The organism is Chimaeribacter californicus, assembly GCF_002858675.1.
Classification (GTDB): Bacteria; Pseudomonadota; Gammaproteobacteria; order Enterobacterales; family Enterobacteriaceae; genus Chimaeribacter; species Chimaeribacter californicus.
This window is the reverse complement of sequence record NZ_PJZF01000010.1, coordinates 115,344-163,056: the sequence shown is the minus strand read 5'-3', so window position 1 is coordinate 163,056 and position 47,713 is coordinate 115,344. Positions and strand designations below refer to the sequence as shown.

The 47,713-nt window shown below is 59.9% G+C and carries 40 protein-coding genes (1 of these 40 running past the window's edge); 21 read left to right on the top strand and 19 right to left on the bottom strand.

Annotated features, from left to right (window positions below):
• Positions 1 to 302 (top strand): RNA-guided endonuclease InsQ/TnpB family protein (locus tag CYR55_RS13270; RefSeq protein WP_146000980.1); only part of this gene is annotated, 302 nt, incomplete at its 5' end.
• A gap of 47 nt (positions 303 to 349) precedes the next feature.
• On the opposite strand, the gene CYR55_RS13265 is transcribed toward CYR55_RS13270, so the two are convergent.
• The 8 genes from CYR55_RS13265 to gorA all read right to left on the bottom strand — a co-directional run bounded on the left by CYR55_RS13265 (position 350) and on the right by gorA (position 8,126).
• Entirely contained in the window at positions 350 to 970 is a 621-nt protein-coding gene (locus CYR55_RS13265; protein WP_101816594.1) for a malonate decarboxylase holo-ACP synthase, read from the bottom strand.
• A 2-nt stretch (positions 971 to 972) separates the two neighbouring features.
• On the bottom strand, positions 973 to 1,932 hold the full coding sequence (locus CYR55_RS13260; RefSeq protein WP_101816593.1) for an AEC family transporter: 960 nt from the start codon (positions 1,930 to 1,932) through the stop codon (positions 973 to 975).
• Positions 1,933 to 2,083: 151 nt separating this feature from the next.
• Positions 2,084 to 2,884, bottom strand: a complete 801-nt coding sequence (mdcE, locus tag CYR55_RS13255) for a biotin-independent malonate decarboxylase subunit gamma (protein ID WP_101816592.1) — start codon at positions 2,882 to 2,884, stop codon at positions 2,084 to 2,086.
• Positions 2,881 to 3,717 (bottom strand): biotin-independent malonate decarboxylase subunit beta, encoded by an 837-nt coding sequence (locus tag CYR55_RS13250; protein ID WP_101816591.1) that lies wholly within the window; start codon positions 3,715 to 3,717, stop codon positions 2,881 to 2,883. Before CYR55_RS13250 ends, mdcE begins: the two co-directional genes overlap by 4 nt.
• Positions 3,710 to 4,009, bottom strand: a complete 300-nt coding sequence (gene mdcC, locus CYR55_RS13245; RefSeq protein ID WP_101816590.1) for a malonate decarboxylase acyl carrier protein — start codon at positions 4,007 to 4,009, stop codon at positions 3,710 to 3,712. Before mdcC ends, CYR55_RS13250 begins: the two co-directional genes overlap by 8 nt.
• Before the next feature lie 17 nt (positions 4,010 to 4,026).
• A complete protein-coding gene (locus tag CYR55_RS13240; RefSeq protein ID WP_101816589.1) occupies positions 4,027 to 4,878 on the bottom strand; it encodes a triphosphoribosyl-dephospho-CoA synthase in 852 nt (283 codons plus the stop codon).
• Positions 4,878 to 6,533 (bottom strand): malonate decarboxylase subunit alpha, encoded by a 1,656-nt coding sequence (mdcA, locus tag CYR55_RS13235; protein WP_101816588.1) that lies wholly within the window; start codon positions 6,531 to 6,533, stop codon positions 4,878 to 4,880. The genes CYR55_RS13240 and mdcA overlap by 1 nt, the downstream gene beginning before the upstream one ends.
• A gap of 240 nt (positions 6,534 to 6,773) precedes the next feature.
• Positions 6,774 to 8,126: a glutathione-disulfide reductase gene (gene gorA, locus CYR55_RS13230; RefSeq protein ID WP_101816587.1), complete on the bottom strand. Its 1,353-nt coding sequence runs from the start codon at positions 8,124 to 8,126 to the stop codon at positions 6,774 to 6,776.
• Between the two features lie 145 nt (positions 8,127 to 8,271).
• Here gorA and rnz point away from each other — a divergent pair, with 145 nt between their 5' ends.
• A complete protein-coding gene (gene rnz, locus CYR55_RS13225) occupies positions 8,272 to 9,189 on the top strand; it encodes a ribonuclease Z (protein WP_101816586.1) in 918 nt (305 codons plus the stop codon).
• A 125-nt stretch (positions 9,190 to 9,314) separates the two neighbouring features.
• On the opposite strand, the gene CYR55_RS13220 is transcribed toward rnz, so the two are convergent.
• The gene (locus tag CYR55_RS13220; protein ID WP_101816585.1) at positions 9,315 to 10,157 is read right to left on the bottom strand and encodes a 23S rRNA (adenine(2030)-N(6))-methyltransferase RlmJ; all 843 of its coding nucleotides are present in this window, start codon (positions 10,155 to 10,157) and stop codon (positions 9,315 to 9,317) included.
• A gap of 312 nt (positions 10,158 to 10,469) precedes the next feature.
• Here CYR55_RS13220 and CYR55_RS13215 point away from each other — a divergent pair, with 312 nt between their 5' ends.
• The 4 genes from CYR55_RS13215 to CYR55_RS13200 all read left to right on the top strand — a co-directional run bounded on the left by CYR55_RS13215 (position 10,470) and on the right by CYR55_RS13200 (position 16,086).
• Positions 10,470 to 12,182: a multidrug ABC transporter permease/ATP-binding protein gene (locus CYR55_RS13215; RefSeq protein ID WP_101816604.1), complete on the top strand. Its 1,713-nt coding sequence runs from the start codon at positions 10,470 to 10,472 to the stop codon at positions 12,180 to 12,182.
• A 118-nt stretch (positions 12,183 to 12,300) separates the two neighbouring features.
• A complete protein-coding gene (prlC, locus tag CYR55_RS13210) occupies positions 12,301 to 14,343 on the top strand; it encodes an oligopeptidase A (protein ID WP_101816584.1) in 2,043 nt (680 codons plus the stop codon).
• A 3-nt stretch (positions 14,344 to 14,346) separates the two neighbouring features.
• A complete protein-coding gene (rsmJ, locus tag CYR55_RS13205; protein WP_101816583.1) occupies positions 14,347 to 15,111 on the top strand; it encodes a 16S rRNA (guanine(1516)-N(2))-methyltransferase RsmJ in 765 nt (254 codons plus the stop codon).
• Positions 15,112 to 15,258: 147 nt separating this feature from the next.
• Entirely contained in the window at positions 15,259 to 16,086 is an 828-nt protein-coding gene (locus CYR55_RS13200) for a MerR family transcriptional regulator (protein WP_241522150.1), read from the top strand.
• A 55-nt stretch (positions 16,087 to 16,141) separates the two neighbouring features.
• Here the strand turns inward: CYR55_RS13200 and uspA are convergent, their stop codons facing one another.
• Positions 16,142 to 16,582: a universal stress protein UspA gene (uspA, locus tag CYR55_RS13195; protein ID WP_101816581.1), complete on the bottom strand. Its 441-nt coding sequence runs from the start codon at positions 16,580 to 16,582 to the stop codon at positions 16,142 to 16,144.
• 719 nt (positions 16,583 to 17,301) lie between these two features.
• On the opposite strand from uspA, the gene uspB reads away from it, so the two are divergent.
• Positions 17,302 to 17,637 carry a universal stress protein UspB gene (uspB, locus tag CYR55_RS13190; RefSeq protein ID WP_101816580.1) on the top strand — a complete coding sequence of 112 codons (336 nt, stop codon included), beginning with the start codon at positions 17,302 to 17,304 and terminating at the stop codon, positions 17,635 to 17,637.
• Positions 17,638 to 17,722: 85 nt separating this feature from the next.
• On the opposite strand, the gene pitA is transcribed toward uspB, so the two are convergent.
• Positions 17,723 to 19,222 (bottom strand): inorganic phosphate transporter PitA, encoded by a 1,500-nt coding sequence (gene pitA, locus CYR55_RS13185; RefSeq protein WP_101816579.1) that lies wholly within the window; start codon positions 19,220 to 19,222, stop codon positions 17,723 to 17,725.
• Positions 19,223 to 19,538: 316 nt separating this feature from the next.
• Here pitA and CYR55_RS13180 point away from each other — a divergent pair, with 316 nt between their 5' ends.
• Positions 19,539 to 20,738 (top strand): BaiN/RdsA family NAD(P)/FAD-dependent oxidoreductase, encoded by a 1,200-nt coding sequence (locus CYR55_RS13180; RefSeq protein ID WP_101816578.1) that lies wholly within the window; start codon positions 19,539 to 19,541, stop codon positions 20,736 to 20,738.
• A gap of 83 nt (positions 20,739 to 20,821) precedes the next feature.
• On the opposite strand, the gene CYR55_RS13175 is transcribed toward CYR55_RS13180, so the two are convergent.
• From CYR55_RS13175 to CYR55_RS13165, 3 genes are read right to left on the bottom strand one after another with little or no spacing between them, the layout of a single operon-like run.
• Positions 20,822 to 22,093 carry a c-type cytochrome gene (locus CYR55_RS13175; protein WP_101816577.1) on the bottom strand — a complete coding sequence of 424 codons (1,272 nt, stop codon included), beginning with the start codon at positions 22,091 to 22,093 and terminating at the stop codon, positions 20,822 to 20,824.
• Positions 22,094 to 22,097: 4 nt separating this feature from the next.
• Complete coding sequence (locus CYR55_RS13170; RefSeq protein WP_101816576.1) at positions 22,098 to 23,867, bottom strand: GMC family oxidoreductase; 1,770 nt, start codon at positions 23,865 to 23,867, stop codon at positions 22,098 to 22,100.
• Between the two features lie 56 nt (positions 23,868 to 23,923).
• Positions 23,924 to 24,649, bottom strand: coding sequence for a gluconate 2-dehydrogenase subunit 3 family protein (locus CYR55_RS13165; protein WP_101816575.1), 726 nt, complete (start codon positions 24,647 to 24,649; stop codon positions 23,924 to 23,926).
• A 541-nt stretch (positions 24,650 to 25,190) separates the two neighbouring features.
• Here CYR55_RS13165 and CYR55_RS13160 point away from each other — a divergent pair.
• From CYR55_RS13160 to CYR55_RS13135, 6 genes are all read left to right on the top strand, one after another.
• Positions 25,191 to 25,970, top strand: a complete 780-nt coding sequence (locus CYR55_RS13160; protein WP_101816574.1) for a siderophore-interacting protein — start codon at positions 25,191 to 25,193, stop codon at positions 25,968 to 25,970.
• A gap of 258 nt (positions 25,971 to 26,228) precedes the next feature.
• Entirely contained in the window at positions 26,229 to 27,974 is a 1,746-nt protein-coding gene (locus CYR55_RS13155) for a tannase/feruloyl esterase family alpha/beta hydrolase (protein ID WP_101816573.1), read from the top strand.
• 122 nt (positions 27,975 to 28,096) lie between these two features.
• Positions 28,097 to 28,660, top strand: coding sequence for a PadR family transcriptional regulator (locus tag CYR55_RS13150; RefSeq protein ID WP_338153009.1), 564 nt, complete (start codon positions 28,097 to 28,099; stop codon positions 28,658 to 28,660).
• A 341-nt stretch (positions 28,661 to 29,001) separates the two neighbouring features.
• Positions 29,002 to 30,333, top strand: a complete 1,332-nt coding sequence (locus CYR55_RS13145; protein ID WP_101816602.1) for an MFS transporter — start codon at positions 29,002 to 29,004, stop codon at positions 30,331 to 30,333.
• 178 nt (positions 30,334 to 30,511) lie between these two features.
• Positions 30,512 to 31,519 carry a zinc-dependent alcohol dehydrogenase family protein gene (locus tag CYR55_RS13140; RefSeq protein ID WP_101816572.1) on the top strand — a complete coding sequence of 336 codons (1,008 nt, stop codon included), beginning with the start codon at positions 30,512 to 30,514 and terminating at the stop codon, positions 31,517 to 31,519.
• 110 nt (positions 31,520 to 31,629) lie between these two features.
• Positions 31,630 to 32,604 carry an alpha/beta hydrolase gene (locus CYR55_RS13135; protein ID WP_101816571.1) on the top strand — a complete coding sequence of 325 codons (975 nt, stop codon included), beginning with the start codon at positions 31,630 to 31,632 and terminating at the stop codon, positions 32,602 to 32,604.
• A gap of 98 nt (positions 32,605 to 32,702) precedes the next feature.
• Here CYR55_RS13135 and CYR55_RS13130 read toward each other — a convergent pair whose 3' ends face one another.
• Positions 32,703 to 33,539, bottom strand: coding sequence for a TIM barrel protein (locus CYR55_RS13130; protein ID WP_101816570.1), 837 nt, complete (start codon positions 33,537 to 33,539; stop codon positions 32,703 to 32,705).
• Positions 33,540 to 33,563: 24 nt separating this feature from the next.
• Positions 33,564 to 35,018, bottom strand: coding sequence for a sugar porter family MFS transporter (locus tag CYR55_RS13125; RefSeq protein ID WP_101816569.1), 1,455 nt, complete (start codon positions 35,016 to 35,018; stop codon positions 33,564 to 33,566).
• 531 nt (positions 35,019 to 35,549) lie between these two features.
• Between CYR55_RS13125 and CYR55_RS13120 the strand changes: the two genes are divergently transcribed.
• Together CYR55_RS13120 and iolB are read left to right on the top strand one after the other, a co-directional pair.
• A complete protein-coding gene (locus CYR55_RS13120; RefSeq protein ID WP_101816568.1) occupies positions 35,550 to 37,055 on the top strand; it encodes a CoA-acylating methylmalonate-semialdehyde dehydrogenase in 1,506 nt (501 codons plus the stop codon).
• A gap of 26 nt (positions 37,056 to 37,081) precedes the next feature.
• Positions 37,082 to 37,900 (top strand): 5-deoxy-glucuronate isomerase, encoded by an 819-nt coding sequence (gene iolB, locus CYR55_RS13115; protein ID WP_101816567.1) that lies wholly within the window; start codon positions 37,082 to 37,084, stop codon positions 37,898 to 37,900.
• A gap of 112 nt (positions 37,901 to 38,012) precedes the next feature.
• Here iolB and CYR55_RS13110 read toward each other — a convergent pair whose 3' ends face one another.
• Positions 38,013 to 38,882 carry a MurR/RpiR family transcriptional regulator gene (locus tag CYR55_RS13110; RefSeq protein WP_101816566.1) on the bottom strand — a complete coding sequence of 290 codons (870 nt, stop codon included), beginning with the start codon at positions 38,880 to 38,882 and terminating at the stop codon, positions 38,013 to 38,015.
• 216 nt (positions 38,883 to 39,098) lie between these two features.
• Positions 39,099 to 41,033: a bifunctional 5-dehydro-2-deoxygluconokinase/5-dehydro-2-deoxyphosphogluconate aldolase gene (locus CYR55_RS13105; RefSeq protein WP_101816565.1), complete on the bottom strand. Its 1,935-nt coding sequence runs from the start codon at positions 41,031 to 41,033 to the stop codon at positions 39,099 to 39,101.
• Positions 41,034 to 41,509: 476 nt separating this feature from the next.
• Between CYR55_RS13105 and iolD the strand changes: the two genes are divergently transcribed.
• The 4 genes from iolD (at position 41,510) to iolE (ending at position 46,479) form a co-directional block, all read left to right on the top strand.
• The gene (iolD, locus tag CYR55_RS13100) at positions 41,510 to 43,450 is read left to right on the top strand and encodes a 3D-(3,5/4)-trihydroxycyclohexane-1,2-dione acylhydrolase (decyclizing) (RefSeq protein WP_101816564.1); all 1,941 of its coding nucleotides are present in this window, start codon (positions 41,510 to 41,512) and stop codon (positions 43,448 to 43,450) included.
• Between the two features lie 135 nt (positions 43,451 to 43,585).
• Entirely contained in the window at positions 43,586 to 44,608 is a 1,023-nt protein-coding gene (gene iolG, locus CYR55_RS13095) for a bifunctional inositol 2-dehydrogenase/D-chiro-inositol 1-dehydrogenase (protein ID WP_101816563.1), read from the top strand.
• A 55-nt stretch (positions 44,609 to 44,663) separates the two neighbouring features.
• A complete protein-coding gene (locus tag CYR55_RS13090; protein ID WP_101816562.1) occupies positions 44,664 to 45,548 on the top strand; it encodes a sugar phosphate isomerase/epimerase family protein in 885 nt (294 codons plus the stop codon).
• Positions 45,549 to 45,582: 34 nt separating this feature from the next.
• A complete protein-coding gene (gene iolE / locus CYR55_RS13085; RefSeq protein WP_101816561.1) occupies positions 45,583 to 46,479 on the top strand; it encodes a myo-inosose-2 dehydratase in 897 nt (298 codons plus the stop codon).
• Between the two features lie 100 nt (positions 46,480 to 46,579).
• On the opposite strand, the gene CYR55_RS13080 is transcribed toward iolE, so the two are convergent.
• Positions 46,580 to 47,089 carry a GNAT family N-acetyltransferase gene (locus tag CYR55_RS13080; RefSeq protein WP_101816560.1) on the bottom strand — a complete coding sequence of 170 codons (510 nt, stop codon included), beginning with the start codon at positions 47,087 to 47,089 and terminating at the stop codon, positions 46,580 to 46,582.
• 380 nt (positions 47,090 to 47,469) lie between these two features.
• Here CYR55_RS13080 and CYR55_RS13075 point away from each other — a divergent pair, with 380 nt between their 5' ends.
• A protein-coding gene (locus CYR55_RS13075) for a pirin family protein (RefSeq protein ID WP_101816559.1) crosses the window boundary here: on the top strand, positions 47,470 to 47,713 show its beginning. The gene runs 452 nt beyond the window's last position; the window shows 244 of its 696 coding nt (coding positions 1-244); its start codon is at positions 47,470 to 47,472; its stop codon lies off the right edge, out of view.

Sequence of the window (47,713 nt, the reverse complement as noted above, 5' to 3'; positions counted from 1 at the left end):
CGCTGTCCAAAGCGATAGCAGACGCGAGCTGGGGTGAATTTGTGCGCCAGCTTGCATATAAGGGCGAATGGGCGGGGCGGTCGGTGGTTGCCATTGACCAATTTTTCCCGTCCTCAAAACGCTGTCACTGTTGCGGCTACACCATGTCGAAAATGGCGCTTAACGTTCGTGCGTGGCTCTGCCCTGAGTGCGGGGCTGACCATGATCGTGACATAAACGCCGCGAAGAATATAAAAGCGGTCGGGCTGACCGTGTTAGCTTGTGGAGAGTCTGTAAATCCTAAACCGCTTAATGCGGCTTAGGTTCGACTCAGCGAAACAAGAATCCCCTTCCTTCAGGGAGGGGAGTGTCAACTCTGCTCCCTGTGCCAGGGCGTGCGCGTCAGGCGCGGCCCCCGATCGGTTTTCAGCAGCACCTGCCCGTCACGCTGCCACTCGTTGAGCGCAAACGCGCCCAGCGGCGTTTCCAGCTGGGTATCGGCCCGGCACGGCAGGCGTGTCAGCGCCTGTTGCCAGCGGCGGAGGGCGTCCGGGTCCGGTGGCTGCGGGGCGTAAATCACCAGATCCAGATCGCTCTCTGCATGCAGCACCGGAATATCGGTGGCCAGCGCGTACCCGGTGCTGCCGGTAATACCCCATTGCCACGGCCAGTGCTGTTGCGCCAACAGAATGGCCGCCTGCACCGGCGGCTGGGAAACAAACGGCGAGCGCAGTAACGCCTGCCCCTCGGCCAGCTGGTGGGGGCTGAGCTGCCTGACCACCTGCGCGCGCGCCACCCAACCCGCGGCGCGCTGTTCACGTTTCATGCCGCGCACCCCCACCGGGATCAGGCCCTCCGCACCCTGGTCACGCCGCACCACCACCGGCAGGCCGGGGTGCCAGAGCTGCGTGACCCAGCCCGCCTCCGCGCCTTGCAACGCAGGGCGATCGCGCAGCCAGAGTAAATCATGGGGGCGGGCAATAACGGGCATGGTCAGACTCCTGAGGTCAGTGAGATAAACAGCGGTAATGACAGGATGCTGAGCACCGAGCTGAGCAGCAACACCGCTTCCGCATCCGGCGACTGTACGCCAAAGCGGTTGCCGAACACCACGCCGAAGAAGCCGGCTGACAACGCAATCATCAGGATCGTGGTAATGGCCACGCTGCCGTGCAGGCCAAACAGCAGCACCATACCCCAGGCAATCGCCGGCTGGATTAACAGCTTGGTCACGGTTGAGGTCATCACGGCGGTGTTAATTTTCAGTTTGCGTGCAGAGAGGATCACGCCGGTCAAAAACAGCGCGGCGGCGGTGGCCGCGAGGCCCAGCGGTTTAATGGCGGCCAGCAGCAGATCCGGCATCGCGATGCCCAGCGCAGAGAGCACCACGCCCAGCAACGGCCCCCAGACAATCGGTTTTTTCACCGAGCGCCACATCAGCACCGGCAGCATCGCCAGCGTTGAGCCGCTGTTTTCCCCGGCGGCCTGCGCCTTTTCCCGTTCCAGGATCAGCAGGCAGAACGGCGTCATCAGCACCGAACCGCAGGCGATAGAGACCGCCACCGACAGCGAGGTGGCGGAGCCTTCCCCCAGCACACTGCCGAGGATCGGCAGGCCGAGTGCCGCATAGTTCGGCAGCGCCACGGTCAGCGTCAGCACGGCGGCATCCTGCGGGGACTTTTTAAACACGCGGGTGGCCAGGAAATAGATCGCGCCATAGGTTATCCACATCGCCAGCGTCAGCACCACAATCAACGGCGACTGGGCGACAATGCCGCGCCACGGGGTCTGCACCGTGGCGCTGAACAGCGCGGCGGGCAGGGCAAAATCCATCACGAAAATATTCAGTAACGCGACATTCTGGTTATCCACCATTTTGACTTTGCCGGCCCAGAAACCCAGCAGCATGATGACGAAAATCGGGGCGAGCGCATGGATGATGATGTAAGTCATAGAAACCACCTGTAATGAATAAAGAGACAATACCGGTGCGATGCTTATTCTTTTTCAGACGCGGCAGCCCGGCGGGCACGGCAAGGTGCCCGGGGCTGCCGCTGTCCGGCAGGTTTATTATTTTTCTTTACTGCGTGTGCCGTGCGGGCGGTTACCAGGCGGCGCGCATACGTTCGCGTACCTGCAAGGAGCTGCGGCGGTTTTCTGCGCCGAGGCGGCAGGTCAGGCCGGGGTCACGGCGCGCGTCCTGAATGGCGTGCTGCAATGCCGCGTTAACCTGCGCCAGATCGCCGGAAGAGGGATCATCAGGCCGGGCGATCTCCAGCAACGCCGCCAGCAGCCCCAGCGAGGCATAGTTAGTGACGTCATACGCCATCGGTGGAATGGTGGCGGCCAGTTTTTCCAGTGACTCCACGCTGCGCAGCGTGATGCGCGCCGCCGAGTCTTTGCCCATCGCGTGTACCTGCACGCCGGGGTCATTAAAGGCAATCAGCCGGTTAGCCTGATAACCATGGGCGAGAAACGCCCCGGACATCGCCTTGCCGACGATCAACCCAATCACCGGGTGGCCGGCCAGCCGGGCATTGGCGTAGGCGGCCGCCGCCCCGGCCAGTGCCTGATGAATCCCGAATGCCTCTTCACGGCGGCCATAGGCCTGGCTCGGCACATCAATCACCGCAATAATCGGGCGTTTCACGGCGCGCCCGGCATCGGCCGCGACGGTTTCACTGACCACTTTCGCCAGCGTCCACCCTTCCAGCAGGCCGACTTCACCATGGGCGGCGCGCGGGTAGTGGTTATCGGCATCCGGCACTACGGCGATCAGGCGCGCCATTTCGCCGTTCAGTTCGGCATCCGCCACCTGCACCGACGGGCAGAGGCCCGCCATGCGGGTGGCATTGGGGGCGAGTTTATCCAGCCATAACGCCCCACGGCTGATTGCGTTGCTCATGATTTCCCCTCTGCTGCAAAAAGCTGTTTAATCTGTGCGGCCTCTGCCTGTTGGCGGGTATCAAACCGCGTCAGGCGGGCCAGATAACCGGCGTAGTTGTCGCTGCGGTGCTGCGCAGGCACCCCGAGGGCAATCGCCTCATCCAGCGCCGTTTTCACCGCGTTGATGCCGTCGCCCACCAGGGCGTCCGCCAGCCCGCTCTGGTAGCGCACCTCTCCGCCGGTCATGCGCCAGATGAACGGCCGGTCGCGCGAGTCGTACTCTTCAATGCCCGCTTCCTGTTCAATCACCTGCGGGCCGTTCAGCCCCAGCCGCGCTTCGCGGGTGACAATCAGGTAGCTGCACAGGGCTGCGGCAATCGACATCCCGCCGAAGCAGCCCACAGTGCCGGCGATAATGCCGATAACCGGCGTGTAGCGGCGCAGATCCACAATCGCGGCGTGAATATCCGCAATGGCTGCCAGCCCCAGATTGGCCTCCTGTAACCGCACGCCGCCGGTTTCCAGGCACAGCACCGCCTGGGTCGGGATGCCGTTCCGGTTGTCTTCTGCGGCCAGCTCCAGCGCGGCGGCCATTTTTGCACCAGACACCTCGCCCATGCTGCCGCCCTGAAAGGTGCCTTCGATGGCGATCACCACCGCCGGTTGGCCGTTCAGGGTGCCTTTCGCCACCACCATGCCGTCATCCGCCTGCGGCACGATGCCCTGCTGAGGCAGCCACGGCGACATGATGCCCTCGAACGGATCGAGCAATTCACGGAAACTGCCCTGATCCAGCAGCGACCGGGCGCGCTCACGGGCGCGGAGTTCAATAAAGCTGCGATCGTCACGCATGGTTTACCTCCTCAAAAACCTGCTCGATGCGGATGCGCGCCACGCCCGGCGTTGCGCCAAAATCGTGGATCACCAGCGCACCCGCCGGCAGGTTACCCAGCAGGGCGAGGCGGTTGAACAGGGCCTTCCAGCGTTCGCCGCTGTTATCCACTGACGTAGTGATCGCAATCTCGAGCGTCTCCTGCGGCGCGGCAGTGAACAGCACTTCCATATCGCCGGAGCCGACAACCCCCGCCAGCGCCCTGCCGTGCAGGGTACGGCTGGCCGGGAATGACAATGTAATTTTTTCCATAACTACCTCTTACTCGGTTAATTGGGTTGCCCGCCCACGCGGTCCAGAAACAGGGTGGCGGCCAGCAGATCGGCGGCCCCGCCCGGCGAGGCGTTGTGCGCCAGCATCGCGGCATCCAGCTCTGCCAGGGCGAGGCGGCCGGCAGGCTGCGCGGTTCCCCCGGCGGCCAGCACCGCACGGGCGCCGCGCTGCATGGTGTCGAGCCCCGCCAGCCCGGCGCGGTTGAGCACGCAGGTGTCACTGAGCGATGTCATGATCGCCATCAGCGCATCCAGCCGGGCGGCCGGTTCCTCCGCGCCCTGTTGGCGGCTGCGGTGCAACTGGGGCAGGGCCAGCGCCATCACATGGGGGAAACCCTGTTGCGCCTCTTCGCGTGCGCCGGGCACCCGGTAGCGATGAACCGCCCGCAGCCCCTTGCTGAACCCTCTGGGCGCAGCGCGATCGGGCAGCTGCGCCAGCTGCGCGGCGGCCCGGGCGATGGCACCGCGCTCTGCGCCGCCCCCCAGCATCGCCGCGGCGCTCACCAGCAACCCCAGCGCCCAGAGTGCGCCGCGGTGGGTATTCACCCCGCCGGTGGCGGCCATCATCTGTGCTTCACCTTCACGCCCCAGCCGCCCCACGGTCTCCCGCAGTGCGGGATCGGCCGGGCGCAGCCAGCTTTGCTGGGCCAGCTGATAAAAGGCCGGGGTCAGGCTGTGGGCCGAGCGCTCCATCAGCACCAGCGACAGATCGAGATGCGCGCCATTGCCCCGGCTGTCCACCAGCCCCGGCTTCGGGGTGAGCCGCGCTTCCTCAATCAGGCAGGCGGTGGCAAGCTGCGCCAGCTGGTCGGCGGCGAGGTCTGCGTGTGCGTGCAGGCGTGGGTTCATTACCAGCTCCGGAATTTCGCAGGGGGGGTATAGAGGCCGTCAGACCACTCGACCAGATCGGCCACGCTGCCGGCTGCCAGCAGGGAGCGGGTGGCTTCGGCACGCCGGATGCCGATGTCTTCCGGGTAGACCACTTTGCCGCTGCGGCGCAGATCGGTGACGCGCGCGGCGTCCACCCCCAGGCCGATGTCCGTGATCCCGGCGACGGCTGCCACCATGGCCCGGCGCTCCTCCAGGCTTTCTGCCCGGTAGAGGTAGGCGATGCCCTCTTCAGTCAGCACGTGGGTGACGTCATCGCCATAGATCATCACCGGGGCGAGCGGCATCCCTGAGGCTTTGGCCACGTCGACCGCATCAAGTTTTTCCACAAAGGTCGGTTTGACGCCGGCCTGGAAGGTTTCCACCATCTGCACCACCAGCTTGCGGCCGCGCTGCAGCGGGTCGGGTTCGGTGATCATATTGAGCCAGGCAGGGGTGGCGTGGCGGCGGCCGTGCGGGTCATGGCCCATATTCGGCGCGCCGCCGAAGCCGGAAAGCCGCCCACGGGTCACGGTGGAGGAGTTCGCCAGCCCGTCGATTTGCAGCGTCGAGCCGATAAACATATCCACCGCATACTGCCCCGCCAGCTGGCAAAACGCGCGGTTTGAGCGCATGGAGCCGTCGGCCCCGGTGAAGAAGATGTCCGGCCGGGCGCGGATGTACTCTTCCATCCCCAGTTCGCCGCCGAAGCAGTGCACGCTCTCCACCCAGCCGCTCTCAATGGCCGGGATCAGCGTCGGGTGTGGGTTCAGCGCCCAGTGTTTGCAGATTTTGCCTTTCAGGCCGAGCTGTTCGCCGTAGGTCGGCAGCAGCAGCTCAATCGCGGCGGTGTTAAAGCCGATGCCGTGGTTAAGTGACTGCACCTGATGCTCGGCGTAGATGCCTTTGATCGCCATCATCGCCATCAGGATGTGCTCCTGCTTGATGAGGCGCGGGTCGCGGGTGAACAACGGCTCGATAAAGAAGGGCTTATCGGCCACCACCACATAATCAATCCACGAGCCGGGAATATCGACGCGCGGCAGATCGCAGCCCTCTTCCACCAGCTCATTCACCTGCGCAATCACGATGCCGTCATGGAAGGCGGCGGCCTCCACCAGCGCCGGGGTATCTTCGGTACTCGGGCCGGTGTACAGGTTGCCCTGGCGGTCTGCTTTGTAGCCCGCGATCAGCGCAACATTGGGCGTCAGATCGACATAAAGGCGGGCATAAAGCTCGATGTAGGTGTGAATAGCGCCGATCTCCAGCAGCCCGTCTTCCAGCAGTTGGGAGATGCGCAGGCTCTGGGTGCCGGAGAAGGAGAAGTCGAGTTTGTGGGCGATGCCTTTTTCAAAGATATCCAGATGCTCGCTGCGCCCAACGCTCGGCATGATCATATGCAGGTCATGCACTTTTTCCGGGTTGACCTCCGCCAGCATCCGGGAGAGGAAATCCGCCTGTTTCTGGTTATTGCCCTCCAGCACCACCCGGTCGCCCGGCGCGATCAGTTTTTCAAGTATGCCGACCAGATCATCCGTCGGGATGACTTTGCCCTGGACGGGTACCGCAGCCAGACGCCGCTGTTTCTCCGTCCGGCGCGTATTCCAGACACGCGCCGCTGTTTGCCCTGCCAACATGTTTAGCCTCCTGGTATCGCTATTTTTCACGATTTGCCTGAGGGGAAGTGTGCGCGCCGGGCAGCGGGGGCATCAATTAAGTACGCAGGCGAATCATTAGCCTGAGGGTAATGATGGTGTTAACGAAAGGTGATGGGGATCAAAGATAAATTGCCGAAACCGGCTAAGGGGGGAACGGAAGGCGAAAAAAAGGCAGAAAAAAGGCCGGAATTCTCCGGCCTTTTAAAGAGGATGCAGCGCTTAGCGCATGGTGACGAACTCTTCCGCTGCGGTCGGGTGGATCGCCACGGTGTTGTCGAAGTCTTTCTTGGTTACGCCCATTTTCAGCGCCACCGCGAAGCCTTGCAGGATTTCGTCCATGCCGAACCCGATGCCGTGGATGCCGACGATCTTCTCGTCTTTACCCACGCAGACCAGCTTCATGCGGCACGGCTGGCGGTGCTGGGTCACGGCGGTGTACATGGCGGTAAACGCGGATTTGTATACTTTCACTTCGCTTTCGCCGTACTGCTCAATCGCCTGCGGCTCAGTCAGGCCCACGGTGCCGATCGGCGGGTGGCTGAAGACCACGGTCGGGACGTTGCTGTAGTCCAGATGCTCTTCCGGCTTGTTGTTGAACAGGCGCTCGGACAGGCGGCGGCCGGCGGCCACGGCGACCGGGGTCAGCTCCACGGCACCGGTGTTGTCACCCACGGCGTAAATACCCGGAACGCTGGTGTTCTGGTATTTATCGACGTCGATATAGCCTTTTTCGTTGGTTTTCACGCCTGTGACGGACAGGTTCAGGTTGTCGGTTTCCGGCTCACGGCCAATCGCCCACACCAGGCAATCCACTTCGTAGCTGTTGCCGTTTTCCAGTTCCAGCGTCAGGCTGCCGTCAGCGTTTTTCACGATCGCTTTCGGGACAGACTCCGTGTGCAGCAACGGGCCTTCGGTGTTCATCACTTCCACCAGCGTATCGACGATCAGCGGGTCGAAAGTACGCAGCGGCGCGTGTTTACGCACAAACAGGTGGGTCTGCGCGCCGAGGGCGTTCATCACACCGGCAATCTCGACCGCGATGTAACCTGCGCCCACCACGGCGACGCGCTGCGGCATCTCGTCGAGATCGAAGAAGCCGTCAGAGTCGATGCCATATTCCGCACCTGGGATCGCCGGGTGGCTTGGGCGGCCGCCGGTGGCGATCAGGATATGGTCGGCCGTGATCTTCTCACCATTCACTTCCACGGTGTGCGCATCAACGAAACGCGCGTAACCGCGGATCACGTCGACGTTGTTTTTGCCCAGCACGTTGTCGTAGGAGGTATGGATACGGTCGATGTAGGCAGTACGGTTGGCGACCAGTTTTTTCCAGTCAAACACGTTGACGGTGGTGTCAAAACCGTAATCCGGGCCGTAATTGTGGATCGCTTCCGCGATCTGTGCGGCGTGCCACATCACTTTTTTCGGTACACAACCCACGTTGACGCAGGTGCCGCCCAGCGCTTTGGCTTCAATGAGCGCGCACTTCTGGCCGTACATGGCTGCACGGTTGATTGAGGCGATGCCGCCGCTGCCGCCACCAATTGCAAGGTAGTCATAATGTTTGGTCATCGAAAGTGTTCCATAAAGATGAGAAGAAAAATTAATGTAGAGTTTAACGCCAGTCGGCCGATTGCCGCAAAGTTTGCGCCTATGATTGTGATAGGGCAGCAACGATCTATTCAGATACAGACGTTTAACAAAGTGGAAGCATAGCATGCACCTGACCTTTCTCGGCACCTGTGCCGGCACCCCAAGTTTGCAGCGTAACGTCACGGCGATTGCCCTGACCCTGCGCAACGCCCGCAGCGGCGGCACCTGGCTGTTCGATTGCGGCGAAGGCACCCAGCACCAGTTCATGCGCAGCCCGCTGAAACCGGGCAAGCTGGAGAAAATTTTCATCACCCACCTGCACGGCGACCACATTTTCGGCCTGCCGGGCCTGCTCACCAGCCGTTCAATGGGCGGGATCACCGAGCCGCTGACGGTCTACGGGCCGGTAGGCATCCGGGCGTTTATTGAAACCAGCCTGACCCTCAGCAGCTCGTTTGTGACCTTCCCGCTGGAGATTGTGGAGATCGCGGCTGGTGAGGTATGTGATGACGGCAACGTCCGGGTAACGGCCTGGCCGATGAACCATGTGGTGGAGTGTTACGGCTACCGGATTGAAGCGCATGACAAGCCGGGCTACCTGGATGGCGAGCGCCTGAAAGCGGACGGCGTGCCGCGCGGGCCGTGGTTCCAGCAACTGAAGCGGGGCGAAACCGTGACCCTGCCCGATGGCCGGGTGGTTGACGGCAGCGCCTACCTCGGGCCGCCCACCAAAGGGAAATCGCTGGCGATTTTCGGGGACACAGCACCGACGCCGGTTTCTGACCTGCTGGCGGACGGGGTGGATCTGATGGTGCACGAAACGACATTAGAAGCGGCCATGGCGGAGAAGGCCAACGGCCGCGGCCACTCCACTACCGTGCAGGCGGCCACTGCCGCCCGGCTGGCCGGGGCAAAACGGCTGATCGCCACCCATTTCAGCTCACGTTACGGTTTTGCCGAGTGTGAACAGTTACTGGCAGAGTGCCGGGCGATCTTCCCCAACACGGAACTGGCGCGGGATTTCGCGGAATTTGAGGTGTAACGGCGCGCCGCCCTGAAGGGCAAACGTGCCGCGTTACAGTCTCCCAAACCGCGTTACGGCAGCCCCACACCGCATCAGGCACACGTAAAAGCGAAGCCGCGCCGGAAGCCCGGCACGGCGGGCCATCACTCCGGTACGATCCACTTCACCAGCGTGTGGCCGTTGCCGGTCGGCACCAGCGTCTTGTGCAGCCACGGCAGCACGTTGTTCATCTGCTGTTCCAGCTTCCACGGCGGGTTAATCACGATCATGCCGGAGGCGGTCATGCCGCGCTGGTCGCTGTCCGGGCGCACGGCCAGCTCAATTTGCAGAATACGGCGGATGCCGGTGGCTTCCAGGTCACGCGTCATGCGTTTGATCTGCTGGCGGATCACCACCGGGTACCACAGGGCATAGGTGCCGGTAGCAAAGCGTTTGTAGCCTTCCTGAATCCCTTTCACCACATCCTGATAGTCGGTTTTCATCTCATACGGCGGGTCGATCAGGATCAGCCCACGGCGCGAGAGCGGCGGCAGTTGCGATTTCAACTGCTGGTAGCCGTCCGCTTTCAGCACTTTTGCCCGCTCATCTTTCTGGAACTCACTGCGCAGCAGCGGGTAGTCGCTGGAGTGCAGCTCGGTCAGGTGCAGCTTGTCATAGTCGCGCAGCAGGTGGCGCGCAATCAGCGGGGAACCGGGGTAGTAACGCAGTGTGCCGGTGCGATTGAACGCATGCACTGCCTCCAGGTACGGAGCCAGTTCTTCCGGCAGATTATCCTGTTGCCAGAGGCGGCCGATGCCTTCCAGGTATTCCCCGGTGCGTTCCGCATGCTCCCCGCTGAGCTGGTAACGCCCGGCACCGGAGTGGGTGTCCAGATAGAGGAAAGGTTTCTCTTTCTCCTTCAGCGACTCAATGATCAGGCTCTGAACGGTATGTTTCAGCACGTCGGCGTGGTTGCCGGCGTGGAAGCTGTGGCGGTAACTAAGCATGGCGGTAATGGTTCCGGTTTTTAAGGATGCACTGCGACATCAGGCAAAATGGCAATCGCCGCACCGCACCCGCCTGGCGGGCAGGCGGCAGGCGCACAGGGGCGCCGGGGGCGATAAAGCAAACGCCCTGCGGTGTTCGGCAGGGGAGGCATGCGGCACAGTATAAACTGTCTGGCCGGGAAAAAGGCAAAAGCCTTTTGCCCTCTGCGAGATAGGTTCCAGGAAACGTTCGCCGCCTGCTATTCCCCTTGCTATCACCCCCCTCCCGATTACAATGCAACTCCTTGAAATCCATTGACCGGGCAGAAGATCATGGAGTTGTTGCGCGTTGTGTACCGCCAGTACCGCTGGCCTTTCCTGATGGTGATTCTTCTCAGCCTGGCCAGTGCCGCGCTGGGCATTGGCCTGATTGCGTTCATTAATACCCAGTTAATCAACCGCTTTGACGGCTCACTAACAGTGCTGCCGCAATTCCTGGGCTTTCTGGTGTTGCTGATGGCGGTCACGCTGGGTTCACAGCTGGCGCTGACCACGCTGGGGCACCATTTCGTCTACCAGCTGCGCGGCGAGTACATCAAACGGATTCTGGATACCCACGTGGCGCGCATTGAGCAGATCGGCAGCGCGCAGTTGCAGGCCAGCCTGAGCAGTGACATCCGCAACATTACGCTGGCGTTTGTGCGCCTGCCGGAGCTGTTGCAGGGCATCATCCTGACAATAGGCTGCGCCCTTTACCTTGGCTGGCTCTCGCCGAAAATGCTGGTGGTCACGGCCCTTTGGCTGGTGGTGACCATCGTGGGCGGCTGGCTGCTGGTGGCGCGCGTCTACCGCCACCTGAGCAGCGTGCGCGAGGCGGAAGATGCGCTGTATCAGGATTACCAGACGGTGATTGACGGCCGCAAAGAGCTGACGCTGAACCGCAGCCGCGCGCGCCATATTTTTGAAGAAGAGTACCAGCAGCATGCGCAGGCGTACCGCCGCCACGTGATCCGCGCCGACACCTTCCACCTCAGCGCGGTGAACTGGTCAAATATCATGATGCTGGGTGCCATCGGGGCGGTGTTCTTTATGGCCAACCGCCTCGGCTGGGCCAACACCGCCGTGGCGGCCACCTATTCACTGACGCTGCTGTTTTTACGTACCCCGCTGTTGCAGGCGGTGGGCGCGCTGCCGGTGCTGCTCAGCGCGCAGGTGGCGTTCCGCAAGCTCAAGGCGCTGGAGCTGGTGCCGCACCAGCCGGGCTTCCCCACGGCCACCGCCGCCAAAAACTGGCAGACGCTGGAGCTGCGTGACGTGACGTTCCGCTATGCCGGCGCCGGCTTTGAGGTCGGCCCGGTCAACCTGACGCTGCGCCGGGGCGAGCTGGTGTTCCTGATTGGCGGCAACGGCAGCGGTAAATCGACCCTGGCGATGCTGCTGACCGGGCTGTATACCCCGACTTCCGGCACCCTGCTGGTGGATGGCGTGCCGGTCACCACGGATACGCTGCCCGCCTACCGGGCGCTGTTCTCGGCCGTGTTTACCGATTTCCACCTGTTTGGCCGGGCGATGGGCCCACAGGGCAGCGAACCGGATGCCGTGCTGGTGCAGAGCTGGTTGCAACGGCTGAAAATGGCGGAAAAACTCACCTGGAACGCGGGGCAGGTCACCAACCTGAAGCTGTCACAGGGGCAGCGCAAACGCGTGGCACTGCTGATGGCGGTAGCGGAACAGCGCGACATCCTGCTGCTGGATGAGTGGGCCGCCGATCAGGACCCGCAATTCCGCCGCACCTTCTACCGCGAGCTGCTGCCGCAACTCCATGCGATGGGCAAAACCGTGCTCGCCATCAGCCATGACGACCACTATTTTGAACACGCAGACCGGCTGCTGGAGATGCGCACCGGCCAGCTGCATGAGCTTACCGGCGAGGCGCGCCAGGCCGCCAGCCGTGATGCGGTAGCGCAGATTGACCAGGCCGCCGCACTCGCCGGGGACACCAGTGCCCCGGCAGAGAGTGCGCCGCCGGGCAGCGGCGTGCATTGATTTTCACACCACTTGGCCTCATGTTACTTATTGGCCTTTCAGAAGGGCGCTGAGGCGCCTTGACAGCCGGAAGCGGATTGCACGCAACCGGCCCACAACGATAAACAGGACTGCCCTTATGACAAACCCATTGCTGACGCCTTTTACCCTGCCGCCGTTCTCTAAAATTGAACCTGAACACATTGTGCCGGCGATGGAATCCGCGCTGGACGCGTGCCGCAAAACAGTCGAAAGCGTGGTCGCACAAGGCGGGCCCTACACCTGGGACAATTTGTGCCAGCCGCTGGCGGAATCTGATGACCGCCTGAGCCGCATTTTCTCACCGGTCAGCCACCTGAACTCGGTGAAAAACAGCCCCGAGCTGCGCGCCGCCTATGAACAATGCCTGCCGCTGCTCTCTGAATACAGCACCTGGGTCGGCCAGCATGCCGGGCTGTACCAGGCCTACCGTGACCTGAAAGAGGGCGAAAATTTTGCCCGCCTGACCGCGCCGCAGCAGAAAGCGGTGGATAACGCCCTGCGTGATTTCGAGCTGTCCGGCATCGGCCTGTCACCGGAAAAACAGAAGCGTTATGGTGAAATCTCCACCCGCCTGTCGGAACTCGGCTCCACCTACAGCAACAATGTGCTGGATGCCACCATGGGCTGGAGCAAGCTGATCACGGATGCCAATGATCTCGCCGGGATGCCGGAAAGCGCACTGGCCGCCGCACAGGCGCTGGCGCAGTCAAAAGAGCAGGAAGGTTACCTGCTGACGCTCGACATCCCCAGCTACCTGCCGGTGATGACCTACTGTGACAACCAGGCGCTGCGTGAAGAGATGTACCGCGCCTACGGCACCCGTGCTTCCGATCAGGGGCCGAATGCCGGTAAGTGGGACAACAGCGCCGTGATGGCCGAAGAGCTGGCGCTGCGCCACGAACTGGCCCAACTGCTGGGTTTTGCCTCGTTTGCCGAGAAATCCCTGGCGACCAAAATGGCCGAAAGCCCGCAACAGGTGCTCGACTTCCTGCACGATCTGGCGAAACGCGCCCGCCCGCAGGGTGAACAGGAACTGGCCCAGCTGCGTGCCTTTGCCAAAGAGCATTACGGCGTTGATACGCTGGAAGCCTGGGATCTCTCCTACTACGGCGAGAAGCAGAAGCAGCACCTGTTCTCCATCAGTGATGAGCAGCTGCGCCCTTACTTCCCGGAACAGCGCGTGCTCGGCGGCCTGTTTGAAGTGGTGAAACGCATTTACGGCATTACCGCCAAAGAGCGCCACGATGTGGACACCTGGCACCCGGAAGTGCGTTTCTTTGATCTGTTTGATGAAAGCGGCGAACTGCGCGGCAGCTTCTACCTCGACCTCTATGCCCGTGAGCACAAACGCGGCGGTGCCTGGATGGACGACTGCGCGGGCAGCCTGCGTAAAGCCGACGGTGAGCTGCAAAAACCGGTGGCCTACCTGACCTGTAACTTCAACCGCCCAATCGGTGACAAACCGGCGCTGTTCACCCATAACGAAGTGACCACGCTGTTCCATGAGTTCGGCCATGGCCTGCACCATATGCTGACCAAAATCGATACCGCCGGTGTGGCCGGGATCAGCGGTGTGCCGTGGGATGCGGTAGAACTGCCGAGCCAGTTTATGGAGAACTGGTGCTGGGAGCCGGAGGCGCTGGCCTTTATTTCCGGCCACTACCAGACGGGCGAGCCGCTGCCGCAGGAGATGCTCGACAAGCTGCTGGCGGCGAAAAACTACCAGGCGGCGCTGTTCATCCTGCGTCAGCTGGAGTTCGGCCTGTTTGATTTCCGTATGCATGCCGAGTATGACCCGGCGAAAGGCGCGGAAATCCTCCAGACCCTGGCCGAAGTGAAAAAACAGGTGGCCGTGGTGCCGTCCCCGAGCTGGGGCCGCTTCCCGCACGCGTTCAGCCATATCTTCGCCGGGGGCTACGCCGCAGGCTACTACAGCTACCTGTGGGCGGAAGTGCTCTCTGCGGATGCTTACTCCCGCTTTGAGGAAGAGGGGATCTTTAACCGCGAAACCGGCCAGTCGTTCCTGGATAACATCCTGACGCGCGGCGGGTCTGAGGAGCCGATGACGCTGTTCAAACGCTTCCGCGGCCGTGAGCCGCAGCTTGATGCCATGCTGCGCCATTACGGCATCAAAGGCTGAGTTGTGAGCATCTGTTTACTCTGTGAAGAAGGCGCCGACCCCGGCGCCTTATCGCTTTTAGCGGCGCGCTGGCAGCTTACCTCTGACGATGACGCCATTATGGCATTGGTGCTGACGCCGGAACGCCTTGAACTGCGCAAGCGTGATGAGCCGAAACTGGGCGCCATTTATGTGGATTTCGTCACCGGGGCGATGGCGCACCGCCGCCGTTTTGGTGGCGGGCGTGGGGAAGCGGTCGCCAAAGCGGTGGGCATCAAGGGCAGTTACCTGCCGGAGGTGGTGGACGCCACCGCTGGGTTGGGGCGTGATGCCTTTGTGCTGGCGGCACTGGGCTGCCGGGTGCGGATGCTCGAGCGCAACCCGGTGGTGGCCGCCCTGCTGGATGATGGTCTGCAACGCGGCTATCAGGATGCGGAAATCGGCTCCTGGCTGCGTGAACGGCTGACGCTGCTGCACGCTTCCAGCCTGACCGCGCTGGCAGACATTACCCCACGGCCGGAGGTGGTCTACCTTGACCCGATGTACCCGCACCGGCAAAAAAGTGCGCTGGTGAAAAAAGAGATGCGGGTATTCCAGTCGCTGGTGGGGCCGGATCTCGATGCCGATGGGCTGCTGGCTCCGGCCAGGGCGCTGGCCACCAAACGGGTGGTGGTAAAACGCCCGGATTATGCGCCGCCGCTGGCTGGGGTCGCCGCGCAGGCCGCCATTGAAACCAAATCCCACCGGTTTGATCTCTACCCCGGTACCGCCAACGCCGTTGCCGGTTAATACGCTTACCAGGTAAAAACGTGCCCTGTTTCCAGGGTGGGGCACGCCATTTCCCTTACTTGCTATTGATGCAGCGAAGATATTTACTTCAACGCAGCATTTTCCTGTATGGTTCAAAAAACGCCCATCCCACTCAAGGAAACCGGCATGGCACTCTATAGTATCGACGTCGTGGCACAACTTTGTGGTGTCAACCCGGTCACCCTGCGCTCCTGGCAACGGCATGGCTTACTGAAACCGCAGCGGGAAGCAGACGGCAAACGCAGCTATTCCGACAGCGATATCTCGCGCGCGCACATCATCCTGCATTGGGTCTCCCGCGGCGTGCCGCTGACGCAGATCCGCGCCATTTTGTCCGGTGATGCAAAACAGGTCTCGCAGGGCTGGCAGGCGCAACAGGAAGCCCTGCTCTACCACCTGGAGCACCACCAGACGGCCAAACTGCGCCAGCTGCTGTGGCGTTACGGGCGTGAAGTGCCGTCTGAGAATCTGGTCAACGATATTCTGCGCCCGCTGCGGCTGTTTCTGGGCTCCGGCCGCCACCCGGCCCTGATCCAACAACGGGCCATGCTGGATGTAGCGATCATGGAGTACGCCAGTTTCACCATGCACACGGCCCGCAAGCGGCCCGGCGCCCCGGTGCTGTTGCTGGCCTGGCAGGTCAAAGACAGCCTGGAGCTGTGGCTGGAAGCGATCCGGCTGGTCAGCGAGGGGTTGCGGGTAGAGTTGCTGCCTTATCCGCTGCCTGAGCCGGAACTGGAACGGTATCAGGTCGAGAATTTCTTTATCTGGTCAGACAAACCCCTGACGATCGCGCAACAGGCGCAGTTTGAAACGTGGCTGGCGAAAGGGCTGGCAGTGATGCTGGTGGGCGCGGCAGCGACCACGGCGTTAATGGCCCCGGCCACTGTGCCGCACCTGCCCGCCGGGAATGATAATGAGATCCAGGGCAACGTGACGGATTTGCCTGCCTGAAAAAAAGACGCCCGCAAATGCGGGCGTCCGGCAGACAGCGGGGCAATGCATCGCCTTATGCGTCCTCTTCGTCATCCTGCAACGGCACAATCAGCATGTCGATGTGGATGGTGTTGATCAACTGGCGCGCCGAGGACATCAGCTTGCTCCAGAAATCCTGATGGTGGCCGCACACCACCAGATCAACATCATATTTTTTAATCGCATCCACCAGCACCTGGCCCAGATCGCCGCTGCCGCTCAGGGTCTCCGCGACCGGGTAGCCCGCATTGGTGGAGAGCTCCGTCAGCGCGTTGTGGGTCTCCTCAGAGATACGCTTTTGCATATCACCCAGGTTGACGTCAATCAGGCCGGTGTAGAGGTCGGAATAGTTAACATCGACGTGGATCAGGGAGACTTTGGCATTGTAGGGTCTTGCCATTGAAACCGCCTTGTCGACCAGGATTTTGCTCTCCGGGGACAGGTCAACAGCAATCAGAATATGTTGGTAAGCCATAAGTGTACTCCTTCCATAAAGCCGGTTAAAAAATCACTTTCTGAGGGGCTGCCCGGCCGCCGAGCACACCGCAGCAACCCCGCCTGAATCATTATTGTTTTACCTGTTCGCGCCGGTCCCGGCCGCGTAACGCACGCACTGCTTTTTACCCTGAACCGCAACCCTTAACTCCCTGTTGCGCATCCTGTTCTCCTGTGGCGGCACCCACGGTAACGGTGGCCTGCCCCTTTTTTACACCTTAACGCCTGAAAAGTACTCTTTTTTCCCCTTTCCCTGCGCGTTTGTGCGAGAAATATCAGCAGCATGAGGTAAGTATAGCGCCTCTTAGGCAGTTCAGATTTTATCATTAATCCGGGGGGATCCTGCCGTGGTGTCGCCGGGGCGTGAAGAGGGTCACGTGCGGCTGCAATTCGCTGCCCGGCTTATGCATCCGGGTATGATCCCACCGGCGTGCGGCCGGTTATCTGGAGAGGGATCCGCGAAAAAACGGCCGGCTTTGAACAAATTGTTCTGAAGAGGCACGCCGTTTTACTTTTTCATTTTCTACACTGAATAAGGAGCCACCGCGCGGCGTGTGCCGGATGCGGTAACTCAATACAGAGATGATCCAGGGGCGGGCGGGTAAACGCCCCGGTATATCAGGAGTCAAGCAGGGGCAGGCAAGTGCGTTCCTTTGCCGGCATAAACCGGCTGCGGAAGCAGTGCCCTGAGGGGGGATCATGATCAGTACCGTTGCGCTGTTTTGGGCATTGTGTGTGGTGTGTGTTATCAATATGGCGCGCTATTTCTCTTCATTGCGGGCATTACTGGTGGTGTTGCGCGGCTGTGATCCGTTGCTCTACCAATATGTGGACGGCGGGGGCTTTTTTACCTCGCACGGCCAGCCCAGCAAGCAGATCAGGCTGGTGCGCTATATCTATTCCCAACGTTATCTTGATCATCATGATCCTGAGTTTATCCGCCGTTGTGCCAGGGTCCGCGGGCAATTTATCCTGACCAGCGCCTTGTGCGGGCTGGTGGTCATCAGCCTGGTGGCGATGGTGATCTGGTACTGAGACCGTGATGCGGCATAAAAAAAGGCGACCCCAGAGGGTCGCCTTTTCTTTGCCTGTTGCCCGGCCGGGCCGGTGGCAACAGGCGTTAAATAACCTGCAATGCCAGCCAGTAGAGCACGCCGGAAAGCACAATCGCAATCGGCAGGGTCAGGAACCAGGCCAGCAGGATGTTTTTCACGGTTTTGCTCTGCACGCCGCCGCCATCCACGATCATGGTGCCTGCCACCGCAGAGGAGAGCACATGCGTGGTCGATACCGGCATGCCGGTATAGCTGGCCACCCCAATCGACACCGCCGCCGTCATCTGTGCGGAGACGCCCTGGGCGTAGGTCATGCCTTTTTTGCCGATCTTCTCACCAATGGTGGTAGCCACACGACGCCAGCCCACCATGGTACCCAGTGAGAGCGCCAGCGCCACGGCCAGAATAATCCAGACCGGTGCGTACTCCACCGTTGCCAGCAGGTCATTGCGCAGGTTACCCAGGAAGCGCTTGTCTTCTGCGGAGGTACCCGGCACCTTGGCGGCTTTGTCTGCCGTATCGGCCACGCACATCAGCAGGCGGCGCATATGGCTGCGCTGGTCTACTGACAGGTCACTGTAGCTACTGAGGTTGGTGAGCAACGCCTGCGCGTGATTGATCGCCACCAGCGCACGGCTGCTGTCACAGTGGAACTCTTTTGGCGTATCCGGCACGGTTTCTTCCGGCGCCGGCACCAGCGGAGTCTGCACCGCGACATGCGACAGGGCATCAGTATGCTGTTGATAATACTGTTGCAGGTGCACCACAGCATCACGGGTACGGGTGATGTCATAACCGGTGGCATTCATGTTGACCACGAAACCGGCCGGGGCGACACCAATCAGCACCAGCATAATCAGGCCGATGCCTTTCTGGCCGTCATTGGCACCGTGCGAGAAGCTGACGCCAATCGCAGAGAGGATCAGGGCGGTACGCGTCCAGAACGGTGGCTTTTTCTTGCCGTCGACCTTTTCACGTTCTGCCGGGGTCATGTGGATGCGGCGGCGTTTCTTGGTGCCGCTCCAGTAGCGGCGCAGCAGGAACACCACTGCACCCGCCAGACCCATACCCACCAGCGGTGAGATAATCAGCGATAAGAAAATGCTGACCATTTTCGGGATGTTCAGCGCATCGACCACGGAGCTGTCCGTGATGATGGCGTTGGTCAGCCCGATGCCGATGATGGCACCAATCAGCGTATGAGAGCTGGAAGCCGGCAACCCAAAATACCAGGTACCGAGGTTCCAGATAATCGCCGCCAGCAGCATGGAGAAGACCATCGCCAGCCCATGGGCAGACCCCACGTTCAACAGCAGATCGGTAGGCAATAAATGGACAATAGCGTAAGCAACACTCAATCCGCCGAGTATGACGCCAAGGAAGTTAAAGAAACCCGCCATTACGACCGCAATTTGCGAACGCATAGCACGGGTATAAATCACAGTGGCTACCGCATTCGCCGTGTCATGGAAACCGTTGATGGCTTCATAGAACAAAACAAACAGGAGCGCGAGGACTAACAACAGGCCGGTATGGAAATCCAGCCCAGCGAACAGATGTAGCATAAGCGTTACGCCAGTTGGTGGACATGAACGCGGCGCATTATCCGCGAGAAGGGGGGGTATCGGAAAGCAAAATATGACCTTTTTTTGACAAAAACGTCGTTCCACTCACGGTTTTTTTTGAAAATTTCAACAGAAATCATGCTGTTAATAAGCCTTACTGTTTTTAACGTTTGCTTACGCTGGCGCTTCAGCCGGGGCAGACATACAATTTCCCGCCTGAATGCTCCGCCCAAACTCACCCGGCGTCTCTTTATATGTAGCAGAAAATTCAGGCATATCGTGTAGAAACAGTGACTTTATTAACAGAGGTAAGGCAGTGGAACAGTTTGATGTGGTGGTTATCGGTGCAGGGGCTGCCGGAATGTTTTGTGCTGCACTGGCCGGGCAGGGCGGCTGCCGCGTTCTGTTGCTGGATAACGGCAGAAAGGCCGGGCGCAAGATCCTGATGTCCGGCGGGGGCCGCTGTAATTTCACCAATATGTACACTGAACCGGCTGCTTACCTGTCGCAAAACCCGCATTTCTGTAAATCTGCGCTGGCGCGTTACACCCAGTGGGATTTCATCGATCTGGTTAACCGCCACGGCATTGCGTACCACGAAAAGACCCTCGGCCAGCTGTTTTGTGATGACTCCGCGCAGCAGATTGTCGATCTGCTGCTGAAAGAGTGTGATCAGGGCAAAGTGACGATCCGCCTGCGCAGCGAGGTGCTGGCAGTGGCGCAGAGTGACGGGGGCTATACGCTGACGCTGAACGGCGCTGAGGTAAGCGCCCGCGCCGTGGTGGTGGCCTCCGGCGGGCTGTCGATGCCGGGGCTGGGGGCGTCACCGTTCGGTTATAAGCTGGCGGAGCAGTTTGGCCTGAAAGTGCTGCCGACCCGCGCCGCGCTGGTGCCGTTCACGCTGCACAAGCCGCTGCTGGAGCACCTGCAAACGCTGTCCGGCGTGTCGGTGCCGTCGGTGGTGACGGCGGAAAACGGCGTGGCGTTCAAAGAGAGCATCCTGTTTACCCACCGCGGCCTTTCCGGCCCGGCGATCCTCCAGCTCTCAAGCTACTGGCAGCCCGGCGAGTTTGTGAGTATTAACTTACTGCCGGGGCTGGATCTGGCGGCATTTCTGGATAAAGAGCGCAACGCACACCCGAACCAGAGCCTGAGGAACACGCTGGCGCAGCTGTTGCCGAAGCGGCTGGTGGAGTGCCTGCAAACCCTGGAGCAGTTGCCGGACGTCACCCTGAAGCAGCTCAACGCCCCGCAGCAGGCGGCGCTGGTAGAAAACCTACAGGCGTGGCGGGTGCAGCCGAACGGTACCGAAGGCTACCGCACGGCCGAAGTGACGCTGGGCGGCGTGGACACCCGCGCGCTCTCCTCCAAAACCATGATGGCGAACAGCGTGCCGGGGCTCTATTTCATCGGCGAAGTGGTGGACGTCACCGGCTGGCTGGGCGGCTACAACTTCCAGTGGGCCTGGAGCAGCGCCTGGGCCTGCGCACAGGCGCTGGTGGCGGAAAAACCCTGACGGCTGCCGTTGCCGGTAAAAACAGAAAGGGCCTCATGATGAGGCCCTTTTGCTTATCCGCATTTACCCGTTAAGGAAACGCCTTACTCTTTGTGCTGCAAAGATTTCCGCACGTCAGCGACCTGATCGTTGGTCACGGCTTTCGCGTGGTTGCTCCAGCCCTGGCGGATGAAGGTGGTGAGTGCGGCCACTTCTTCATCGCTCAGGCGGGCGGCGAAGCCCGGCATCGCCAGCGTGGACGGCGCTTTCGCGGTGGAAGGCTGCTGCGCGCCGGCCAGCACGGTATGGATCAGGCCGGTCGGGTCATCCGCGTTGACGATGGTCGCCTGGTCCAGCTCCGGGAAGATGCCCGGTGCGCCCTTGCCGCTGACAAAGTGGCAGGCGCCGCAGTTGTCGAGGTAGAGGCGCTCGCCTTCGCTCAGGTTTTTTGCGGCTGTGAGTTTGGCTTCGGTGGCTTGCGCCGCCTGCTCATTGCGCGCCGGCAGGGCCGGGTTGCCGCCCAGGAACTTCAGGTAGGCCGCCACGGCTTTCAGGTCGGCGTCGGTCATGTGCGAGGAGCTGTGCTCGACCACCGAAGTCATTTCGCCGCCTACCGCTGCCTTGTCATTGCGCCCGGTCTGGAGGTAATCCACGATCTCCTGCTCATTCCAGCGCGGCAGGCCGCGCAGGGACGGCACATCCCAGTGGTTCAGGCTGCCGCCGGAGAGGAACTTATCCTCGCCGCTGTCGAGCGCTTTCTCGTTCATGCCGAGGCCGCGCGGAGTGTGGCAACTGCCGCAGTGGCCGAGGCTTTCCACGATATAGGCACCGCGGTTAACTTCCGCAGATGCGCCGCCAATCGGCTTGAACGGCGTGTCGGTGGTGAACACCCAATTCCAGAACAGCATGCCCCAGCGCTGGTTGAACGGGAAACTGAGATCCGTTTCCGGCGGCTGTTCGGCACTCGCGGGTACCCCTTTCATGAAATAGGTGTAAAGCGCGTGCATGTCGGCGTCGCTGATTTTGGCGTAATCCGGGTATGGCATCGCCGGGTAGAGGTGGCGGCCGTCCGGCAATACCCCTTTGCGCACCGCGTCGGAGAACTGCTGCTCGCTGTAATTGCCGATGCCGTGGGTTTTGTCCGGCGTGATGTTGGTGGAGTAGATGGTGCCGAGATCGGAGTCGATCGCCAGCCCGCCGGAGTAGGCCGGTTTGTTGGGCAGCGAGTGGCACGCCATGCAGTCGCCCAGCCGGGACAGGTACTCGCCCTGCTTGATCAGTGCTGCCTCATCCGCCGCCTGCGCCTGCCAGGCGAAACCGGCCGCCAGCGCCACCGCACTGAGTTTGAAAAAACGTTTCATTGTTAACATTTTCATGCGCTTACACCTGCACCAGTGGACCGGGGTTTTTCAGATACTGTTCCTTGATCGCCTGCGCCGCCATCAGGGTAATGGCACCGATGGTGTCGGTGGGGTTCGCCTGGAAGTTTTGCGGGAAGGCATTGCCGCCCGGCACAAACACATTGTGCACGTCCCAGCTTTGCAGGTAGCGGTTCAGCGCCGAGGTGCGCGGGTCATCCCCCATCACCGCGCCGCCCACGTTATGGGTGGAGACGTATTTGGTGAGGTCAAAGGTGGCATCCATCGGCAGGAAACTCATGCTCATGCTGTCCGGGTTCAGCTCTTTGGCGATGTTGCCCACAATCCCTTTCAGGTACTGCTGGAGTTTCAGCTCGTTCTGCTTCCAGTTGAAGGTCATGCGCAGCAGCGGCTGGCCGTGCTCATTGGTGTAGTTCGGATCGAGATCGAGGTAGATATCGCGATACGACATACAGGTGGTGGTGATGCTGATCTTCATCGAATGGCCGTACCACTCTTCCAGACCCTCTTTCCAGCCGGTGCCCCAGTTCGGGACGCCTTTCGGCAATGAGGTGCCGATCGGGGTGCCGGTGGCCTGTGAGCTGTGGATCTTCGCACCGCCGATAAAGCCGAGGCCGGGGCCGTCGAAGTTGCCCGGCGAGATGTCATTGAACATCTGCCCGGTCGGGCCGGAGGTGGCGAACGGGTTGAAGTTTTTGTCTTTGAAGAACAGCGTCGCGCCGCCGTTGCTCAGGAACGCATAGTTACGGCCAACCACACCCTCTTCAGTCACCGGGTTGTACGGCTTGCCGATGCCGGAGAGCAGCATCAGGTGCACGTTGTAGAGCTGGAAGCTGCTCAGCACCACGATTTTCGCCGGCTGGAAGCACTCGTTGCCGTGCTGGTCGATGTAGGTCACGCCTTTGGCGGTTTTCTTGTCATCATGCAGTTCGACTTTCAGCACGTTGGCGTGTACTTCGTAGGAGAAGTTGTCCATGCGCTTCAGCGCGTCCATCACTGCCGTCTGCGGTGAAGCTTTGGAGTAGTTCAGGCACGGGTATTTACTGCAGTAACCGCAGTAGTTACACGGCGCAATCTGATTGCCGTAAGGGTTGGTCCAGGCGCGGGAGACGGCGGCAGACGGGTTCGGGAACGGGTGGTAGCCGAGCTTTTTCGCGGCTTCAGCGAACATCACGTTGTTGAGCGTGTCTTCCAGCGCCGGCAGCGGCATCGGGTTGGAGCGCGGGCCTTCGAACGGGTCGCCGCCCGGCAGGATCTTGCCGCGCAGGTTACCGGTATTGCCGGACTGGCCGCAGATGCGCTCGAACTTGTCGTAATAAGGTTCAATCTCGTCCCAGGTGAACGGGAAATCCATCACGCGCATATCGTCCTGAAGGATGCCGGGCTTGTAAGCCTCATCGGCATAGGTTTTCAGCTTCAGGTCAATCGGCGTCGGGCGGATCAGCACGCCGGTCCAGTGCAGGCCGGAGCCACCCACGCCGCCGCCGGGCACAAATGCGCCCCATTTGCGGGTCGGCAGGGCGGTGTCCTGCATGGTGTAGCGCACCGTCACCGCAGACTCTGCCGGGGTGGTCATCACTTTATTGCGCACGCCGTAGGCGTACTCGTCTGCCGGTTTCGGGTAGGCGAAATCGTCATAGGTACGATCCGCGCCTTTTTCCAGCGCCCGCACTTTCAGCCCTGCCATTGCCAGCTCGATACTCATCAGCGAGCCGGCCCAGCCCAGGCCGACCACAACGACGTCGACTTCTTCTTTATTCAGCTGTGCCATCATTTACCCTGTAAAAATCACAAAAATTGCCAAAAAACACCTCACGATTGCCCGGTTCAGGCACGCGCGCCCTGGAGGCTCACCGGCCCCAGCGGGTAAGGGATGTTGTGTTGCTTCACCCACTCCAGATAGCTGGCGCGTGCGCCCGGGAAGCCGATGGCAATCCAGGCTTTCATGCCTTTATTACCGCCGTAAATCGGGTCAGAGAGGTAACCGTGTTTGGTATCGGTCAACAGCTGGTTAAAGAAGTGGGAGGCTTTCAGGTCACTTTCGCCCAGTGCAGCAAAGTCGATGCCGTTTTTCTGCATCTGCGTCAGCGCGTCATCTTTTTCCTGCTGGGAGAGCTGGTGGAACGGCTTCTGATGCGTCGCCTGGCTCCAGACGTTCACCAGACGGATGCCGTTTTTATAGATCTGCTGCGGGCGGAACGGCAATTGGTAGCCCATGGTTGCCGGGGCATGCGCATTGAACGGCCCCTGCATGTAAATTTCTTCGCCGAAATCGCCATGCAGTTGCTGGTCAATAAACACCGGCACATTGGTCTCCAGCGCGCCCGGGGCCTTGCCTTTGCCGCCGGCCGGAATCAGGCGATCGGTAGCCGCGAGGATGAATTGCCACTCTTCAGGGCCGAAAAAGATCGGTTTATAGTCTGCCAGCTCTGGGGCGGCCAGTTCAGCGGCTTCGGCAGCGGTCAGTCCTTTCAGAATCATGCCGCTTAAGGGCAGCGCAGCCAGCGACCCAAGCAAGAACTTACGTCGGGAAGTCTCTTTTTGAAGAAGCATAACGGAGGTGTCTCACATTAAAGGATTGTTAATTTTTTATAGGTATCTTTAAAAGTTCGTTAGTTTACATAGCCGAACTACACCTGAGAATGTTAATGGAATTACAGAATGCGAACAAATGTAAATAGAATTCAATGAGATGGCTAAAAATGCGCCAAATCAAAGGCTGCTATTCATTAACTAATTCTTATATATCAGTGTGATGTAGATCACAGCCTTTATCGGGAACCGGTTCCAGATGCGGCCGGAAAATGTAACAACGCATCGCACTTTTGGGTAAACGGGTTTACAGAACAGCACTTTGCAAGCGTTTAGGGTTACGAATGATAATCTTTTCGCGTCTGTATGACGGCGGTGTTAAAAAAAACACAACCCTTACAGCCAGTATCGGCAAGAGACCAGGAAGACTTTACTGCCCCTCTTCCTGCGCCCAGGTTGTGGGAAAAATATATCTAAGATATATTTTACGCCCGAGGCCAGTGACAAGGCACCCCTGCGGCGCATGTCTGGCGAACCCCTATTTCAGAGAGAAGGCACCGCGATGCAGCACTCCACTTCACCAGACATCACCCCATTACCCACCCGCGTGCGCAATGCGCTGGTATTCCGGCAGATCACGGTAAAACAGGCGGATACCGTAGCGGGCTGCTTCCGCCGTATCGTTTTTCACGGCGAACAACTCAATGGGTTCAGCTCCGCCGGGTTTGATGACCATATCAAGATCTTCTTCCCCGATCGGGAAACCGGAGAGCTGCACCTGCCGCAGGTGACACCGGAGGGCATCGTCTGGGGTGACAAACGCCCGGCGGCGCGTGATTACACGCCACTGCATTTTGATGCCGCCGCCAATGAGCTGACGGTCGATTTCTTTATCCATGCGCAGGGCCTGGCGAGTGACTGGGCAGTCGGTGCCAAACCAGGGGACGCGCTGGCGATGGGCGGGCCGCGCGGCTCGCTGGTGGTGCCGGAAACCTACGCGCACCAGATCTACCTCTGCGATGAGTCCGGCCTGCCGGCATTACGCCGCCGCCTGTTGGCGCTGGCCCCGCATCAGCATATCCAGGTGACGGCGATCGTCAGCGTCCACCGCCCGGAAGTGAAAGCCTATCTGGCGGATCTGGGCCATGTGCAGTGTGAATGGTTGCCGGCGGACGCCGCCCAGCTTAGCGCCCGCATGGCTGCGCTGCCGCTGCCGCCGGAAGACAGCTTCATGTGGATTACCGGTGAAGGGAGCCTGGTGAAAACGATCAGTGACCAGTTGCTCGAAAGAGGGGCGGATGCCGACCGCCTGCGCGCCGTGGCTTACTGGCACCAGAAATAATTATCCGGCCCCCGGCCGGGGGCTTTATTTCCCGCGCACCTTACCGGGTTATTTCCCGGTAAGGCTATTCAAAATAACCTGAAAGCCATGCGTTATTTTAATCACGCTGCGTTCCTGTTTAAAAAGCGGGTATGGTTATCCCCAGCTGTACCCTGTTTCATTTTCTGAAAAAACCTTACGCTGTCGCGCAATAAAGCCGGGCTTTATGCTGCGTATAAAAAGGTATGCTGAAGGCGGCATAAAATAAAAGGAACAATCATGGTGTTTATACGTAATAAGCATTACCGAGCACTTTTTACCGTAATAACCCTGGGGATGGGCGGTTTAAGTGTTAATGCGCACAGCGCGGAAAATTCTGTACCGGCCTTATCTGTTATTAAACCGGCCACCGGCTGCGCGGCACTGACGCATATTGACCTGACGGAAATTGGCGGCGCAGGCAGCAAGATTACCTCCGCTACTGAAACCATGCAGAACGGGGCCGCTTTTTGCTCGGTGGAGGGCACGCTGGCCCCGGCGATCGGCTTCCGGGTGGAATTGCCGATGGCAAGCTGGCGCCAGCGCTTCCTGCAAGTAGGCTGTGGCGGGCTGTGCGGCCGGATTGATCTGCAGGCCGGGGCGGCGGCGGGTTGCGCACCGCTTAACAGCAACGGGTTCGCCATCGCCTCGACCAATATGGGCCACATTCAGGAAGAGGAAGACTTCGGTAAGGATGAGCAAAAACGCAAAGATTTCGCTTACCGCGGCGTGCATCTGACGGCGGTGGCGTCGAAGAAGATCATTGAGGTGTTTTACCACCGCCCGGCGGCCCACGCCTACTTTGACGGCTGCTCTGACGGTGGCCGCGAAGCGCTGATGGAAGCCCAGCGCTACCCACATGATTTCAATGGGGTGATTGCCGGGGCGGCAGCAATGAACTTCCAGACGCAGAACGCGCTCTACCATACCTGGCAGGCGGTGACCAACACCGGCAGCGATGGCAAAGCGATCATCACCGCCGCTCAGTTGCCGCTGATCCATCAGGCGGTGCTGGCGCACTGTGACGCCCTGGACGGCCAGAAAGATGGGCTGATTGCGGATCCGCAGGCGTGCCATTTTGATGTCTCAACCCTGCGGTGCAAGACCGGTGACAACGGGCAGCCGTGTTTGTCCGATCTTCAGGTTTCTACCTTGCGCCGCCTGTATGACGGCCCACGCGCGGAAGGGAGCGGGCAGAAAATGATTGTCGGCGGGCCGCAGTATGGCTCGGAACTGGCCTGGGCCGGGGTGTTTATCCCGCAGACGGCCAGCGACCCGATCTTCAGCCGCATCATCGCGCTGCCGGTGCTGAAGTACATGAGTTTTGTGAACAATCCGCCGGCAGGCTATACCCTGAAGGATCTGCACTTCACCCGCGACACCTTTGACGCCCTGCGTGCGCTGCACCCGCTGTATGACGCCACCAACCCGGATCTGTCGGCATTTGCCGCCGCGGGCGGTAAGCTGATTATCTGGCACGGCTGGGCCGATCCACATATTTCACCGCTGAATTCAGTGGCTTATCATACGGCGGTGGGTAAAACGATGGGTGAGGCGAAGCGTGACAGCTTTGAGCGCCTCTACCTGCTGCCGGGTGTGTACCACTGTTCCGGCGGTGAAGGCCCAAGCCTGATCGACCTGCTGACCCCGATGGTCAACTGGGTGGAGCGCGGCCATGCGCCGCAGGCCATCACCACCTGGCAGGCTGCGCCACAGCAGAAAAACAGCTTTGGTCAGCCGATGATCGACAAAGGCAACCGGCCGCCGATGCCCCCCAAAGGCCAGCAGCCGCCGACGCACCTGGAAACCATCCCGGCCAATGCCGTTTCGCGCCCGGTGTTCCCGTACCCGGATTATGCGGTATACAGCGGCAAAGGTGACGTGAACCGCGCTGACAGCTACGCCCGCAAACCCCTGCACCAGACGTATGACGCCTATCATTGGCTGGGCGAGGATTTCTACACCCCCTATACCTTTATCAAATAATCCCGCCGGGGCAGCGCACGCTGCCCCGTTTTATTTCCTGCCCTGTTGGCGGCCACGCGCCTTGTAATCCGCGGGCTGCCCCGATATGCTTCGGGGCTGTTCCCCTGCCTGTGCCATGACCTATGAAAAATCCCATCAATAATGCCAATGTTCCGCTTATTTTTTCTGCCGGTGAAAAGGCACGGATCGATCGTGGGCAGGGAATGGGCGGTAAAAAACAGCGCCGTGAAAAACTATTCGACGCCAACGATATTCGTTTGCTGATGCTCTCGGCACTGGAAACCCGCCCGGCACATGGTTATGAATTAATTAAGGCAATTGAAGATCGCTCTGGTGGGGAATATGCCCCCAGCCCCGGCATTATTTACCCGAATCTCACCCTGATGGAAGAGATGGGCTATATTGACGCCCGCGATAACGCCACCGGCAAAAAAGAGTATGTGCTTACCGCCCAGGGTGGGGCATTTCTGTATGAAAACCGGGAGACGCTGGCGCGCGCCGCCGGCCGGTTACATGCGCTGGCGGTGTTGGCCAATAACCGTGCTATCCCGGAAATTGAACGCGCCATTAATAACTTCCGCACCGCGCTGAATATGCGTTTATCGAAAGAGAATTTATCGCCCGAGACGCTGCACGCCATTATTGACAGCCTCGACCGCACCGCCAAAGAGATTGAGCGGAGCTGACGCGCACCGCGTTATTTGTGTTGAAACCCTTCTCTCTGTATTTGTGCGCTGGCGCACGTCGCCATTATTTGTGACCCAGCGCTGAAAAACGCGTTTTCCTGCCTGTGTGCTGCCATTAAAAAAGCAATGTGCGATCCATCGCGCATTGCCTTAGGCATCCTGATATTTATCGGCTTTTATTCACCGAGTGAATTGTACATCTGCACAATGGTATTCAGGTGAATGTCCTTTAAGATTTTATTTCTCTTCTGACTGTTTATGACTTCCGTTATTTCCCGCGGCGGGCTAATGCTGCCTTGCTGAATAAAAAGCAGAAAATCAATCACTTTGAGGATCAAGAGATGAGCGTCACGACCGTTGAAGCGGCAGCAAAAGGCCATCGCACCCGCTATTTGATCTTACTGATTATTTTTATTGTGACGGCAGTCAATTATGCCGACCGGGCCACCCTGTCGATTGCCGGCAGCGCCGTGGGCAAAGAGCTGCACCTCAGCGCCATGTCGATGGGTTATATCTTCTCGGCGTTCGGCTGGGCCTATTTATTGATGCAGATCCCCGGCGGCTGGCTGCTTGACCGCTTCGGCTCTAAAAAGGTGTATACCTACAGCCTGTTTTTCTGGTCGCTGTTTACCTTCCTGCAAGGGTTTGTGCATCTGGTGCCGCTGGCCTGGGCGGCGGTGTCGATGTTTGCCATGCGCTTTATGCTCGGCTTCTCGGAAGCCCCCTCTTTCCCGGCCAATGCGCGCATCGTTGCCGCCTGGTTCCCGACCAAAGAGCGCGGCACCGCCTCCGCGATTTTTAACTCGGCGCAATACTTCTCCCTGGCGATCTTCTCCCCGCTGCTCGGCTACCTGACCTACGCCTGGGGCTGGCAGCATGTGTTCACCGTGATGGGCGCGATAGGCTTCGTGCTGACCGCGGTCTGGGTGAAATATATCCACAATCCCACTGACCACCCGCGCATGTCCAAAAGTGAGCTGGAGTACGTGGCGCAGGGCGGTGCAGTGGTTGACATGGATCACCCGCAGGCGAAAAAAGCGGGTGGCGGCCCGAAACTGGCGTACCTCAAACAGTTACTGGCGAACCGGATGATGCTCGGCATCTTCTTCGGCCAATATTTCATTAACACCATCACCTGGTTCTTCCTGACCTGGTTCCCGATCTATCTGGTGCAGGACAAAGGGATGTCGATCCTGAAAGTGGGGCTGGTGGCCTCGATCCCGGCGCTGTGCGGGTTTATCGGCGGGGTGGCGGGCGGCCTGTTCTCGGACTCGCTGATCAAACGCGGCATGTCACTGACGCTGGCGCGGAAACTGCCGATTGTGCTGGGGATGCTGCTCGCCTCCAGCATCATTTTATGCAACTACACCAACAGCACCACGCTGGTGGTGGCGCTGATGGCGCTGGCATTCTTCGGCAAGGGGTTCGGCGCGCTGGGCTGGCCGGTGATTGCCGACACCGCGCCGAAAGAGATTGTTGGGTTGTGCGGCGGCCTGTTTAACGTTTTCGGCAACGTCGCCTCGATCGTCACCCCATTGGTGATTGGTTACCTGGTCAGTGAGCTGCACTCGTTCAACGCCGCGCTGATCTTTGTCGGCTGCTCGGCCCTGATGGCGATGGTCTGCTACCTGTTTGTGGTTGGCGAGATTAAACGTATGGAACTCAAGGTGTAATTGCCCTTCTTTCCCATCCAGGCACCCTTCGCGGTGCCTTTTTGCTTCCACCCAGGCACCCTTCACGGTGCCTTTTTCTCCCCAGTCAAACCAGCCTGAACTACCCTTGAAACAGACGCGGCCGCCAACGCGCCGCAGATTTCCCGATATTTCTCTTCAGCAATCAGCGTGGTATCCCATGAAAGCAGCCAAACGCGGGCAGACGCCCGGTATCGAAAACATTGTGATTGAGCAGGTCGCGGAACCGGGTGAACCGGGGCCGGGCGAGGTGCGGGTGCGCATTCATGCCAATTCCCTTAACTTCCATGATTACGCGGTCGCCGCCGGGATGATGCCCTCAGAGGCCGGGCGGCTGTTGCTGTCTGATGGCGCAGGCGTGGTGGAAAGCGTGGGCGCGGGCGTCACCACGTTGAAAGCGGGCGATCATGTGGTCTCCTGTTTCTTCCCCGACTGGGAGGACGGCCCCTGCCCGGTAACCGGCTTTGCCGGCACGCCGGGTGACGGCATTGACGGCTACGCCACGCCCTGGGTGGTGCGCCCAGCCCGTTTCTTCACCCTTGCGCCGCAGGGCTGGAGCCATGCCCAGTCCGCCACACTCACCACCGCCGGGTTGACGGCCTGGCGCGCGCTGGTGGTCAACGGCGGGTTGAAAGCGGGGGACGATGTGCTGATCCTCGGCACCGGCGGCGTGTCGCTGTTTGCGCTGCAACTGGCGCAGATGATGGGCGCGCGTGTTTTCGCCACTTCCTCTTCCGATGAAAAACTCACACGCCTGCAAACCCTGGGCGTACACGCCGGGGTGAACTACCGCCGGCATCAGGACTGGGGCAAACAGATTTGGGAACTCACCGGCGGCCGCGGCGTTGACCATGTGATTGAAATCGGTGGATCGGGCACGCTGGCTAACTCCATTGATGCGGTGGCCATTGGCGGCCATATCGCGCTGATTGGCGTCTTTACCGGCCTGGCCGGTGAGGTGCCCACCGCCCAGCTGATGGCGAAACAGGCGGCGCTGCGTGGCATCACCGTGGGCAGCCGCCGCCACCAGCAAGAGATGATCCGCGCGCTGGACGCCAACCGTGTCACGCCGCTTATCGACAAATCCTTTGCCCTTGAGGAACTGCCGGACGCCTTCAATTATGAATATTCCGGCCGGCATATGGGCAAAATCGTGATTGAACAGTGACCTGACGGCGCACCCGTTTCACCCCGCGCCACGCGGGCGGCCTGTGCCTGTTCACCGCGCTCAGGCCGCCTGACCTGTTGATGTCCCCCGTCCCACTTTCCCAGGAGAAAATGATGAGCAACGCGATAACCCCGGAACAGGCCCCGACCGACCGCCATATCGAGCAGTTTCTCAGCCAGCTGAACGCGGCCGGTGGCCCGCCGATGGAGCAGCTTTCGCCCGAGGCCGCGCGGCAGGTGCTGACGGATGCGCAGAATTCCGTGGAGGTCGATCTCTCCGGGGTGGTGATTACCGAACGCACCGTCAACAGCAGCGGGCACGATCTCAGCCTGACCATTGTGCGGCCGGAGGGGGCGGCCGGTATTCTGCCGGCGTTTATGTTTTTCCACGGCGGCGGCTGGGTGCTGGGGGATTTCCCGACGCATCAGCGCCTGGTACGCGATCTGGTGGTGGAGAGCGGTGCAGCGGCGGTTTTTGTTAACTATACGCCCTCCCCGGAGGCCCACTACCCGGAGGCGATTAATCAGGCGTATGCCGCGACCTGCTGGGTGGCCGGCCACGGCGCGGAGCTGAACCTTGATGGCGGGCGGCTGGCGGTGGTGGGCAACAGCGTCGGCGGCAATATGGCGGCAGTGGTGGCAATGATGGCCAAAGAGCAGGGCGCGCCGCATTTGCGTTTCCAGTTGCTGTTCTGGCCGGTGACGGATGCCGCCTTTGACAACGGCTCTTACCAGGCTTACCCGGAGGGCTTTTTCCTCAGCCGCAATATGATGAAATGGTTCTGGGACAACTACACCACCGATGAGAGCCGTCGCACAGAGCTGCACGCGTCGCCGCTGCGGGCCACGCCTGACCAGCTTGCCGGGCTGCCGCCTGCCCTGATTCAGGTGGCGGAGTTTGATGTGCTGCGTGACGAGGGCGAGGCGTATGGGCGTAAGCTGAATGAAGCCGGGGTGGACACCACGCTGGTGCGCTATAACGGGTTGATCCATGACTTCGGGCTGCTGAACCCGCTCAGCCGGGTGCCGGCGGTCAGGGTGGCGCTGTCACAGGCGGCGCAGGCGCTGAAAAAATACCTCGCCTGACGCATAACAAGACATTACCCGGCTGTGGCAGCGGCCGGGCAGTCTTATCCAGTGAATGGCGGCATCCATCGACCCGGGGCATCAACTGAGCTGCGGCATCAGCCCTGAATCAATGCCATGCTCTGTTTGATCTCGCGCTCAATATCCGCTTCCTGCCACGTTTCCAGCACGGAAGAGAACGGCTCAAACGAATAGATCCCCTGATACCCCAACCGTTCCAGGTTATCCACCTGCTGTTTGCTTTTCAGCTGGTCGTGCCTACTCAACATGATGCGCTCTTCATCAGTGAGCAGGGATTTGTCCCGCGGGTCTTCCACGCCGGACAGGTGCACCAGCCCGATGCTTTCCATCGCCATCTGCTGGTCAAACGCGGCCTGATCCACCTCATCCAGATGGTGGTGGAAGGTGTCAACCACCAGTTTGTAAGGCGCGGCCGAATCCCGGATCAGGGACTGGGTCAGCAGTGAGGATCGCAGTGAACTGATGCCGAAGCCCAGCGGCTCCACCAGCCCGGTTACCCCATACTGTGTAAACAGCGGCGCAAGGGCGATCAGCGCCTGAAGCGTTTCCTGCTTCTTTTGTTCCGCGCTGCGCGCATCATCGGCGCTGCAATGCGGGCAGAGGATCAGCCCACGGCTGCCGATTGCCTGCGCTTCCCGCAGCATCGCCTCTGCATTGGCCCAGACCTGATCGCGTTCCGCCCCGAGGTTAAACCGGCCCAGCGCGTTGATGGTGATGATTTCCATCCCGTACTGCTGCGCCAGGGCCTTGACCTCGCCGGTGCTCAGGCCGTCCGTGACCTTGCCGCTGGGCATATCATTGCGTAACTCCACCTTATTCAGGCCGCAGTTTTTTACCACCCTGAAAAACTGTTCAAGGGTCAGGTTAGGGGCAATTTTACGGTTGATACAGAAACGATGTTGCGCGATAGCCATGTTGTTACTCCATACGCGGTTGCATTATGACGAGGCAGACTTTGACGTGTCCTGCGCGGCGCGGTGCTGCCGGGCCGACAGCGGCCGGCGGTCACGTTTCGCCAGGATCACGTCATCCATTTTTTCCAGAGAGACACCTTTGGTTTCCGGTACGTAACGGGAAATAAACCAGAAACTGAATACACAGAGCACAGCGAAGACCCACATCGGGAACGCACCATGGAAATGGGAGAAGAGGTAAGGGTGGTCGTTAAGCATCGGGAACGACTGCGACACCATAAAATTCACAATCCACATTGCGCCCACGGCCAGGCTCATCCCTTGCGCCCGCATCCGGTTGGGGAATACTTCAGAGATCAGCACCCAGGTGCCGACCCCCCAGGAGAGGGCGTAGAACGTCATAAAGAACAGCATGCCGCACAGCGCGACGTAGCCGCTGTTCTGGGTATAGAGGCCATAAGAGGTGATGAGCAGCCCGATAATGGCCCCGGCGGTACCGGTGCGCATCAGTGGGAGGCGGCCCATGCGGTCCATCAGGGAGGCCCCGATAACCGACCCCACCAGCTGCACCACGCCGATCCAGATGGTCTGGAACATCGCCGCCTCGGCATTGCCGGTGACCTCTTTCAGCACCACCGGCGCGTAATACATCATCACGTTCACCCCGGTGACCTGTTGCAGCACCGCGATCATCGCGCCGACAAACAGAATGAAGCGCACTTTTCCGTCACGCAGGCTCAGCCGGGCGCTGTGTTGCTGTGCATCCTTACGCAGTGATTCCTTAATCTCCGCCAGCACGTGTGCGGCATGGGTGGGGTTAGAAAGCCGGGAGAGCAGCGTCAGTGCCTGCTCGTCACGCCCGGTCATGGCACACCAGCGCGGGGATTCAGGAATAAACAGCACTAAAATGCAGAACAACACACAAGGCAGCACACCGGAGGCAAACATCCAGCGCCAGCCCATTTCGACCAGCCACTGCTCTGTGGCGATGCTGGCAATTTTATAGTTCACGTAAAAAATCAGGATCTGGCCGAATACGATGGCGAACTGCTGCATGCTCAATGCCCGGCCGCGCATGTCTTTGGGTGACACTTCCGACATGTACATCGGCGACACTGTGGCCGCCAGCCCGACCGCCACACCGCCGATGATGCGGAAAATCACGAACAGGGTGAAGGTATGGGCCAGCGAGGCCCCGACAGCGGAAATAGTAAACAGCACAGCCGCCAGCATCAGCGCCTTTTTCCGCCCCCAGCGGGCCGCGACACTGCCGGCACAAAATGCACCTGCCACACAGCCAATCACAACGTTGGAGACGGCCCAGCCGGTTTCTGCCGGGGTCAGCTGGAAGTAAATTTTTAAGGATTCAATCGCCCCCGAGATCACGGCCGTGTCATAGCCGAAAAGGATGCCCCCGAGGGCGGCGATGGCGCAGATGCGCAGGATATACCCGGTATTATGCTTTCGTTGAATGACCATACAGTCTCCGTTTGCGCGCACGACAACGGTTCGCGCGCTGTGAGGAACATCAGGGTAATTCGTGCCGTGAGGGAACCCAGGCGCCCGGTATTTAAAAGAACATTTATTCCATAAATTTAAAATAATGAAATATTGATTTTTAGACGCGGCTCAAAAAATTCATCGCCTTTTCACGCAACATCGCAGCAACATGCAAGCCGGATTCCAGGATAATCCTACGGCATGCAAGGGCATTGTCGCCCCGGGCCGTGCAGGGTGCTGTTAACTTTTTGTGAATGACAGGCGGGGGTCTGGAAGGCAGATCGAAAAGCCGCAGCGACTTTCACGCAGATGTTCACGTTTTTGCGAGGCGTGCCGCTAAAATAAAACATTCCAAAATAAAATATTTGAAACTTTTTTTTCAATAGAATAGAGTTTTTGCCAACAGCGGCTGAGCAGGTGGCGCAGAGTGCGCCCCGGTTCATGCCCCCAACCCGGCATTGCCCGGCTCCACCGATCACAGAACGACCGATCACAGAACGAGGGTGAGACATGAAAATCGTGGGTAACTTTATTGGCGGCAAAACCAGCCTCAGTGCCAGCAACCAGTCACTGCCGGTCTATAACCCGGCAACCGGCAAGGCAGATCGTGAAGTCACACAAAGCACCGGCGAAGAGGTGTTGGCGGCCATTGAAACGGCGCATCAGGCCTTCCCCGCCTGGGCCGCCACCACGCCGCTGCGCCGCGCCCGCATCATGTTCAACTTCAAAGCCCTGCTGGAGCAGCACCGTGACGAGCTGGCGGAACTGATTGTCAGTGAACACGGCAAGGTCTACTCCGACGCACTGGGCGAGCTGACCCGCGGGCTGGAAGTGGTCGAGTTTGCCTGCGGCATTCCACACCTGATCAAAGGTGAATACTCGCCGGATGTCGGCGGCGGTGTGGACAGCTTCTCCATGCAGCAACCGCTGGGGGTAGTGGCCGGCATCACGCCGTTCAACTTCCCGGCAATGGTGCCGATGTGGATGTTCCCGATCGCGCTGGCCTGCGGTAACACCTTTGTGCTGAAGCCACCGGCGCTGGTGCCGTCTGCGTCTGTGCGCATGGCGGAGTTGCTGAAAGAAGCGGGCCTGCCGGACGGCGTATTCAACGTGGTGCACTGTGCCAATGAGCATGCCGAACAACTCTATACCGACCCGCGCGTGCAGGCGGTGAGCTTTGTCGGCTCCTCTACGGTTGCGGAATATATCTATAAAACCGCCAGCGCCCACGGCAAACGTGTGCAGGCGTTCGGTGCGGCGAAAAACCACGCCATCATCATGCCGGATGCCGATCTGGATGCCACCGTGAATGCCCTGATGGGCGGCGCATTCGGCTCAGCCGGTGAGCGCTGTATGGCGCTGCCGATCGCCGTGGTCGTCGGTGACAGCACGGCAGACAAGCTGGTGGAAAAACTCAAACCGCTGATTGCCCAACTGCGGGTAGGCCCGGGCCTGCAACAGGGCGGTGAAGAAAATGAGATGGGGCCGCTGGTCTCCTCGGATCACCAGAAAAAGGTGCTGGGCTACATCGACAAAGGGGTGGAAGAGGGCGCGACGCTGGTAGCGGATGGCCGGAACTACAAGGTGGCGGGCGCGCCGGACGGCTACTTTGTGGGCGGCACGCTGTTCGACCACGTGACGCCGGAGATGGTTATCTACCGCGAGGAGATTTTCGGGCCGGTGCTGGGCATTGTGCGGGTGCCGGACTACCAGACCGCCATTGAGACCGTGAACGGCCATGAATTCGGCAACGGCAGCGCCATTTTCACCAGCAACGGCCGCTACGCGCGTGAGTTTGTCAGCAGCGTGCAGGCGGGGATGGTCGGCGTGAACGTGCCGGTACCGGTACCGATGGCTTTCCACAGCTTCGGCGGCTGGAAGCGTTCAGTGTTCGGCGCGCTGAACGTCCACGGCAGCGACGGCGTGCGCTTCTACACCCGCATGAAAACCGTCACCGCCCGTTGGCCGACCGGCCAGCAAACGGTCTCTGAATACAGTATGCCGACGCTGGGCTGATTTCACTGACAGTAAAGGAGAGACCGATGTCTTCACTGCTTTCCAAATGCCAGAAACCGGACGCGCAGGGGCGCGTCCAGCACGTGACCCCCGAGAATGCCGGCTGGGAGTATGTCGGGTTTGAGGTCTACCAACTCAACGCAGGCCAGTCGCTGACGCTGCAAAGTGACGGTAATGAACTCTGCCTGGTGCTGGTGGCCGGGCTGGCGTCCGTTTCGACCAGCCAGGCGGAGTTTCCGCATATCGGCAAACGTATGAGCCCATTCGAGCGGGTACCGCCCTATTCGGTCTATGTGCCGCACCATGAGACGGTGAACGTACTGGCAGAGAGTGACCTGGAGCTGGCGGTGTGCCGTTCACCTTCCTCGGGTTCGCTGCCGGCACGGCTGATTTCACCGGAAAAGGTCGGGGTGGAGCATCGCGGTAAGGGGCGTAACAAACGGCTGGTGCATAACATCCTGCCCGACAGCGAACCCGCCGACAGTTTGCTGGTGGTTGAGGTGTATACCGCCGAAGGGGATACCAGCTCCTACCCGAGCCACAAGCACGATGATAAAAACTCGCCGGATGAGACCTATCTGGAGGAATCCTATTATCACCGGCTCGACCCGGCGCAGGGGTTCTGTATGCAACGTGTCTACACCGATGACCGCTCGCTGGATGAGTGCATGGCGGTCTATAACGGGGACGTGGTGAAAGTGCCGCGCGGCTACCACCCGGTCGCCACCCTGGCGGGTTACGACAGTTATTACCTGAACGTCATGGCCGGCCCGGTACGGAAATGGAAATTCACCTGGGAAAAAGATCACGCCTGGATCAACAGCGATCAGTACCCTAAAGGGTGATCGCAGTGCCTGAGCGCGATCGTGTTTAACGCGTGATGATGACCCCATAAAAAACGGCCACCCCAGGGTGGCCGTTATGGTTTTTTAGCGGGTCAGTTCGCCGGTTTGCGCCCTATTTAGCGGGCTGGGCGTTGAGGGCGCTGACGGTGCCGTCACGGGCGTTGGTAAGGGCGAGGGAGACGGCGAGGGTCTGGGCGAGGCACATGGACGCGACCTGTGAGCGGAAGCCGTCTACCTGGGCTTCACGCACCACAAAACAGACGTCGCTGAAGGCGGCCAGCGGGCTGACCTGGCTGTCGGTGATCGCAATCTGCTGTGCGCCCTGTTTTGCGCCGAGCTGCACCAGATCCACCGCTTCCTGGGCATACGGCGAGTAGCTGATGGCAATCACCACATCTTTTGGCTTCACCATGCTGAGCTGCTCCGTGAACATGCCGCCCAGCCCGTCGATCAGGAAGGCGCGGCGCTCCAGGTGGCGCAGGGCGTAGGTGAGGTAAGAGGCCACACTGAAGGAGCGGCGCAGGCCAATCACATAGATGGTGTCGGCGTTGTTGAGCAGATCCACCGCTTTGTCGAGCTGTTCCGGGCTTATCTGCATCGCCAGTTGTTGCAACGCCTGCGCATTGACCATGGTAAACACGTTCAGGATCTCGGCGGGTTTTTCCGGTACGGCGTTCTCTTCGGTCGAGGTCTGGCGGAACAGACGGGCGCGCTCGGTATAGCTCACCGTCTCTTCCATCAGATGCTGGCGGAAAACCTGCTTCATTTCGTTAAAGCCGCTGAAACCAAAGGCATTGGCGAAGCGGATCAGGGTCGAGGGCGGCACGCTGGCCTGCGCGGCAATCGAGGCCACGGTGTCAAAGGCGATGCTGTTGCTGTTATCAAGAATATAGCGGGCCACCTGCTTCAGGCGCTTACTCAGCGTGTCGTAGCGACGGCGGATCTCATCCTGTAGCAAGGAGAGTTGGGTCGGGTTAGTCATGTCAGTGGCTCACAGATAAGACAGGGGATCAGGAAAACGAAACATGTTTTCATTGTGGCTAGTCTACCAGATGAATCGAAAATTTCATTTAATGTGGCCGATCCCCAGCTTTATTTCATCGGACCTTGAAAAGGCTCACAGATCGCTTAAAAAGTAACGCAGGGGCAGAGGCACAGGCCATAAAAAACGGCCCCCGCAGGAGCCGCTTCTGGCCGGTCACTGTTTCAGCGCGTCCGGCAGCGGGCGCACGTCCCGCCAGTAGCCAATCAGCGTCAGGTAATTCTGTTTCACCTGTCGGATCAGTGCGGCGTCATCCAGCTCGCCATGCAGCCATTGGCGTGAGGCCTGGCCGAAGATGGTGCGGCCCACGGCAAACCCTTTCACCCACGGCGCGGCGGCGGCCTGGGCGAAGCCCGCTTTCAGTTCCGCCTCCGGCGCGTCGAGGCCGAGAATCACCACCCCACGGCAGTGCGGGTCGTTGGCCTCAATCACCTCACTCACCTGTTTCCAGCCGGCCACCGAGAGCGGCGGCAGTTTCCACCAGTCCGGCTGAATACCAAGCTGATAAAAGCGCGTCACTGACTCGACATAAAAACGCTCATCTTTATCACGGCTGCTCTCCGGCAGAATCACCTCCAGCAACAGTTCGTGGCCGCTCTGGCAGCAGGCGCGCCAGACGTCAAGCAGCTGCGCCTCTTGTTCCTGACGCAGTGCCTCCGGGTCTTGCGGATGGTAGAACACCAGGCACTTCACCACATGCTCCAGCGGCCAGCTTACCAGCTGCGAGCCAAGGTTACCGTGTTCCAGCCGGAGCGGCCGTGAACCGGGCATTTCAATCGGGCGGCCGATCCACCAGCCCTGGCCGGTAATGGCATTCAGCGCCGGCTGGCCGTAGGTGGTATCCGCCAGAATGCCGCTGTTGTGGGCCAGCCCGGCCTCGGCGGCAGCCTCTTTGGCGGCCTGTAACAGCAGCTGTTTCAGCACCGGGATTTTCTGGTAACCGGCACCGGCCTCATCGGCCATCTCTTCCAGCTGCTTGCGGTGGTCAAAGGCGAACACACACAACTCCGGCCACGCCTGTTTGCGGGTGGTGACGCGGTGCAGATGGTTGAGGCGCACATCGCGATCCGGGCGTTTCACCTCGCGGTCACGCTTCAGATAATCGTCCAGCTCCTCTTTGGTCGGCATCGCCGGGGCGCAGCCGTGGCGCGACACCACCAGCGCGCCGCAGGCATTGGCATAGCGGCAGGCCTGATCCCAGCCTTCGTCATTCAGGTAACCGCGCAGTAAACCGGACATAAAGGCATCGCCTGCGCCCAGCACGTTCAGCACGTCAACCCGTACGCCTGAATGGAGTTTGACCTGATCCCAGCCTTCGGGGATCGCGCCCTCAAACACCGAGCAGCCTTGCGCGCCGCGCTTGCACACCAGCGTGGCCTGGCTGTGGCGGCGCACATTGGCCAGCGCCGTCAGGGTATCGGTGCTGCCGCCGGCGATATGAAACTCCTCTTCGGTGCCGACAATCAGGTCGAATTTGTCCAGCACCTGCTGTAACTGGCGGGTCACCGGCCCGGATTCAATGAAACGCGTTTCACCGTCGCCCAGTGAGGTCAGCCCCCAGAGTACCGGGCGGTAGTCGATGTCCAGTGCGGTACGTAGCCCGTGCTTACGGGCGTAATCCAGCGCTTTCAGCACCGCGGCGCGGGTATCCGGGTGGGAAAGGTGGGTACCGGTCACGGCCACGGCGCGGGCAGAGGCAATGTAGCTCTCGTCAATATCGTCCGGTACCAGCCCCATGTCGGCGCAGTTATCGCGGTAGAAAATCAGCGGGAAGGTCTCTTCATCTTTGATGCCGAGCATCACCAGTCCGGTCAGGCGCTGCGTGTCGGTGATCAGGTATTGCGTGTCTACGCCTGCGCGCTGTAACTCCTCCCGCAGGAAGCGGCCGTTATGTTCATCACCGACGCGCGCCAGCATGGCGGACTTCAGCCCCTGGATGGCCGTGCCGTAGGCCACATTGCCGGATGAACCGCCGAGATACTTGGAAAAGGTGCTCATATCTTCCAGCCGGGCACCAATCTGCTGACCGTAAAGGTCAACCGCGATGCGGCCAATACAGATGACATCCAGCTGTTTTGGGTGTGTCGCCATACCAGATTCCTTCTTGAAAGGGAGTGAAGAAGCATTTTTCCGCAGTATGAGGAATAAAAATTTCAAATACAAGAATGAATGAAATTGAAAAACCAAAATTGTGAGTGCGGTTAAACAACCGGCACTCCTGCCCTGTTGTTACCCGGGTATATCGCCGCCAAAGCCGCGCCACAGCCCGTGCGGCGGGGCAGGGCGCGGAGGTGTGCGCCAGCTCACACTACGCGCTGAAGGGGGAAGACCCTGGCGCTAACCTGTTGAATTGTCATGCATGGGTAAAAACCGCGTGACAGAAAGGTGAATGGACGTTTTGTTTCATTTTTTGATCTCTCTCGCAAAATGAAATGTTTCTTCTGGAATGGGATTTTGTGGAAAAAAAATTTGTTTATAATCCCTCCACGTTTCACCCCACCGGGCTGAAAAGGTAGCCGGAACACGGCCCGATGCCACCGGACAATGCAAACAGGAAGGGTATAACAATGGCTAAGACGAGACTCACGATGGCGCAGGCGCTGGTTAAGTTCCTGGATAACCAATATGTCCTGGTGGATGGGGCGGAACACAAATTCGTCAAAGGGATTTTTGCCATTTTCGGCCACGGCAACGTGCTGGGGCTGGGACAGGCGCTGGAGCAGGATCGCGGCGCGCTGGTGGTGCATCAGGGGCGTAACGAGCAGGGCATGGCCCATGCGGCCATTGGCTATGCCAAACAGAAACTGCGCCGTGAAATCTACGCCTGCAGCACCTCGGTGGGGCCGGGGTCAGCCAATATGGTGACGGCCGCCGCCACCGCCACGGCCAACCGGATCCCGCTGCTGCTGCTGCCGGGGGATGTGTTCGCCACCCGCCAGCCCGACCCGGTGTTGCAACAGATTGAGCAGTCGCACGATCTCAGCATCAGCACCAATGACGCCTTCCGCGCCGTGAGCAAATACTGGGATCGCATTTCACGGCCGGAGCAGCTGATGAGCGCCTGCATCAATGCGATGCGCGTCCTGACTGACCCGGCGGAAACCGGCGCGGTCACGCTCTCCCTGCCGCAGGATGTGCAGGGCGAAGCCTATGACTACCCGGATTACTTCTTCCAGAAACGCGTACACCGTATGGATCGCCGCCTGCCGACCGAAGGCATGATGCAGGATGCGCTCACCCTGCTGGCCGGTAAGCGCAAGCCGCTGATTGTGTGCGGCGGCGGGGTGAAATATGGTGCGGCCGCGGCGGCGCTGCAACAGTTTGCCGAACGCTTCAACATTCCGTTTGCGGAAACCCAGGCGGGCAAGGGCGCGATCCTCTCTGAGCATACGCTGAACCTCGGCGGCATCGGCGAGACCGGCAGCCTGGCGGCCAATACGCTGGCCAAAGAAGCCGATCTGGTGATTGGCATCGGCACCCGTTACACCGACTTCACCACCTCCTCGAAATGGATTTTCCAGAACCCGGAGGTGGCCTTCCTTAACATCAACGTCAGTGCCTTTGATGCCGGCAAACTCGACGGCGTGCAACTCCTGGCGGATGCCCGCGAAGCGCTCGATGCCCTGACGCCCCGGCTGGCCGCGACGGACTACCGCGCCGCCTGGGGCGATGCCATTCGTAAGGCGCGTGAAAGCCTCTACCGTGAAGTGGACCGGGTCTATCAGGTGGAGTACAGCGGCGAGGAATTTGTGCCGGAAATCGACGATCATCTCGACCGTAAAAAGGTATTCGCCGAATTTATTGAACAGACCCACTCCGTGCTCACGCAGAGCAAAGTGCTCGGCACGCTGAATGAATGTTTGCCGCAGGACGCGGTGATCGTGGCTGCTTCCGGCAGTTTGCCGGGCGATTTGCAGCGCGTCTGGCGCACCACCGGCGTCAATGGCTACCACGTGGAATATGGCTACTCCTGCATGGGTTATGAGGTGAATGCCTCGCTGGGCGTCAAGCTGGCCGAGCCGGAGCGAGAGGTGTACACCCTGCTGGGCGACGGCTCATTCATGATGCTGCATTCCGAGCTGGTCACCTCAATTCAGGAAGGCTGCAAAATCAACGTGGTACTGCTCGACAACATGACCAACGGCTGCATCAACAATTTGCAGATGGAGCACGGTATGGACAGCTTCAGCACCGAGTTCCGCTTCCGTGACCATGAAACCAATACCCTGACCGGCGGCTTCGTGCCGGTGGACTTCGCCATGCTGGCGCAGGCTTACGGCTGCAAAACCTACCGCGTCACCACCTATGCGCAGTTGCGCGACGCGCTGGAGGATGCGCGCAAACAGACCGTTTCCACGCTGATCGACATTAAAGTGCTGCCGAAAACCATGGTGCACAAATACTTCAGCTGGTGGCGGGTGGGCGGCGCGCAGGTCTCTGAGAGCAGCCGTATCCGGCAGGTGGCCGATAGGCTGAATGAAAATATTGATAAGGCACGCGACTACTGAGCCGGCGGGCGGCCCCGGCTGCCCGGATCTACCGCGTCACCCCTTTTATACCCTTAAGCGCAATTAAGCCGTATGCGATGAAGAAAACGTATGCGGGCGGGCAGCCCGTGACCTGAATCCAGAGGAGTTTCCATTATGTCATTGAATATTGGCGTTATCGGCACCGGCGCGATTGGCCAGGAACATATCCGCCGTTGCAGCAAAGTGCTTCAGGGTGGGCGCGTCGTGGCCGTCAACGATATCAATGCTGAGCATGCGGCGAAGGTGGTGATCAATCAGCGCCTGGAGGCCAAAGTCTATGAAAACGGGCATGACCTGATCAACGCACCGGAAGTGGATGCGATTCTGGTCACCTCCTGGGGGCCGAGCCACGAAGAATTTGTGCTTTCTGCCATTCAGGCGGGTAAGCCGGTGTTCTGTGAGAAGCCGCTGGCGGTGACGGCCGAAGGCTGCAAGCGCATCGTGGAAGCGGAGGCGCGTCACGGCAAGCGCCTGGTGCAGGTTGGCTTTATGCGCCCGTATGACCGCGGCTACCGTGCGCTGAAAGCGGTGATCGGCAGCGGCCAGATTGGTGAGCCGCTGATGCTGCACTGCGCGCACCGTAACCCGGAAGTGGGCGACAGCTACACCACCGACATGGCCATCACCGACACGCTGATCCATGAGATTGATGTGCTGCGCTGGCTGCTGGATGATGACTACGTCTCCGTGCAGGTGGTGTTCCCGCGCAAAACCTCCAATGCCTTCAGCCACCTGAAAGATCCGCAAATTGTGCTGTTCGAAACGTCGAAAGGCACACGGATTGACGTTGAGATCTTCGTGAACTGCCGTTACGGCTATGACATCCAGTGCGAGGTGGTGGGCGAAACCGGCATCGCGCGCCTGCCGGAGCCCGCTTCCGTGCAGCTGCGCAGCGAAGCGAAACTCTCCACCTCCATCCTCACCGACTGGAAACAACGCTTCATTGACGCCTATGACGTCGAATTGCAGGGCTTTATCAACGACGTGCTGGCCGGGCAGCTGACCGGGCCATCCGCCTGGGATGGTTACGCCGCCGCCGTCACTGCCGATGCCTGTGTTGCTGCCCAGCTGAGCGGCGAGATCGTGCCGGTGGCGCTGCCGCCACGCCCGGCTTTCTACGACCAGCCGGCAGGCTGACCTCTTTTTGCCGGGCTGCGGCCCGGCTGCTGTAACACTGACTTAGGGAGACACCATGAAAATCGCGTTTGATGTCGACGTCATCAAGGACATGGGCATTACCAGGATGGTCCATCAGGTGGCGGAGTGGGGCTACAAATACATCGAGCAGTCGCCGCACCCGCAGATCAACCCGTTCTACAAGCACCCGAAAGCCAGCCGTGAGGTGATCACAGAATACCGCAATGCGCTGAAGGCGACCGGCGTCGAGATCTCGTCGTTTATCGTGGTGTACCGCTGGTCCGGCCCCGGTGAGGATCGCCGCGTGGCCGCGGTGAAGAACTGGAAACGCATGATTGAGATCGCCGTCGAGATGGGCGTGCAGGTGATTAACACCGAGCTGGCCGGTAACCCGAACGAACCGGAGATCTGCGAGGAGCTGTGGTACAAGTCCATGGAGGAGCTGCTGCCGATCATCGAACGTGAAGGCATCCGCATGGAGATCCAGTCCCACCCGTGGGATTTCTGCGAGCTGAACAATGAAACCTGCGATCTGGTGAAGTCCCTGCGTAGTGACAACGTGAAATACCTCTACAGCGTGCCGCACACTTTCTTCTATGACAAAGGCGTCGGCGACGTGGCGAACATGCTGCGTTATGCCGGGGACGATCTCTCCCATGTGCTGATCGCTGACACCCATAACCACACCAAACATTGCCGTTACATCGTCAATCCGCCGGGTGTGGACGCGGCGGTACACCAACACGTCGGCATCGGCGAAGGGGAAGTGGACTTCGAAACGCTGTTCAACACCCTGCGCGAGATGGATTTCGCCAATAAAACCTTCAAGGTGGGCGGCGAGCCAATTATTGCGGCGTCACTGTTTGGTTACCCGGAAAAAATGAAGTATCAGGCTGTCGAGACCCGCGAGCGCATCGAGCGGGAACTGTTGGTCAAATAACGTTTTCCTGCCTGCGGGCAGGCGAGGCTTACCCATGAACAAAGACAACATCAAACTGGCGATCGCGCCGATTGGCTGGACCAACGACGACATGCCGGATCTGGGCAGTGAAAATACCTTCCAGCAGTGCGTCAGTGAAATGGCGCTGGCCGGGTTTACCGGCAGCGAGGTGGGCAGCAAATACCCGCGTGATACCGCGCTGCTGAAACGGATGCTGGACGCGCGCGGCATCCGCATCTGCAACGCCTGGTTCAGCACCTTTTTCGCCGATGGCCTGAAGGAAAAGACCATCGACGAATTCGTCAACCACATGAATTTCCTGCATGAGATGGGCGCAAAGGTGATTGGTTGCTCGGAGCAGAGCAAGAGCATCCAATGCACCACCAAAGCGGTGTTTGATGAGAAGCCGCACTTTACCGACGAAGAGTGGCAGCGGGTAGCAGACGGGTATAACCAGCTGGCGAAGATTGCCGCTGAAAAAGGGATGCAGGTCTGCCTGCATCACCATATGGGCACCGCCATCCAGACTCCGGCCGAGATTGACCGCTTTATGGCGCTGGTGAATGACGATGTGTATCTGCTGTTTGATACCGGCCACCTCTACTATTCCGAAGGCTCACAGCAGGTGATGATGGCAGTGCTGGAAAAACACCTGCCGCGCATCAACCATATCCACCTGAAAGATGTGCGCGATGAGAAGGTCGCTGACGTGCGTGCGCATCGCCGCAGCTTCCTGGACGGCGTGCGCATGGGCACCTTTACGGTGCCGGGCGACGGGGTGATCGACTTCCGCCCGGTGTTCACATTGCTGGACCAGCGCGGCTACAAAGGCTGGATGGTGGTCGAGGCGGAGCAAGACCCGGCGCTGGCCAACCCGTTTGAGTACGCCGTCAAAGCGCGCAACTACATCCGGGAAGTGGCCGGGTTGTAGGGCGGGCCGGCAGGCAAAAGATGTGCATTAAAAAAGCCACCCCGTTAACGGGGGGCTTTTTGCATTCTACTGCGAAAATTGCCCATCATGGCGGCATAATTCATAAAGGTGAGGACATGTTGCTTTTCAGCCTGCCCATATGGTGCGCGTCTACCAGCACGCCATCGCGCATGGCAAATTGCGGGCTGGTGCCTTCAATTTCAAAGCCAAACTTACGGTAAAGCGCCAGCGCCGCGTGGTTGTCAGTGTAGACCGTCAGCTCCATGCGCCGGACGCCGAGCCAGTTATCGCAGAGATCGACCGCTGCACCCAGCAACTTACTGCCGACGCCATGCCCCTGATACTCCGCCGACACGCCCATGCCGAATGTCGCCACATGGCGGCGGCGCGGCGTCGGGTTATGGCTCAGCATCAGTTGCCCGGCGAGGGTGCCGTCCAGCAGCGCGACCAGGTTGCAGGTATCCGGGGCAGGGTTTTTCAGGCGCTCTTCCCAGCGGGCAACCGGTGCATAGGGAAGTTGCAACGTATCACGATACAGCGGCGGTTCGCTGTAAAGGCGGTGCAGGGCAGCGGCATCTTCCGGGATGGCGTGGCGGATGGTGATCTCCATAACAGGCTCCTTGTTGGGTGCGTGGCAATAACCCTTTAAATTATCGGCTTTATTTTCCGGGTCAAGGCAAAATTTGCGCAAAAAAGAGCTTTACAGATACGAATGATAATGATTATTATTGTCATGCGTTCCGGGGAGACCGCACTGACATGCTGAGGTTTCCCTGCGAAGGCACGACATTGCTCACATTGCTTCCAGTATTATTTTAAGCCAGCTCGGGTGCTGGCTTTTTTTTTGCCTGCCCCCTCTCCTTTCGCCCAATTTCCCTGCGCAAATCGCGCCAAGTCATTCACTTTTTTTGACCAGAGGCGTTAAGTTTTTGCGCTTTCATATTCCCCGCCCGTCGCTAGACTAAGTGAAAACATTGAGGAGAATTGAACATGATCTACTTACGCAAAGCACAAGATCGCGGGCATGCCAATCACGGTTGGCTGGAGAGCTGGCACACCTTCTCATTCGCGAATTATCACGATCCCAGCTTTATGGGCTTCTCCGCCCTGCGGGTGATTAATGAAGATGTGATCGATGCCGGGCAGGGGTTTGGTGCCCACCCGCATAAAGACATGGAAATCCTGACCTACGTGCTCTCCGGCACTGTGGAGCATCAGGACAGCATGGGCAACA

What these genes read in the sequence shown, in the direction of transcription:
- CYR55_RS13215 (WP_101816604.1), top strand. Translation starts at nt 10,470, where the DNA reads ATGGAGTTGTTGCGCGTTGTGTACCGCCAGTACCGCTGGCCTTTCCTG.
- CYR55_RS13125 (WP_101816569.1), bottom strand. Translation starts at nt 35,018, where the DNA reads ATGGTCATTCAACGAAAGCATAATACCGGGTATATCCTGCGCATCTGC.
- CYR55_RS13175 (WP_101816577.1), bottom strand. Translation starts at nt 22,093, where the DNA reads ATGAAAATGTTAACAATGAAACGTTTTTTCAAACTCAGTGCGGTGGCG.
- CYR55_RS13140 (WP_101816572.1), top strand. Translation starts at nt 30,512, where the DNA reads ATGAAAGCAGCCAAACGCGGGCAGACGCCCGGTATCGAAAACATTGTG.
- prlC (WP_101816584.1), top strand. Translation starts at nt 12,301, where the DNA reads ATGACAAACCCATTGCTGACGCCTTTTACCCTGCCGCCGTTCTCTAAA.
- mdcC (WP_101816590.1), bottom strand. Translation starts at nt 4,009, where the DNA reads ATGGAAAAAATTACATTGTCATTCCCGGCCAGCCGTACCCTGCACGGC.
- CYR55_RS13165 (WP_101816575.1), bottom strand. Translation starts at nt 24,649, where the DNA reads ATGCTTCTTCAAAAAGAGACTTCCCGACGTAAGTTCTTGCTTGGGTCG.
- uspA (WP_101816581.1), bottom strand. Translation starts at nt 16,582, where the DNA reads ATGGCTTACCAACATATTCTGATTGCTGTTGACCTGTCCCCGGAGAGC.
- gorA (WP_101816587.1), bottom strand. Translation starts at nt 8,126, where the DNA reads ATGACCAAACATTATGACTACCTTGCAATTGGTGGCGGCAGCGGCGGC.
- CYR55_RS13135 (WP_101816571.1), top strand. Translation starts at nt 31,630, where the DNA reads ATGATGAGCAACGCGATAACCCCGGAACAGGCCCCGACCGACCGCCAT.
- iolE (WP_101816561.1), top strand. Translation starts at nt 45,583, where the DNA reads ATGAACAAAGACAACATCAAACTGGCGATCGCGCCGATTGGCTGGACC.
- iolD (WP_101816564.1), top strand. Translation starts at nt 41,510, where the DNA reads ATGGCTAAGACGAGACTCACGATGGCGCAGGCGCTGGTTAAGTTCCTG.
- CYR55_RS13260 (WP_101816593.1), bottom strand. Translation starts at nt 1,932, where the DNA reads ATGACTTACATCATCATCCATGCGCTCGCCCCGATTTTCGTCATCATG.
- iolB (WP_101816567.1), top strand. Translation starts at nt 37,082, where the DNA reads ATGTCTTCACTGCTTTCCAAATGCCAGAAACCGGACGCGCAGGGGCGC.
- CYR55_RS13265 (WP_101816594.1), bottom strand. Translation starts at nt 970, where the DNA reads ATGCCCGTTATTGCCCGCCCCCATGATTTACTCTGGCTGCGCGATCGC.
- CYR55_RS13160 (WP_101816574.1), top strand. Translation starts at nt 25,191, where the DNA reads ATGCAGCACTCCACTTCACCAGACATCACCCCATTACCCACCCGCGTG.
- iolG (WP_101816563.1), top strand. Translation starts at nt 43,586, where the DNA reads ATGTCATTGAATATTGGCGTTATCGGCACCGGCGCGATTGGCCAGGAA.
- CYR55_RS13155 (WP_101816573.1), top strand. Translation starts at nt 26,229, where the DNA reads ATGGTGTTTATACGTAATAAGCATTACCGAGCACTTTTTACCGTAATA.
- CYR55_RS13080 (WP_101816560.1), bottom strand. Translation starts at nt 47,089, where the DNA reads ATGGAGATCACCATCCGCCACGCCATCCCGGAAGATGCCGCTGCCCTG.
- mdcA (WP_101816588.1), bottom strand. Translation starts at nt 6,533, where the DNA reads ATGTTGGCAGGGCAAACAGCGGCGCGTGTCTGGAATACGCGCCGGACG.
- CYR55_RS13110 (WP_101816566.1), bottom strand. Translation starts at nt 38,882, where the DNA reads ATGACTAACCCGACCCAACTCTCCTTGCTACAGGATGAGATCCGCCGT.
- CYR55_RS13105 (WP_101816565.1), bottom strand. Translation starts at nt 41,033, where the DNA reads ATGGCGACACACCCAAAACAGCTGGATGTCATCTGTATTGGCCGCATC.
- CYR55_RS13120 (WP_101816568.1), top strand. Translation starts at nt 35,550, where the DNA reads ATGAAAATCGTGGGTAACTTTATTGGCGGCAAAACCAGCCTCAGTGCC.
- CYR55_RS13250 (WP_101816591.1), bottom strand. Translation starts at nt 3,717, where the DNA reads ATGCGTGACGATCGCAGCTTTATTGAACTCCGCGCCCGTGAGCGCGCC.
- CYR55_RS13090 (WP_101816562.1), top strand. Translation starts at nt 44,664, where the DNA reads ATGAAAATCGCGTTTGATGTCGACGTCATCAAGGACATGGGCATTACC.
- CYR55_RS13200 (WP_241522150.1), top strand. Translation starts at nt 15,259, where the DNA reads ATGGCACTCTATAGTATCGACGTCGTGGCACAACTTTGTGGTGTCAAC.
- uspB (WP_101816580.1), top strand. Translation starts at nt 17,302, where the DNA reads ATGATCAGTACCGTTGCGCTGTTTTGGGCATTGTGTGTGGTGTGTGTT.
- pitA (WP_101816579.1), bottom strand. Translation starts at nt 19,222, where the DNA reads ATGCTACATCTGTTCGCTGGGCTGGATTTCCATACCGGCCTGTTGTTA.
- mdcE (WP_101816592.1), bottom strand. Translation starts at nt 2,884, where the DNA reads ATGAGCAACGCAATCAGCCGTGGGGCGTTATGGCTGGATAAACTCGCC.
- CYR55_RS13240 (WP_101816589.1), bottom strand. Translation starts at nt 4,878, where the DNA reads ATGAACCCACGCCTGCACGCACACGCAGACCTCGCCGCCGACCAGCTG.
- CYR55_RS13150 (WP_338153009.1), top strand. Translation starts at nt 28,097, where the DNA reads ATGAAAAATCCCATCAATAATGCCAATGTTCCGCTTATTTTTTCTGCC.
- CYR55_RS13170 (WP_101816576.1), bottom strand. Translation starts at nt 23,867, where the DNA reads ATGGCACAGCTGAATAAAGAAGAAGTCGACGTCGTTGTGGTCGGCCTG.
- CYR55_RS13145 (WP_101816602.1), top strand. Translation starts at nt 29,002, where the DNA reads ATGAGCGTCACGACCGTTGAAGCGGCAGCAAAAGGCCATCGCACCCGC.
- rnz (WP_101816586.1), top strand. Translation starts at nt 8,272, where the DNA reads ATGCACCTGACCTTTCTCGGCACCTGTGCCGGCACCCCAAGTTTGCAG.
- CYR55_RS13130 (WP_101816570.1), bottom strand. Translation starts at nt 33,539, where the DNA reads ATGGCTATCGCGCAACATCGTTTCTGTATCAACCGTAAAATTGCCCCT.
- CYR55_RS13220 (WP_101816585.1), bottom strand. Translation starts at nt 10,157, where the DNA reads ATGCTTAGTTACCGCCACAGCTTCCACGCCGGCAACCACGCCGACGTG.